This is a genomic window from Streptomyces sp. NPDC012474 (genome assembly GCF_042955185.1).
In the GTDB taxonomy this organism is placed as follows: Bacteria; Actinomycetota; Actinomycetes; order Streptomycetales; family Streptomycetaceae; genus Streptomyces; species Streptomyces cahuitamycinicus.
This window is the reverse complement of record NZ_JBIBEP010000021.1, coordinates 1-57,671: the sequence shown is the minus strand read 5'-3', so window position 1 is coordinate 57,671 and position 57,671 is coordinate 1. Positions and strand designations below refer to the sequence as shown.

At 68.9% G+C, this 57,671-nt stretch carries 42 protein-coding genes and 7 pseudogenes (1 of these 49 running past the window's edge); 32 read left to right on the top strand and 17 right to left on the bottom strand.

Annotated elements, in window-relative coordinates; translation table 11 throughout:
* The 3 genes from ACFY9S_RS33995 to ACFY9S_RS33985 form a co-directional block, all read right to left on the bottom strand.
* Positions 1-1,307 carry the 5' portion of a SpoIIE family protein phosphatase gene (locus tag ACFY9S_RS33995; protein WP_391136292.1) on the bottom strand. 1,222 nt of this gene lie to the left of the window's left edge, so 1,307 of the gene's 2,529 nt are visible here — the first part of the coding sequence; the start codon lies at positions 1,305-1,307; its stop codon lies off the left edge, out of view.
* 97 nt (positions 1,308-1,404) lie between these two features.
* The gene (locus ACFY9S_RS33990) at positions 1,405-5,676 is read right to left on the bottom strand and encodes a HAMP domain-containing protein (RefSeq protein WP_391136289.1); all 4,272 of its coding nucleotides are present in this window, start codon (positions 5,674-5,676) and stop codon (positions 1,405-1,407) included.
* 353 nt (positions 5,677-6,029) lie between these two features.
* A complete protein-coding gene (locus tag ACFY9S_RS33985) occupies positions 6,030-6,434 on the bottom strand; it encodes an STAS domain-containing protein (protein ID WP_391136286.1) in 405 nt (134 codons plus the stop codon).
* Positions 6,435-6,541: 107 nt separating this feature from the next.
* Between ACFY9S_RS33985 and ACFY9S_RS33980 the strand changes: the two genes are divergently transcribed.
* The gene (locus ACFY9S_RS33980; protein WP_391136283.1) at positions 6,542-6,871 is read left to right on the top strand and encodes a MarR family transcriptional regulator; all 330 of its coding nucleotides are present in this window, start codon (positions 6,542-6,544) and stop codon (positions 6,869-6,871) included.
* 270 nt (positions 6,872-7,141) lie between these two features.
* Here the strand turns inward: ACFY9S_RS33980 and ACFY9S_RS33975 are convergent, their stop codons facing one another.
* The gene (locus tag ACFY9S_RS33975) at positions 7,142-8,563 is read right to left on the bottom strand and encodes a DEAD/DEAH box helicase (RefSeq protein ID WP_391136280.1); all 1,422 of its coding nucleotides are present in this window, start codon (positions 8,561-8,563) and stop codon (positions 7,142-7,144) included.
* A gap of 521 nt (positions 8,564-9,084) precedes the next feature.
* On the opposite strand from ACFY9S_RS33975, the gene ACFY9S_RS33970 reads away from it, so the two are divergent.
* The 8 genes and pseudogenes from ACFY9S_RS33970 (at position 9,085) to ACFY9S_RS33935 (ending at position 20,780) form a co-directional block, all read left to right on the top strand.
* A complete protein-coding gene (locus ACFY9S_RS33970; protein WP_391136277.1) occupies positions 9,085-10,086 on the top strand; it encodes a PaaX family transcriptional regulator C-terminal domain-containing protein in 1,002 nt (333 codons plus the stop codon).
* A gap of 1,195 nt (positions 10,087-11,281) precedes the next feature.
* Positions 11,282-12,520: a cellulase family glycosylhydrolase gene (locus ACFY9S_RS33965; RefSeq protein ID WP_391136274.1), complete on the top strand. Its 1,239-nt coding sequence runs from the start codon at positions 11,282-11,284 to the stop codon at positions 12,518-12,520.
* Between the two features lie 239 nt (positions 12,521-12,759).
* Entirely contained in the window at positions 12,760-13,659 is a 900-nt protein-coding gene (locus ACFY9S_RS33960) for an ABC transporter permease subunit (protein ID WP_391136271.1), read from the top strand.
* 45 nt (positions 13,660-13,704) lie between these two features.
* Positions 13,705-15,066, top strand: coding sequence for a right-handed parallel beta-helix repeat-containing protein (locus tag ACFY9S_RS33955; protein WP_391136268.1), 1,362 nt, complete (start codon positions 13,705-13,707; stop codon positions 15,064-15,066).
* Positions 15,026-16,219: pseudogene (locus tag ACFY9S_RS33950) on the top strand (family 43 glycosylhydrolase); the annotation flags it as partial. The gene ACFY9S_RS33955 and the pseudogene ACFY9S_RS33950, both read left to right, overlap by 41 nt.
* Positions 16,220-16,852: 633 nt before the next feature.
* A pseudogene (locus ACFY9S_RS33945) lies at positions 16,853-17,257 on the top strand (carbohydrate-binding protein); the annotation flags it as partial.
* 152 nt (positions 17,258-17,409) lie between these two features.
* Positions 17,410-19,341: a glycosyl hydrolase 53 family protein gene (locus tag ACFY9S_RS33940; RefSeq protein ID WP_391136265.1), complete on the top strand. Its 1,932-nt coding sequence runs from the start codon at positions 17,410-17,412 to the stop codon at positions 19,339-19,341.
* 125 nt (positions 19,342-19,466) lie between these two features.
* Positions 19,467-20,780, top strand: a complete 1,314-nt coding sequence (locus ACFY9S_RS33935; protein WP_391136262.1) for an RICIN domain-containing protein — start codon at positions 19,467-19,469, stop codon at positions 20,778-20,780.
* 208 nt (positions 20,781-20,988) lie between these two features.
* On the opposite strand, the gene ACFY9S_RS33930 is transcribed toward ACFY9S_RS33935, so the two are convergent.
* Complete coding sequence (locus ACFY9S_RS33930; protein WP_391136260.1) at positions 20,989-21,924, bottom strand: LysR family transcriptional regulator; 936 nt, start codon at positions 21,922-21,924, stop codon at positions 20,989-20,991.
* Positions 21,925-22,052: 128 nt separating this feature from the next.
* Between ACFY9S_RS33930 and ACFY9S_RS33925 the strand changes: the two genes are divergently transcribed.
* The 9 genes and pseudogenes from ACFY9S_RS33925 (at position 22,053) to ACFY9S_RS33885 (ending at position 30,664) form a co-directional block, all read left to right on the top strand.
* Positions 22,053-23,057, top strand: a complete 1,005-nt coding sequence (locus tag ACFY9S_RS33925) for a fumarylacetoacetate hydrolase family protein (protein WP_391136256.1) — start codon at positions 22,053-22,055, stop codon at positions 23,055-23,057.
* A complete protein-coding gene (locus tag ACFY9S_RS33920) occupies positions 23,054-24,025 on the top strand; it encodes a cyclase family protein (RefSeq protein WP_391136254.1) in 972 nt (323 codons plus the stop codon). Before ACFY9S_RS33925 ends, ACFY9S_RS33920 begins: the two co-directional genes overlap by 4 nt.
* A gap of 114 nt (positions 24,026-24,139) precedes the next feature.
* On the top strand, positions 24,140-25,279 hold the full coding sequence (locus ACFY9S_RS33915) for an FAD-dependent monooxygenase (protein WP_391136251.1): 1,140 nt from the start codon (positions 24,140-24,142) through the stop codon (positions 25,277-25,279).
* A complete protein-coding gene (locus tag ACFY9S_RS33910) occupies positions 25,276-26,295 on the top strand; it encodes an amidohydrolase family protein (RefSeq protein ID WP_391136248.1) in 1,020 nt (339 codons plus the stop codon). Before ACFY9S_RS33915 ends, ACFY9S_RS33910 begins: the two co-directional genes overlap by 4 nt.
* A gap of 10 nt (positions 26,296-26,305) precedes the next feature.
* Positions 26,306-27,244, top strand: a complete 939-nt coding sequence (locus ACFY9S_RS33905; RefSeq protein WP_391136246.1) for a VOC family protein — start codon at positions 26,306-26,308, stop codon at positions 27,242-27,244.
* Positions 27,245-27,336: 92 nt separating this feature from the next.
* Positions 27,337-28,302 (top strand): fumarylacetoacetate hydrolase family protein, encoded by a 966-nt coding sequence (locus ACFY9S_RS33900; RefSeq protein ID WP_391136243.1) that lies wholly within the window; start codon positions 27,337-27,339, stop codon positions 28,300-28,302.
* A 292-nt stretch (positions 28,303-28,594) separates the two neighbouring features.
* On the top strand, positions 28,595-29,854 hold the full coding sequence (locus ACFY9S_RS33895; protein ID WP_391136240.1) for an FAD-dependent monooxygenase: 1,260 nt from the start codon (positions 28,595-28,597) through the stop codon (positions 29,852-29,854).
* 73 nt (positions 29,855-29,927) lie between these two features.
* Positions 29,928-30,156 (top strand): annotated as a pseudogene (locus ACFY9S_RS33890) (4-hydroxy-2-oxovalerate aldolase); the annotation flags it as partial.
* Between the two features lie 253 nt (positions 30,157-30,409).
* Complete coding sequence (locus ACFY9S_RS33885; RefSeq protein ID WP_391136612.1) at positions 30,410-30,664, top strand: hypothetical protein; 255 nt, start codon at positions 30,410-30,412, stop codon at positions 30,662-30,664.
* 157 nt (positions 30,665-30,821) lie between these two features.
* Here the strand turns inward: ACFY9S_RS33885 and ACFY9S_RS33880 are convergent, their stop codons facing one another.
* Positions 30,822-31,829: a substrate-binding domain-containing protein gene (locus ACFY9S_RS33880; protein WP_391136237.1), complete on the bottom strand. Its 1,008-nt coding sequence runs from the start codon at positions 31,827-31,829 to the stop codon at positions 30,822-30,824.
* A 321-nt stretch (positions 31,830-32,150) separates the two neighbouring features.
* Between ACFY9S_RS33880 and ACFY9S_RS33875 the strand changes: the two genes are divergently transcribed.
* From ACFY9S_RS33875 to ACFY9S_RS33865, 3 genes are all read left to right on the top strand, one after another.
* Positions 32,151-33,185: a substrate-binding domain-containing protein gene (locus ACFY9S_RS33875; RefSeq protein ID WP_391136234.1), complete on the top strand. Its 1,035-nt coding sequence runs from the start codon at positions 32,151-32,153 to the stop codon at positions 33,183-33,185.
* A 268-nt stretch (positions 33,186-33,453) separates the two neighbouring features.
* Positions 33,454-33,819, top strand: coding sequence for a hypothetical protein (locus ACFY9S_RS33870; protein ID WP_391136231.1), 366 nt, complete (start codon positions 33,454-33,456; stop codon positions 33,817-33,819).
* Positions 33,820-34,012: 193 nt separating this feature from the next.
* A complete protein-coding gene (locus tag ACFY9S_RS33865) occupies positions 34,013-36,445 on the top strand; it encodes a right-handed parallel beta-helix repeat-containing protein (RefSeq protein WP_391136228.1) in 2,433 nt (810 codons plus the stop codon).
* 64 nt (positions 36,446-36,509) lie between these two features.
* Here ACFY9S_RS33865 and ACFY9S_RS33860 read toward each other — a convergent pair whose 3' ends face one another.
* Positions 36,510-37,151 carry a GDSL-type esterase/lipase family protein gene (locus ACFY9S_RS33860; protein ID WP_391136226.1) on the bottom strand — a complete coding sequence of 214 codons (642 nt, stop codon included), beginning with the start codon at positions 37,149-37,151 and terminating at the stop codon, positions 36,510-36,512.
* A 127-nt stretch (positions 37,152-37,278) separates the two neighbouring features.
* Here ACFY9S_RS33860 and ACFY9S_RS33855 point away from each other — a divergent pair, with 127 nt between their 5' ends.
* Positions 37,279-37,989 carry a cupin domain-containing protein gene (locus ACFY9S_RS33855; RefSeq protein WP_391136223.1) on the top strand — a complete coding sequence of 237 codons (711 nt, stop codon included), beginning with the start codon at positions 37,279-37,281 and terminating at the stop codon, positions 37,987-37,989.
* Positions 37,990-38,131: 142 nt separating this feature from the next.
* Here ACFY9S_RS33855 and ACFY9S_RS33850 read toward each other — a convergent pair whose 3' ends face one another.
* On the bottom strand, positions 38,132-39,166 hold the full coding sequence (locus ACFY9S_RS33850; RefSeq protein ID WP_391136220.1) for a substrate-binding domain-containing protein: 1,035 nt from the start codon (positions 39,164-39,166) through the stop codon (positions 38,132-38,134).
* A gap of 182 nt (positions 39,167-39,348) precedes the next feature.
* Between ACFY9S_RS33850 and ACFY9S_RS33845 the strand changes: the two genes are divergently transcribed.
* The 6 genes and pseudogenes from ACFY9S_RS33845 to ACFY9S_RS33820 form a co-directional block, all read left to right on the top strand.
* Positions 39,349-40,269, top strand: a complete 921-nt coding sequence (locus ACFY9S_RS33845; RefSeq protein WP_391136217.1) for an ABC transporter permease subunit — start codon at positions 39,349-39,351, stop codon at positions 40,267-40,269.
* Entirely contained in the window at positions 40,262-41,158 is an 897-nt protein-coding gene (locus tag ACFY9S_RS33840) for an ABC transporter permease subunit (protein ID WP_391136214.1), read from the top strand. Before ACFY9S_RS33845 ends, ACFY9S_RS33840 begins: the two co-directional genes overlap by 8 nt.
* A 102-nt stretch (positions 41,159-41,260) precedes the next feature.
* Positions 41,261-42,565, top strand: coding sequence for an extracellular solute-binding protein (locus tag ACFY9S_RS33835; protein WP_391136211.1), 1,305 nt, complete (start codon positions 41,261-41,263; stop codon positions 42,563-42,565).
* 88 nt (positions 42,566-42,653) lie between these two features.
* Positions 42,654-43,769, top strand: coding sequence for a Gfo/Idh/MocA family oxidoreductase (locus ACFY9S_RS33830; RefSeq protein WP_391136207.1), 1,116 nt, complete (start codon positions 42,654-42,656; stop codon positions 43,767-43,769).
* Entirely contained in the window at positions 43,766-44,725 is a 960-nt protein-coding gene (locus ACFY9S_RS33825) for a DUF6807 family protein (RefSeq protein ID WP_391136204.1), read from the top strand. The genes ACFY9S_RS33830 and ACFY9S_RS33825 overlap by 4 nt, the downstream gene beginning before the upstream one ends.
* Positions 44,726-44,809: 84 nt before the next feature.
* Positions 44,810-44,982, top strand: a pseudogene (locus tag ACFY9S_RS33820) (DUF1996 domain-containing protein); the annotation flags it as partial.
* Positions 44,983-45,649: 667 nt separating this feature from the next.
* Here the strand turns inward: ACFY9S_RS33820 and ACFY9S_RS33815 are convergent.
* Positions 45,650-46,894 carry a beta-propeller fold lactonase family protein gene (locus ACFY9S_RS33815; RefSeq protein WP_391136586.1) on the bottom strand — a complete coding sequence of 415 codons (1,245 nt, stop codon included), beginning with the start codon at positions 46,892-46,894 and terminating at the stop codon, positions 45,650-45,652.
* A gap of 603 nt (positions 46,895-47,497) precedes the next feature.
* On the opposite strand from ACFY9S_RS33815, the gene ACFY9S_RS33810 reads away from it, so the two are divergent.
* Complete coding sequence (locus ACFY9S_RS33810) at positions 47,498-47,890, top strand: hypothetical protein (RefSeq protein ID WP_391136201.1); 393 nt, start codon at positions 47,498-47,500, stop codon at positions 47,888-47,890.
* Positions 47,891-48,046: 156 nt separating this feature from the next.
* Here the strand turns inward: ACFY9S_RS33810 and ACFY9S_RS33805 are convergent, their stop codons facing one another.
* From ACFY9S_RS33805 to ACFY9S_RS33790, 4 genes are all read right to left on the bottom strand, one after another.
* A complete protein-coding gene (locus ACFY9S_RS33805) occupies positions 48,047-48,334 on the bottom strand; it encodes a hypothetical protein (protein ID WP_391136198.1) in 288 nt (95 codons plus the stop codon).
* Between the two features lie 508 nt (positions 48,335-48,842).
* Positions 48,843-49,202 (bottom strand): hypothetical protein, encoded by a 360-nt coding sequence (locus ACFY9S_RS33800; RefSeq protein WP_391136195.1) that lies wholly within the window; start codon positions 49,200-49,202, stop codon positions 48,843-48,845.
* 151 nt (positions 49,203-49,353) lie between these two features.
* Positions 49,354-50,787 (bottom strand): SPFH domain-containing protein, encoded by a 1,434-nt coding sequence (locus tag ACFY9S_RS33795; RefSeq protein ID WP_391136192.1) that lies wholly within the window; start codon positions 50,785-50,787, stop codon positions 49,354-49,356.
* A 108-nt stretch (positions 50,788-50,895) separates the two neighbouring features.
* A complete protein-coding gene (locus tag ACFY9S_RS33790) occupies positions 50,896-51,411 on the bottom strand; it encodes a hypothetical protein (protein ID WP_391136189.1) in 516 nt (171 codons plus the stop codon).
* Positions 51,412-51,725: 314 nt separating this feature from the next.
* Here ACFY9S_RS33790 and ACFY9S_RS33785 point away from each other — a divergent pair, with 314 nt between their 5' ends.
* Complete coding sequence (locus ACFY9S_RS33785) at positions 51,726-52,238, top strand: TerD family protein (protein ID WP_391136186.1); 513 nt, start codon at positions 51,726-51,728, stop codon at positions 52,236-52,238.
* 148 nt (positions 52,239-52,386) lie between these two features.
* Positions 52,387-52,569 (top strand): annotated as a pseudogene (locus tag ACFY9S_RS33780) (transposase); the annotation flags it as partial.
* A gap of 10 nt (positions 52,570-52,579) precedes the next feature.
* On the opposite strand, the pseudogene ACFY9S_RS33775 reads toward ACFY9S_RS33780, so the two are convergent.
* The 4 genes and pseudogenes from ACFY9S_RS33775 to ACFY9S_RS33760 all read right to left on the bottom strand — a co-directional run bounded on the left by ACFY9S_RS33775 (position 52,580) and on the right by ACFY9S_RS33760 (position 57,024).
* Positions 52,580-53,076: pseudogene (locus ACFY9S_RS33775) on the bottom strand (hypothetical protein).
* A gap of 1,344 nt (positions 53,077-54,420) precedes the next feature.
* Positions 54,421-55,644: a cation:proton antiporter gene (locus ACFY9S_RS33770; RefSeq protein ID WP_391136183.1), complete on the bottom strand. Its 1,224-nt coding sequence runs from the start codon at positions 55,642-55,644 to the stop codon at positions 54,421-54,423.
* Positions 55,645-55,807: 163 nt separating this feature from the next.
* Positions 55,808-56,083, bottom strand: coding sequence for a hypothetical protein (locus ACFY9S_RS33765; protein ID WP_391136180.1), 276 nt, complete (start codon positions 56,081-56,083; stop codon positions 55,808-55,810).
* Between the two features lie 419 nt (positions 56,084-56,502).
* Positions 56,503-57,024, bottom strand: a complete 522-nt coding sequence (locus ACFY9S_RS33760) for a nitroreductase family deazaflavin-dependent oxidoreductase (RefSeq protein ID WP_391136177.1) — start codon at positions 57,022-57,024, stop codon at positions 56,503-56,505.
* A gap of 171 nt (positions 57,025-57,195) precedes the next feature.
* Between ACFY9S_RS33760 and ACFY9S_RS33755 the strand changes: the two are divergent.
* Positions 57,196-57,671: pseudogene (locus ACFY9S_RS33755) on the top strand (hypothetical protein); the annotation flags it as partial.

The window sequence follows — 57,671 nt, the reverse complement described above, 5'->3', positions numbered from 1 at the left end:
TGGTCGACGAGGGCGGTGAGGTTCATCCGGCGGGCCCGGAAGGGCTCACCGGTGGCGTAGACCCGCTCGACGCGCTGGAACAACTCGCTGTCCCCGGCGGCCATCGGATAGGCCTCCAGGAGCAGCGCGCCGTTCACGACCGCCCGCGGCCTGCCCGCCGGGTCCAGGAACCGGCTGTTCACGTGCTGGATGCGGAAATCCACCAGGTGCCCGTCGGCGTCGAGGTGCGGCACCAGGACGAGGGTGGGGTCGTGCAGCCCGTCGGCCAGGTCCATCAGCTCGGCGACGTCGGGCAGGACGCGCGGCTCCTGGGCCGCTCCCCGTGGGGGCGCGTACATCTCCAGGGTGTGCGCGCACAGTTCGGCCAGCGCCTCCACCTGGCGGACGATCTGCGGCGGCTGCGGCGCGAGAGGGGCCGGCCAGGCGATCTCCAGCACGCCGTGGATGCGGCCTCCGGTACCGGCGGGCAGGGCGGCCCGGCCGCCGTCCGGGTGGTGGTGCAGGCCGATGCTGGGCAGTCCGGTCTCGCCGAGCGTGGTGATCCACTGGCCCTCGCGCTCGATGAGGCCCCGCCGCGCCACGGTCACCACGTCCGGCGGGACGTAACGCCAGCGCGCGGCCTCGGCCGGTGAGAAACCGGCGCTGCCGGCGAGAGTGAGCGAACCGTCGGAGCCCGCGGCCCAGATGGCCACGGCCACCGCGCCGAGCGGGCGCAGCGCCTGCTCCAGCAGGGCGTCCGCTACGGCCTGGGCGTCGTCCGCCGCCAGTACACCGCTCTCGGCCGCGCGCAGGCGTACGGCGGCCGACTCGGTCTCGGTCTCGTCCGCGGCCCGGGTGGCGGCGAGGAAGGCGTCCGTCACCTCGGACATCCGGTCCTTGGCTGCCTGATTGATGACGTCGACGGCGAGTTCCAGGGGGGTGACCTGGGCCTGCTCGGCCAACTGGGCCAGCTGCCGGGCGGCCTGGGCCGGCCCGCACTTCAGCCGCTCGACCAGGACGCCCTTGGCGAGCTCGACCAGGGCACGCCCTTCGGCCTCCGCCTGGGCGGCCCGGACCTCCCGGCTGAGCCGTTCCACGGTCGCGGCGAGCCGTCCCACCGGGGAAGCCGACGACAGGTCCCCGCCGGGGCCGGCGGGCGGGTCGTCGGAGGCCTTCGAGTCCTCGTCCGTGCTCGGCGGCACCGCGTCGGTGCTCGAAGGCACGGCGTCGGAATTCACCGTCGGCGGGGCGGACCCGGGTCCGGTGGCCGAGTGGCGCTCCGGGCCACCGTCCTGACCCGGTTCGCGCGGCTGCTCGGACATGCTCACGGTGTGGATGCTCCTCGGCTGGAGCGCCCTGGGGCGCGGAACGACAGGCGCTGGGGGGCTCCCGGTCCGCCGGTCAGCGGTCGGGGCGCCGGTGTGCTCATGCGGGCAGCCAGCGGCGGACGCAGGCCATGAGGTCGCGCGTGTCGACGGGCTTGGTGACGTAGTCGCTGGCACCCGAGGCGAGGCTCTTGTCCCGGTCGCCCGGCATCGCCTTCGCCGTGACGGCGATGATGGGCAGCTCGGCGTACTGCGGCATCCGCCGGATCTCGGCCGTCGCGGTGTAGCCGTCCATCTCCGGCATCATCACGTCCATCAGCACGAGGGCGACGTCCGGGTTGTTCACCAGCGTCTCGATGCCTCTGCGCCCGTTCTCGGCGTGCAGGACGCGGAAGCCCTGCAACTCCAGGATCCCGCTCAGCGCGAAGAGGTTCCGCGCGTCGTCGTCGACGACGAGGACGGTGCGGCCGGCCGCCGCGTCGTCGACGGAGGGCGGCGTCAGACGCTGCGGCCCTTCGGTCCGGACGAGGGAGAGCACGTCACCGGGCTCCTCGGCGGACAGGTGCAGGGCGATGCGCTCGCGCAGCTCGTCGAGGCTGGACAGCAATTCCAGTGCGCCGCCCGCCGACCGGGAGCGCAGCGTCTCGCCCAGGGGCACGTCCCCGGGGTGGCTGCTGTGCACCAGCACCGGAACGCTCGTCAGCGCCGAGTCGCCCTCCAGTGCCTGCAGGAAGCGGGACGCCTCGTCGTCCCGCATGCTCAGCTCCAGGACGACGCAGTGGCACGGCTCGGAGGCGAGGGCACCGGCCGCCTCCTGGGCGCCGACGGCGGTGATGATGTCGACCGCGGGCCGCTGAGCGCCGTCGGCGCGGCCCTGCGTCAGATCGGCGACCACGCTCTCCGCGACGAGGGTCAGCAGACCGCGCGACCGCTCCTCCACCACCAGCAGGCGCCGGGGCCGGGGCCCGGGCCCGATCTGGGGCACCGGCACCGAGCCGGCCAGTCCGTGCGGGACGGGTTCCGCCGAGGTCCGCTCCGGGGTTCTGCCATGCCCGAGCAGTTCCTCGAAGTCGGTACGGGCCACGGGCAGGAAGAGCGTGAACGTACTGCCCTGGCCGGGTGTGCTGTGCACGGACACGGCGCCGCCGAGCAGTTGGGCGATCTCCCGCGTGATGGACAGGCCCAGGCCGGTGCCGCCGTACTTCCGGCTCGTCGTGCCGTCCGCCTGCTGGAAGGCGCCGAAGATCGTCTCCAGGTGCTGCTCGGGGATGCCGATGCCGGTGTCCTTGACGCGGAAGGCCACCACGGCGGCGCCCCGGACCACACCCGCCGGCACCTCGTCGTCGGTCGCGGGCTCGATGCTCAGCTCCACGCCGCCCTGCTCGGTGAACTTCACGGCGTTCGACAGGAGGTTGCGCAGCACCTGACGCAGCCGGGACTCGTCCGTGAGCACGTCCGCGGGCGCGCCGGGAGCGGTCGTCACCGTGAACTCCAGGCTCTTCTGCGTCGTCATCGGCCGGAAGGTGGCCTCGACGTACTCGATGAGCTGGCGCAGCGTCACCCGCTCGGGCGTGACGTCCATCTTTCCGGCCTCGACCTTCGACAGGTCGAGGATGTCGTTGATCAGCTGCAACAGGTCCGAACCGGCGGAGTGGATGATCTGCGCGTACTCGACCTGCTTGGGCGTGAGGTTGCGGGACGGGTTCTGCGCCAGCAACTGGGCCAGGATGAGCAGGCTGTTGAGCGGGGTGCGCAGTTCGTGGCTCATGTTGGCCAGGAACTCCGACTTGTACTTCGAGGCCAGCGACAGCTGCTGGGCGCGCGTCTCCAGTTCCTGGCGGGCCTGCTCGATCTGCAGGTTCTTCGCCTCGATGTCCCGGTTCTGCGCCGCCAGCAGCGAGGCCTTCTCCTCCAGTTCGGCGTTGGAGCGTTGCAGTTCCTCCTGCTGAACCTGCAACTCCGTGGAGCGGGCCTGGAGTTCGACCGTGAGTCGCTGGGACTCGACCAGCAGCTCGTCGGTGCGGGCGTTGGCCACGATGGTGTTGACGTTGACGCCGATGGTCTCCATCAGCTGCGCGAGGAAGTCCCGGTGGATCTGGGTGAAGGGCGTGACCGACGCCAGCTCGATGACGCCGAGGACCTGTCCCTCGACGACGATGGGCAGCAGCACCAGCGCGGTCGGCACCACCTGGCCGAGGCCCGACGAGATGGTGACGTAGCCGTCCGGCAGCTCGTCCACCACGATGGTGCGCCGGCTGCGGGCGGCCTGGCCGACCAGGGTGCGTCCGAAGGCGATGCGGGAGGGCCGGCTGCTGTCCTCGGGGTAGCCGTAGGAGCCGACGAGTCGCAGTTCGGGCCCGTCGTCACCGTCCTCGGCGAGGTAGAAGGCCCCGTACTGGGCCGACACCAGGGGCACCAGCTCGTCCATGATCAGCTCGGCGACCACGGGCAGGTCGCGGTGACCCTGCATCAGGCCGGAGATCCGGGCGAGGTTCGTCTTGAGCCAGTCCTGCTCCTGGTTGGCCCGGGTGGTCTCGCGCAGGGACTCCACCATCGAGTTGATGTTGTCCTTGAGCTCGGCGACCTCGCCGGACGCCTCCACGGTGATGGAGCGCGTCAGGTCCCCCTCGGCCACGGCGCTCGCGACCTCGGCGATGGCGCGCACCTGCCGGGTCAGGTTGCCGGCCAGCTCGTTGACGTTCTCCGTCAGGCGCTTCCAGGTGCCGGAGACTCCCTCGACCTCGGCCTGGCCGCCGAGGCGCCCCTCGGTGCCGACCTCACGGGCGACGCGCGTGACTTCGTCGGCGAACGCGGACAGCTGGTCGACCATCGTGTTGATCGTCGTCTTCAGTTCGAGGATCTCGCCGCGTGCGTCCACGTCGATCTTCTTCGACAGGTCGCCCCTGGCCACCGCGGTCGTCACCAGCGCGATGTTGCGAACCTGGCCGGTGAGGTTGTTGGCCATGGAGTTGACGTTGTCGGTGAGGTCCTTCCAGGTGCCGGCGACGTTCGGCACGTGTGCCTGGCCGCCGAGGCGCCCCTCGGTGCCGACCTCGCGGGCGACCCGCGTGACCTCGTCGGCGAAGGCCGACAGCGTGTCGACCATCGTGTTGATGACCTCGGCCAGTGCCGCGACCTCGCCCGCGGCCTCCACGGTGATGCGCTGCGAGAGATCGCCGCGCGCCACGGCGGTGGCGACCTGGGCGATGGAGCGGACCTGACCGGTCAGGTTCGACGCCATCACGTTGACGTTGTCGGTGAGGTCCTTCCAGGTTCCCGACACACCGCGCACCTGGGCCTGGCCGCCGAGGCGCCCCTCGGTGCCGACCTCGCGGGCGACGCGCGTGACCTCGTCGGCGAACGCGGACAGCTGGTCGACCATCGTGTTGATCGTGGACTTCAGCTCCAGGATCTCGCCCCGCGCGTCCACGGTGATCTTCTGCGAGAGGTCGCCCTTGGCAACCGCCGTGGCCACCAGGGCGATGTTGCGGACCTGGCCGGTGAGGTTGCCCGCCATGAAGTTCACCGAGTCGGTGAGGTCGCGCCAGGTGCCCTTGACGCCCTTGACGTCCGCCTGCCCGCCCAGGCGTCCCTCGGTGCCGACCTCGCGGGCGACACGGGTGACCTCGTCGGCGAACGCGGACAGCTGGTCGACCATCGTGTTGATCGTGGACTTCAGCTCCAGGATCTCGCCCCGCGCGTCCACGGTGATCTTCTGCGAGAGGTCGCCCTCCGCGACCGCCGTGGTGACCTGGGCGATGGAGCGGACCTGGCTGGTGAGGTTGCCCGCCATGTGGTTCACGGAGTCGGTCAGATCGCGCCAGACCCCGGCGACGCCCGGCACCTGGGCCTGCCCGCCGAGCCGTCCCTCGCTGCCGACCTCGCGGGCGACGCGCGTGACCTCGTCGGCGAACGCGGACAGCTGGTCGACCATCGTGTTGACGGTCTCCTTCAGCTGCAGGATCTCGCCGCGGGCGGGCACGTCGATCTTCTGCGAGAGATCGCCCTTGGCAACCGCGGTGGCCACCTGTGCGATGTCGCGGACCTGGGTGGTCAGGTTGCCGGCCATGGCGTTCACCGAGTCGGTCAGGTCGGCCCAGGTGCCCGAGACCCCGGGCACCTCCGCCTGCCCGCCGAGCGTGCCCTCGGTGCCGACCTCGCGGGCCACCCGGGTGACTTCGGAGGTGAACACGGACAGCTGGTCGACCATGCCGTTGAAGACCGTGGCGATGTCGCCCATGAGGCCGTCCGCGTCGTCCGGCAGCCGGGTGCCGAAGTCCCCGTCGCGTACGGCTGTCAGGCCGGCCAGCAGTCGTCGCAACTCCTGGTCGCCCGGCACCGCATCGACGACGCCAGTGCTGTCGCTGGTCATTCGCACCCTCGTTCCGCTCCCCAAGAGCCCTCGTCAGCCGAGAACTCGGAACCCGCCGGACCGATGGGCGGCCCGGTTGTCGTGCATGCATCTCCGCAGCCACGGATGTGTATGTGATGTGGAAATACGCCGCAGGTTAACTCACGTTTCGAGCCCCGAACAAAGCAGGAACCGTCACCCTCGGCCGAACAGCGGCGCCCTGCCACGAGCCCTCAGGCGAGGCTGGATCCATGCCCCCGACAGTGCCGCACAGACCCGTGCGCACCCTCGTCTCCGCCGCTGCCGGACGGATCTTCCGCAGGCTATGACGCCGGTCCTCTTCTGTGAAGAAGACGTGAGCACGCCGAGGCGGCTCAGGAGAAGGCGGCGTCATCGGCCGAATCCCGCGTCTGAAGAATGCTGTCGACTCCGGTGATCTCGCAGAGCCGCTTCAGCTGCGGTGGCGGCGCGACAACGCGCAGGGTGCCCGACTGGTGAGTGAGGATCAGCAGATTCAGCAGCGTCGAGTCCGCGAAGGTGATGCCGGAGGCGTCCAGGATCACCTTCGGATGCCTCCTGACCCCGGTGTCCAGCGCTTGCGCCAATGGCGCGATCGAGTCCATGTCGTAGGCGCCGCGAGCGACGACGACCCAGGCCCCGTGCCGTTCGTACTGCGACAGCACAGCCCCCGGACGGACATACGCGTGGGGCGGCTGCGGCAGCGGCTTGGCACTGGTGTCACGCGTGAGCGCGGGCATGCCGGCCTCGTCCCAGGGCACCTTCGGGCTCCTTCTGTGGCTCTCCCCGATGGGAGCACGTCATCTGTTGCACGAAAAGTATGTCACGTATCTGCGTTCCGGCAACGGGGTCCTCTAAAATGCAGCGCATGGTCGGAGTGCCCGAGTCCCACACCGGTTGGACGTTCATCACCAGTCACGCGCGCGTTCTGGCAGCCATCGCCGACAACCCGAACGCCCGCATCCGCGACATCGCCGCCCGCTGCCGGCTCACGGAGCGCGCCGTCTCGCGGATCATCTCCGACCTCGAGCAGGACGGTTATCTGTCCCACACCCGGGACGGGCGCACGAACACCTACCGCATCGAGCCGGACAAGGTGTTGCGCCACCCGGCCGAAGCAGGCCTGTCCGTGGCTTCCCTGCTCTCCCTGCTCGTCCAGGACGAGACGGACCGCATCAGGAAGCCGGTCGCTCAGTAGCCGTCACCAGGCCGGCGGCCTGTCGGCGTCGGGGTGTACGCAAGGGCCGACATGGTCGATCAGGTGCGCCCGCCGTGCCGGAGTCAGTTCCGGGCCGGGACGGTCCCGGACGACGAGTTCCGATCCCGTCGCCGGAACGCGCGGCGCCCCCGTGCGGCCACTCACACGCGGTCACTTCACGTGAAGCCGTCCCGTGCGCCCCAGCCGATCTCCGGTCCCGCGTATCCGTCCAGCAGCGTGGACACCGCCCGGCAGTCCGGGGCGCCGGTCTCAGCCGCCGCGCCGCACCCGGGCCGCCTTGCGGGCCTCCGCCAGCTTGCGCGCCTCGCTGCTCTTGCGGGACGGCCTGCCGCCGGAGTCACCCTTCTCGTCCTTGGTGCTGCCCAGGCCGCGGAACGGGGCGTTGTGGTTCTTGGGCCGCGGTACGGCCGGCCCGCCGTCGAGAGGCGTTCCGGAGGGGGCCTTGGCGCCGGTGATCCGGCTCAACTCGGCCTCGCCCGACCGCACTTTGGTGACCTTGGGAGCGACGTCGGCGTCCGCCATGACCTGGCTCGTCTCGCGGCGCTGTCCCGGCAGGACGAGTGTCACGACGGTGCCGAAGCGGCCGGCCCGGGCCGTGCGGCCCGCGCGGTGCAGATAGTCCTTCGGGTCGGCGGCCGGGTCGACGTTGACCACGAGGTCGAGGTCGTCCACGTGCAGGCCGCGTGCGGCGACGTTCGTCGCCACCAGCGCGGTGACCTGTCCGTTCTTGAACTGGGCCAGGGTCCGGGTGCGTTGCGGCTGGGACTTCCCGCTGTGCAGTGCGGCGGCGGCCACGCCGCTGGCCCGCAGATGCCGCGTGAGCTGGTCGACGCCGTGCTTGGTGTCCAAGAACAGCAGGACACGACCGTCCCGCGCGGCGATTTCCGTGGACACGGCGTACCGGTCCGGGCCGTGCACGACGAAGACGTGGTGCTCGATCGCGGAGACCGCGTTGGACGAGGGGTCCACGGAGTGGGCGACGGGGTCGCGCAGGTAGCGCCGCACCAGTTCGTCGACGTCGCGGTCGAGTGTGGCGGAGAACAGCATCCGCTGCCCGTCGGGGCGCACCTGGTCCAGGATCTCGGTGATCTGAGGAAGGAATCCCATGTCGCACATCTGGTCGGCCTCGTCCAGGACCGCGATGCGCACCCGTCCCAGCCGGCAGCCCTTGCGCTCGATGAGGTCGTGCAGCCGGCCGGGCGTTGCGACGACGATCTCGGCGCCGTCCCGCAGCACGGCGGTCTGCCGTCCGATGGACAATCCGCCCACCACGGTCGCGAGCCGCAGCCGCAGCGCCTCGGCGTACGGGGTGAGCGCCTCACCGACCTGCTGGGCCAGCTCCCTGGTGGGGACCAGGACGAGCGCCAGCGGCTCTTTGGGCTGCGCGCGCCGCCCGGCCGTCCGGGCGAGCATCCCCAGGCCGAAGGCGAGGGTCTTGCCGGACCCGGTGCGGCCTCGGCCCAGGACGTCCCGTCCCGCGAGCGCGGTCGGCAGCGCCGCAGCCTGGATGGGGAAGGGCACGGTCACACCGTGCTGATCGAGCGCCCGCAGAAGCTCGGCCGGCAGCCCCAGCCGCGCGAAGGACGCCGCCGCGGGCGGTGCCGAAACGGCGCCCGACCCCTCGGACGCGTCGTCCCGCTGCCGGGCATCGGCACGTGCTGATTCGCTCACAGAGAGCCTTCCTCCGAAGGGACCGTACCGAGGAAGGCGCGGCAGGGACGCAGCCACCAGCCAGAGACACCGAGACGGAGACCGACACAGCGACGCTGCAAACGCGAAACGTTAGCACAGGGCACGCCGCCCGACCTCCCGTGGTCGCGCGCCGCACAGCCGAGGAATGCACCTCCGGCGACACCTGCCTGCTGACCGGCTCCGCTGTCTCCCCGGGCAACAGCACGAAGGACGGCTTGCGCCGGACGCACGGGCGGCACGTCCAGGATTCGGCGTGGGTACCGCATGGATGCGGCCACCGCAGCCTCGCCGCACCTGAAATGGCGAACGCCCACCTCGCCAACGCGCCACGCCCCCGCCAGCACGGTGCCAAGGATGACTGCTCGCTGCCCTCACCCTCCGAGTACACCGGTGCAACACACCTGGGCACTGCCGGGCCGCCTTCACTCGCGCGCGGAGATCCCGCCTGGTGGAGCAATCCCGGCGGAGCTGCGCCCGGCGATTCCACAACCGTTACAGTGATGCCGACCCTGTCCACCGCGCCGGAGCCGACCTTGCCGAACCTGTCCCACCTCGAGGAGATCTTCTCCGACGAGGGTGACGGCGCCGTCGGCCCCGTGCGGTCGCCCGGCTGGCAGAGCAACGTATCGCCGCAGGGGCTCACGGTGACATTGATCGCCGACTACACGTTCCCCGTCCGGGCGTGGCTGCCCTCAGCGGCGATCGTGGCACTGCTCGGCGAATTCCAAGTGACCGCGGGTGCCGCCCGTACGACGATCAGCAGGCTGATGCGCCGTGGGGTGCTGGAGGGCAGCCGGCAAGGCAGGTACAGCTCCTACCGGCTGACGTCCCAGGCCGCCGTCGATTTGTGGAGCGGCGCCAGTTCGATCGCCACCTTCACCACCCAACCCGACTCATGGGACGGTCGGTGGACACTGATCGCCTTCTCCGTCCCGGAACAGGAGAGCACGCGGCGGCGCGCACTGCGCACCGCGCTGCGATGGCGCGGATTCGCGCCGCTGTACGACGCGCTCTGGGTGTCACCGCACTCCCTGACCCGCAAGGGGCGGATCGAGGTGGCCGACCTGGCGCGGGGAGCGGTGACCGTGTTCCGCGCGCGGCAGGAGGAACTGGACACGGACGCCGACCGCAACCCGGTCGAGGCGTGGGACCTGCCCGGCATCGCCGAGCACTACCGGGCTTTCATCGACCGTTGGAGCGGCCTGCTTCCGCACATCAGCGCCGACCGCGTCACCGGTTCCGACGCGGTGCGCGCACGGACCGAGGTCATGCACGCCTACCGGCACTTCCCCATCCTGGACCCGCTGCTCCCCATCGGGCTGCTGCCGCCCGACTGGCCCCGGTCACGGGCGCGGGAAGTCTGCGTCGCTGTGTACGACGGACTGCTCCAGCCGGCCCAGGACCATGTCCGCTCCGTAGTGACCCGATTCGCGCAAGGGCCGCACCCCGACATCAGGGCCCATACGATCGCCGGCATGAGTGCGGGTATCGGCCACGGCTGACGGCGGGCCGCCGCGAGCGGGGCCGGGCGGACCGCGGAGACACCACACAGCGCCTGCCGCCCTGCGATCTGTCGAATGCGCGTCGAAGGCGACAGAGTTGAGCTCCGATGATTGACAGATAGGCACCCGATCGGGACTCTGACTGTTGCAAGACCCCATGGGAACGCTCCCAGAAGCGCCGGCGCACGACGAGTGGAAGGAGAGGCACCTCTGCGACGCTTCCGCGGAATTCCCATCCCCCATCAGATGGGCGGGCAGATGGGTGCGAAGGGCTTCCGCCATGATCGAGTCACCGGTCGGCCGGTGTTCACCGGCTCGCCGTGTCTCTGCTCGCAAGACCACGCCACATCGATCGCCACCACGGTCGCTGCCACGGGCAAGGCCGGTACGTCCTCCACCGTGCGCAAAACGCCGACCTGACCCCCCACACTTACTCCCCCCACCACCTCGGTCAGCGTCACCGCCGCAGCATCACCGATGCCCCTTCCCGGCGCCTGATCGGGCAGCGCTCCGCACACCCCCACACCAGGAGTCTTCATGACCATGCAACGGCGTAGCTTCCTGCCCCTGAGCGCAGCCGGAGCCGCGGGCGTAGGCATGTACCTGCTCGGGACAAGCAGTTGCCACTGCGAGGGCCGGAGCTCCGACCCAGCGGTTCGCGGTCGGAGTCGGCGTCTCCGGCCACTCGATGGGCGGCGTGACCACCCACGGCCTGCTGACTGCCCGGCCGGACGCACGGATCACGGCCCACGGTCCCCATGTCCTGTGTGGACGTGGGCAACCCGAGCCCGTCGGTCCCCGCCAAGGCCCTGTTCATGCACGGCGACCGCGACGGAGCGTGCCCCGATCTCCTCCGCTCGTCAGGCGTTTCGGGAACTGCCCGCCGCCAAGGTGTTCCTCGCCTTCCGCGATGCCGGCCACAGCAACTACCTCGGCGACTTGGGAATCCGCCCTGAGCTGAGGATCAACCACGCACGGCGCCCGGCCCCGTGCGCAACGCGGTCCCTTCGCAGCTCCGACCACTTCTCGGATCACTGCGAGGCAAGCCGTGAGTGGCGCAATTGACTGTGTACGTTCCCAGACCAGGGGCGGGAACGACACCCCCGAACACCCGGTGCGGCTCCGGCCGCTCGCACTCGGGCAGACAGGTCCACTTGGGGGCCGTCGCCCTCAAGGCCGGAAGAGAGGAAAGCTCATGGTTTCACTAGCAGGGAAGATCAGAGCCGTATTCCTTGCCGTCCTGTTGACGGTTGCCGCATCCGTGTACGGCGCTGCACATCAGGCATCGGCCGACACCGTGGCACAGTCGAGCGCTTCGCAGATCGTGGCCGACATGGGCGCGGGATGGAATCTGGGGAACCAACTCGAAGCCACCACCAACGGATACCCCAGCGAAACGGCATGGGGCCAGCCGACCGTCACGCAAGCCCTCATCGACAAAGTGAGGGCGGCAGGGTTCAAGACGATCCGGATCCCGGTCTCCTACCTGGGCAGCATAGGACCCGGCCCGAATTACACGATAAATCCCTCCTGGCTGAACCGAATCCAAGAAGTCGTCAACTACGCCTACAACAGGGGCCTGCATGTGATGATCAACATGCACGGTGACGGATACAAGACCATCAACGGCTCCTGGCTGATCTGCGATTCACCCTCCCAAACGACGATCAAGGACAAGTATCAGAAAGCTTGGCAGCAAATCGCGAACCGGTTCAGGAACTACGACCAGCGCCTGATCCTGGAGTCCATGAACGAGGAGTTTGACGGGCAGTACGGCAACCCGACCCAGCCGTGCTACTCGAACATCAACAGCTACAACCAGATCTTCGTGGACACCGTGCGGAAAACCGGCGGAAACAACAGCTCGAGGTGGCTGCTCGTCCCCGGCTGGAACACGAACATCGATTACACCGCGGGGAATTACGGCTTCAAGCTTCCGTCCGACCAGTATCGCTCCCCCTCCATTCCCGCCAACGAGCGGCGCATCATGATCTCCGTCCACCACTACAGCCCGTGGGACTTCGCCGGAGAGGAAAGCGGCACCATCACGCAGTGGGGGCGAGCGGCGACCAATCCATCGAGAACGTCGACCTGGGGCCAGGAGGACTACCTGGATTCCCAGCTCAAAAAGATGCATGACACCTTCGTCACGAAGGGGTATCCGGTAGTGCTCGGCGAGTACGGCGCGATCGACAAGTCGTCGTTCGATTCGTCGAACAACAGGTATCGTGCGGACTTCGCGCGGGCTGTCACGGCCACCGCCAAGAAATACGGGGCGGCCCCCGTCTACTGGGACAACGGCACAACCGATCGGTACGGGTTCGGACTCTTCAACCGGCGCTCCCTCACGGTGACCCAGCAGGGCATCATCAACGCCATCATGAGCGGCGTCGGTGGCCGTGCCGCCGGCCAGAGCCTGCCGTCTGGCGCATAGCAGGACCAGGGGCCCGGCGACGGGTACGGAGCTGCGCAGCAGCCGCTTCGTCCTGTGAGCCATGAGGTCCACACCGCCGCTCGTGGGCAGCGATGTGTGCGGTGTGTCGGCGGCAATGCCGAGCCTCCTCGAGAAAGCCCACCCCCGTTCAACCAGAGCAGCGGTTCGCGATGTCTGTTCGGTCACCGCCGGAGCGATCAGGGGGTGGGCCGCTCGCTCGGAAGGTGGTGCACACGCCCATGGCAGTGTCACGAAGACGGCTTCTGGCGCTGGGCGCCGGAGCGGCCGCCGGAGGGTTCTGGACGGCCGGCTGTGGGTCGCAGCGCTCGCTCGGCGACTCGGATGAGATCACACTGTGGACCTGGGACCGGTCGGTGAGCGACGAGCTGGTCGCCCGGGCAGAGACGAGGGGCATTCCCGGGGCCGAGGGTTTCAGAATCAGCCGCACCAACAACGGCGGCCATTTCAACACCAAGGTGCGTACCGCGCTCGCCGGCAAGTCGCTGGTGCCGGACATCATCGGCGTCAACTCGGACGTGGCCACCTACTTCCCCAACCAGGACGTGTCCGTCGACCTGAACGACTTCGGGGCGGCCGGACTGAAGAGCCGGTACCTGGGCTGGAAGTGGAACGAGTGCATCACACCCGAGGGGCGGATGATCGCGTTCCCTATGGACACCGGCCCCACCGGTCTGTTCCGGATGCGCCAGTACGCGCAGGGGGCGATCGCCGACGAGCTGATCCAGGCGTCGAGGTTGGACGGGGCCGGGTTCTTCCGCCAGTGGTGGACGGTGGGGCTGCCGGTGCTTCGCCCGGGGCTGGCGTTCCTGGGGATCTTCACCTTCTTCCATATTTGGAACGACTACCTGTGGCTACTGACCGTGATGACCGACCCGGGCAAGGTGACGCTGCAGGTGGCCGCGCAGCGGCTGAACGGCGTCTACACCACCGACCAGTCGATGGTCATCGCCGGAGCGCTCATGTCGGTGATCCCGCTGATCGGGGTCTTCCTGATCGGCTCGCGCCACTTCATCGCCAACCTGGCCGCCGGCTCCATGAGTTCTGAAGAAGCACGCGCGTGGTCCCGCCCTTCGAAAAGCAGTCTCCGCACCTGCGCTGAGCACTTCAGGCAGGCATGAGCCTTGCCGGTGCACGGGAAATCACCTGACTCGGGAGCTGACGCTGTGAGAACCGCGAAGTTCGTCACCCCTGCCCTCCTGCTCTCGGTGGTCACGGCGAGTTCCGTCGTCATGGCCCCCGGCTCGGCGTCCGCGAGCGCCGCGGCGGCCGGAAGCACCTACTACGTCGCCCCGAACGGAAACGACGGCGCAGCAGGTACGCAGGCCGCTCCGTGGGCATCGATCGCCCGTGCGCAGGCCGCCGCCAAGGCGGGCGACACGGTCTACTTCCGGGGCGGCACCTACGCCTACACCCGCGCGAACAGCGCCTGTTCGAACCAGACCGCCAGAGTCGACGCGATCACCCTGAACAAGAGCGGAAGCTCGGGCAACCCGATCCGGTACTGGGCCCATCCGGGTGAGAAGCCGGTCTTCGACTTCTCACGGATGACGGACAACTGCCGCATCAAGGGCTTCAACGTCACCGGCAGCTGGATCCACCTCAAAGGACTGGAAGTCAAGGGCGTTCCACAGAACAACAACCGGAACGCCGAGTCCTGGGGCATCTGGATCTCCGGCAGCAATGGCGTCTTCGAGCAGATCGACACCCACCACCACATGGGCACCGGCCTGTTCATCAACGGCGGGGGCGGCAACCTCGTCCTCAACTCGGACTCGCACGACAACTACGACCTGCGCAGCAACGACGGGCCGGGCGAGAACGCCGACGGGTTCGGTTCGCACTACACGCCGGCCGGCCGCGCCGCGAACGTCTTCCGGGGTTGCCGCGCGTGGTGGAACGCCGACGACGGGTTCGACCTCATCTCCACCTACTCGCCTGTGATCATCGAGAACTCGTGGGCCTGGCGCAACGGGTACGTGCCGGGGACGACGACGCCCTCCGGCAACGGAGCCGGCTTCAAGTCGGGCGGCTACGGGGGCGACTACGGGGGCGACTACGAAGCCAACGCGCCGAAGCACACCGTCCGCTCCTCGGTGGCGTTCCTCAACAAGGCAGCCGGCTTCTACGCCAACCACCACCCGGTGGCCAACGACTTCTTCAACAACACCGGGTACGGAAACCACCCCAACTTCAACATGCGTGGCGTCGACTCGAGCGGCGCCGCCGTCGGCCGGGGCAACCTGCGCAACAACATCGCGTACACCGGAACGCCGACGTCGTACATGAGCGGCACGAACGCCGCGTACAACTCGTGGAACCTCGGTGTCCCCCTGTCGGACTCCCAGTTCCGGAGTGTGTCGACGTCCGGCTGGGACGCGCCCCGCCAGACCGACGGGGGCCTGCCCGTACTGCCCCACCTCCGTCCCGCGGCGAACAGTGCCCTCATCGACAGGGGCACCGACGTGGGACTGCCCTTCAGCGGAAATGCGCCGGATCTCGGCGCCTTTGAGAACGATGGAAGGTGACATCGTGAGGCAAAGATCGCGTGTCGTTTCGAAGTACTGGAAGGTGGCCGCCGCCGCACTGTTGTCCGTGGCGTTAGCGGCACCGCTCTCGGCGGGCACCGCCGCGGCGGAGACACCTGCAACGAAGACACCGGTGACTAAGACATCGGCAACGGCGCTCCAGGACCGGGGTGCCGCCGCACCGGTCGTGGACCGCGGCCTCAAGTACCTGGTGTCCGACTACGAGACACGCACTCCGACGAAGTACACGACTGACTCCTGGAAGCCCTTCGCCAAGGCGTTGACCGCCGCGGCCGATGTCGCCGACGACACGTCGGCCGGCACGTCTGAGGTCGCCGCCGCGAAGACGGCACTGATGACCGCCGCCGCCGACCTGGAGGCCGCCGACGAAGGCACGTTCCAGACCATCACGAACAACACCTTCTGGAACGACACCAGCGGCAACCCCATCTATTCGCAGGGCGGTGGGGTCTTCAAGTTCGGCGACACCTACTACTGGTACGGCGTGCACTACACCGGCGCCGAGCTCTACCGGGCCAATCCGACGCGGAAGTACGACGGCAACGTCAGCTTCGTCTCGATCCCCGTGTACTCGTCCAAGGACCTGGTGAACTGGAAGTTCGAGAACCGCGTCGCGACGCGCTCCACCGGCGTGGGCAGCGGCGCCAACCTGGGTGGTGCGGGCTGGGTCGGGCGGCTCGGCGTCTCGTACAACGAGAACACCGGCAAGTACGTGCTCGCCGTGCAGATGTGGCACACGGGCAGGGGCGGGCACGGCGTTCTGCTGCTGCAGGGCGACTCACCCACCGACACCTTCGACTACGGCTACTTCCAGACCCAGATCACCAACTCGCCCACGACCGGAACCGGGGATCAGACCGTCTTCACCGACGACAACGGCAAGGACTACCTGATCTTCTCCAACCGCGAAGGACGGTCGCGCGGCTTCGTGGCCAAGTTCCGGGAGTCCGACTCGCTGCGCATCGAGCCAGGCGCGGAGATCCGCCGCGGCTCCGGTCGCGAGGGCAACGCCATGTTCAAGCTCGACGGCAAGTACTACCACGCGGCGTCGGACCTGCACGGCTGGAACACCTCGGTCAACTACGTCAATGAGTCGACCAGCAGCAACGTTCAGGGCTCGTACAGCGGCGAGTACGTCCTTCCCGGCACCGAGATGGACTACAGCCACGTGACCCAGACCGGGTTCTTCGTGACGGTCAAGGGCACCAAGCAGAACACGGTGATCTACGCCGGTGACCGCTGGGCCGACTTCGCCTGGAACGGCATCGGGTACAACCAGTGGGTGCCGATAACCAAGACCGGCGCGAGGCCGCAGTTCCACTCGGTGAGCCAGTGGCAGTTCAACGCCACGACCGGAGAGTGGCGTGTCGGGCAGGCGAACAACTACATCCTCAACCCGGACATCCAGGCTGACCGCATCATCGTCTCCAGTGTGCGGGGATGGCGGAACCTCGGCGGTTCGGTGACCAACGTCAACGGTGGTGTGAACGGGTCTCGCTTCGCCCTCCAGGTGAGCAACAGCGGCGGCGTCGAGCAGCGGATCGCGTCGGTGCCCGCAGGCACCTACACCCTGTCCCTGCACGCTCGGGGCAGCGCCGGACAGGTCGTGATCACCGGCGCCAACGGCAGCCAACGCACCCTCGGCATCCCGTCGTCGAGTGGCTGGGCCAAGCGCGAGCTCACCGGCATCGCGCTGCCCAGCGGGGCCGCCACCGTCACCGTGCGGGCGTCGGGCTCGGGCGGCGTCACCGTCGACCAACTCTCACTGGTCAAGACCTCTGCCGACGCGCCGTCGGGACAGCGCTACGAGGCGGAGACCGCGCCGGCGGTGTGCCAGGGCACGATCGACTCGAACCAAGCAGGCTATTCCGGTAGCGGGTTCTGCAACGGCAGTGCCGCCGCGGGGGCCTTCGCGCAGTTCACGGTGACTCCGGCGGCCGCTGGTACGGCGACGGTGGCGGTCCGGTTCGCCAATGGCTCCACCAGCGGTACGAGGCCGGCGGACCTGATCGTCAACGGATCCACGGTGGGGACCGTTTCGTTCGAGTCCACCGGTGCGTGGACGACGTGGACGACCAAGACCGTGACCGTCCCGCTGAACGCCGGCAGCAACACCATCCGGTTGGATCCGACCACGGCAGCCGGACTGCCCAACGTCGACTACCTCGATGTCGGTGCCGCCACCGCCTGACATCCCACGCTCTGCCGGTCTCATTCGACCGGCAGAGCGCACAGGGTCACGTCCAGTGCCATGGAGAACGACGGCCGACCGCGTGGGAAACAGCACCCGCCGCAAGTACGTCACACCGTCAGGAGAAGGACATGAGCAGCAAGCGTCTGCCCCGCGTCATCGCGGGCACGACGACGTTGGTCACCATGGTGTCCGCGACTTTACTCATGGTGCCCGCGCAGGCCCATGCGACCTTCGGGACCGCGGACATCAAGCCGATCGAAAGCAATATCGCCGCCAAGGACTGGGCCTCGGCGACAGCCGGCGACGGCTCGTCGAACGCCGGACTGGCCATCGACGGAGACCCGACGACGTCCTGGCAGCCCGGTCGTGCCGGCGCCCGGCAGTGGCTCACCGTCGACCTCGGTGGAACCTACGACAACCTGCGTAAGGTCAAGGTGATGTTCCCGGACCGCGGCGTGGCGCACCGGTACGTCGTCGAGGCCTCATCCGACGGACGCCGGTGGAAGACCATCGCCGACAGGTCCCGCAACCGAGCCGTGTCGCGAGGGGAGGTGCACCTGTTCACCCGGCCGGGAACGCGCTTCGTCCGGCTGGTGTTCACAGGTGGGCAGGACCGTGCCCGGGCCGGTGTCAGCGAGCTCCAGGTCTTCAACTACCTGCGCGACGACCTCACCCTCGGCGCCGATCTGTCCTGGATGGACGACGTCCAGGACCAGCAGTACTGGGTCGCCCCCCTGGCCCAGGACCGCGGCGCCGGGCCACACCTGCTCGACGTGGCCAAGGACCGCGGCATGCAGCACACCCGGCTGCGGATATTCAACGAGCCGCGCAGCGAGAGCACCGGTCAACCGACGCCGATACCGCGCCAGGGTCCCGAGCGCTCACTGGTCTCAGCGAAGTGGATCAAGCAGCGGGGCATGGGCCTGGGGATCGACTTCCACTACGCCGACTCATGGGCTGACCCGAGCAAGCAACCAAAGCCACGCGCCTGGGCCGAGTTGGAGTTCGGGGACCTGTCCCAGGCCGTGTACGACTACACCGCCGACTACCTGAAGCGACTGAAGCGGCAGGGCACCACGCCGGAAAAGGTGGCCGTCGGCAACGAGATCATCAACGGTTTCATGTACGGCAGCGAGGCGGCCCAGATCGGCACGACGAATCCGCCGTACTTCGTCGACCAGGCCGATGTCTACCAGTCCCAGCCCGGCGGTGGCCTGCTGTGGAAGTACTGGCGGTCGACCGACCCGGTGGAGCGACAGCTCTACGACCAGGCGTGGGACCGGTTCACCACGCTGGCCGCAGCCGGGATGAAGGCCGTCCGCGACGCGTCACCGAAATCCAAGGTCGAGATCCATGTGATCGTCGACAAGGACAAGCTCGCCAAGACCATGGAGTTCTGGCACCAGTTCCTCACCCGGGTGAAGGCGAAGGGCCAGAACCCTGATGTGCTGGCCATCTCGTACTACCCGGAGTGGCACGGTACGCCCGAGGCGCTGGATCGCAACCTGAACGCCATGGCCACCACCCATCCCGGCTACGAGATCGACATCGCCGAAACCGCCTACCCCGCCTCGGGCGGTGAGGGCTCGCCGGTGCCCAACTCCCCCTTCCCGCGCACGATTCAGGGCCAGGCGGACGCCATCCGGAGGGTGTTCCAGGCCGCCAACGACGTGGTCGACAACCGCGGTTCAGGCGTGCTGGTGTGGGAACCGGCCGGCTACCAGCCGATGTTCCGGGCCGTGCCCGGACTGGCGAACACGTGGGAGCCGCACGCGTCCATCAACGTCTTCAACGCCAGCCGCGCCAAGCACATCCTCCAGGACACCCTCTACACCGCCACCGTGGTGGGTGCCGCTCCGAGGCTGCCCTCCTCCCTCCGCATGCTCACCACCGCCGACAACGGGATCACCCGTGTCCCCGTCCGCTGGCAGCCGTTGCCACCCGGCGCGACCGACAGGCCGGGTGAGGTGACGGTCACCGGCACGACGCGCACAGGACCGGTCACGGCGGTCATCGACGTCGTTCCCAGGCGCGGCGAACACGACTCGACCACCTCATAGCCTCCATCGCCTCCCGGTCGCGCCGACGCTGCGGGTGGTGTTCCGCACTCCACCCGGCACGCGGTACGCGGCAACGACTGGGAACGCCGAACGCTCCACCCATCCCCCACCCAAGGAGCCATCCCATGACCATGCGACGACGGACATTCCTCGGCATGAGCGCGGCCGGAGCGACGGGCGTGGGCCTGTCCCTGCTCGGCGCGGGACAGGCACCGGCCGCCGCCGGGCCGCTGGACACGGCGCCCACCACGCCGTTCGCTGTCGGCGTGCGCCGGTACAACTGGACCCGCGGCAGCCGTCCGTGCACCACCTACGTCTACTACCCGGCCACCGGCACCGCCGGCGGCAACCCGGTGACGGACGCCCCGGTCGCGGGCGGGGTCTTCCCCGTGTACAACATGACCCACGGCTACGGAAGCAGCCCGCAGAACTCCCTGTTCATCATCCGGGCCCTGGCCTCGGCGGGCTTCATCGTCCCCGCCCCGCACTTCAACCACAACTTCAACGACGTCAACAACGGCAACACCTCCAAGGACGTCTCGCAGATCCTCACCAACACCCTCGCGCTCAACGCGAGCGGACCGCTGGCCGGGCACATCAACACCGGCATCGGCGTCGGCGTCTCGGGCCACTCCCTGGGCGGCATGGTCACCCACGGTCTGCTGACCTCCTGGCCCGACAGCCGGATCATCTCCGCCAACCCCCAGTCCTGCGTGGACATGGGCAACCCGTCCAGCTCGGTCTCGGCCAAGGTCCTGTTCGTGCACGGCGACCGGGACTCGACCACGCAGTACTCCTCAGCCCGGCAGGCGTACTCGGAGATCACCTGGCCCAAGGCGTTCCTCACCTTCGTCGGCGGCAGCCACACCAGCTTCTGGAGCGACCAGCGCTTCCCGAGGACCGTCGTCGACTGGGCCCGCTGGACCATGTACGGCGACACCGCCGCACGGGACCGCCTCCCGGCGGACGCGTCCGGATCCAACACCAGGTGGGAGGCTCAGCTGGGCGAATCACCCAGCGGCCCGGGCCCCTACGTCCTCCTGGCCCAGCACAGCGGCAAGGCCGCCGAGATCAACGGGGCCTCCACCACCGCCGGCGCAGGGCTCGTCCAGCGGACCACCAACAGTCGCCCCAACCAGCAGTTCGAGTTCGTCGCCGCCGGCGACGGCCACGTCCGCGTCAAGGCCCTGCACAGCGGCCTGTTCCTCCAGCCCACGGGCACCGCGAACGGCGCGGACGTCGTCCAGCAGGCCGACACCGGCGCCACCGGCCAGCAGTGGCGCGTGGTCGACCACGGCGGTGGCGTGGTCAGCCTCGTCAACCGGCAGTCCGGCCTGGCGTTGGATGTCTGGGAGTACTCGACCGCCGACGGCGCCCGCATCTCCCAGTACACCTACACCGGCAACCTCAACCAGCGCTTCACCCGCCGCCGCGTCTGACCGAGACCTGTCGGGGCACCGCTCGGGCAACAGGGCGGGCGGTGCGCGACATGGCGGCGGCAATCGCCAACCTGTCGCTGGCCACGGCCTACCGGTACTTTCCGTCGGTCGGGCTCGCCCGCCTCCCCGACGTGGGTATCCGTCACCGCGGTGGGAGGGCAGGGCCGGCGCGCGGCAGCGTCTTCGCCCTCGCAAGGCCAACCCATCCTCAACTCTGCCGACTGGAGATCGTGGGCCGCCCTGCCTCCACGGCTTCGGCGACCCGCGCCGTCGTCTCCCGCAGCCACATGTGCGCCGCGTCGTGCATGTGGACCGGATGCCACCACAAGGCCTGCTGGATCGGCACGGCGTCATAGGGCGGTTCCATGACGCGGACGTGTGCGAGTCCGTCCAGCTCGTCGGCGAGACGCCTCTGCAGGAGAGCTACCCGGCGGGTGCCCGCGACCAGGAGTGGCATCAGCTGGAAACTGTCTACGGAGACCGCCACGCGCGGCTCGATGCCGAGCGTGGCGATCTGGCGGGCGGCGGGGGCGTCGTAGGCTCGTTGGTACGTCACCCAGGGCAGTCGGGCCAGGTCGTCGAGGGTGAGCTGCTCGCCGACCTCGGGGTTGTCGTCGGCGACGAGGAAGACCCAGCTGTCCTGGTAGAGCTCGACCGTGGGGAAACCGCGAATGATGCCGTGGGGCAGCAGCAGCCCGTCCACGGTGCTGAGCAGCGACCCGGTACTGTCGATGATTTCGTTCGGTACCTGTTTGAACCTGAGCCGGATGCCTGGTGCCTCGGCTTGGATGGTGCGGGCGAGCTCGGCGCCGAAGACGGCGACCGCGTAGTCCGAGGCGATCAGCGTGAACTCGTGTTCCTCGCGGGAGGGGTCGAATTCGGCCTGGCTGGCGAAGACGCGCTCCAGCAGGTCGCATGCGGTGGTGGTTCGGTCGAGGAGGGCCTGCCCGAGGGCGGTCAGTTCGTACCCTCCGCCCACCCGGGCGAGCAGGTCGTCGTCGAAGTGGCGGCGCAGCCTGGCCAGGGCCGCGCTCATCGCGGGTTGACTGAGCCCGATGCGCTGGCCGGCCCTGGTGACGTTGCGCTCCTGCAGGAGGGCGCGCAGGGCAACGACGAGGTTGAGGTCCAGGCTGGCCAAGTTCACGAAACGTCCCGATTCCGGAGCCGGCACCATCGGTATTCACCGGCTGGATTCTTATATACAGGAAATCGATTTCCCTGATTGCAATCTACGGGCCAGATTGGTGGCACCGCAATCGGGAGGAAATCTCCGTGACATCCGCAGCCACGTCGGCACCCTTCACCCCCTTCTCCGGACCGTTCGCCATCGGCACCCTTTCGGCACCGGGCGTGTCCAGGTTCCCGGGCCTCGTGGCCCCGGACGGCCGGGTCCTCGACCTGCGCACCGCACTGGGTGAACCCGCGCTGACCACGCTCGCGCTCCTGGAGCGCTGGGACGAGGAGCTGCCGCGCCTGCACACCCTCGCCGGGGACCCGACGCGCGACTGGCGACCGCTGGCGGAGATGACGGTGCACGCGCCCGTCGAGCCCCGGCAGATCTTCCAGTCCGGCGCCAACTACCGGCAGCACGTGATCGATCTGGCGGTCGCACACCGCGCCCCGGACGCCCCGGGCACCGTCGAGGAGGCCCGCGCCGAGGTCGCCGCGGTCATGGACAAGCGGGCCGCCGAGGACCTCCCGTACGTCTTCATCGGCCTGCCGACCACGATCAGCGGTCCCTACGACGACGTGGTACTGCCCGCCTGGGCCGAGAAGCCCGACTGGGAGCTGGAGCTGGCCGCGGTGATCTCCCGCCCCGCCTACCGGGTCACCGTGGACGAAGCCCTGGAGTACGTCGCGGGCTACACCATCGCCAACGACCTGACCGACCGCGCGACCGTCTTCCGCCGGGACATGCCCCCGATCGGCACCGACTGGCTGCGCAGCAAGAACGCCCCCGGCTTCACCCCGCTCGGCCCGTGGATCGTCCCGGCCGACTCCATCGCCGACCCGTCCGACCTGCAGGTCACCCTGAAACTCAACGGCGAGACCATGCAGGACGAGTCCACCAGCGACATGATCTTCGGCGTCGCACGGCTGGTCTCGTACATCTCCCAGACCGCCCGACTGCTTCCCGGCGACCTGGTCCTGACCGGCAGTCCGGCCGGCAACGGCATCCACTGGGGCCGGCTGCTGCGCGACGGCGACGTGATGGACGGCTCGGTCACCGGGCTCGGCGCCCAGCGCACCCGCTGTGTCGCGGAGGAGGCCCGATGAACGCCGGTCGTATCGACCGTACGGATCCTGAGGCGGCGATCGCCGAGGCCGCGAAGGCGTACTCGAACTGGGGCCGCTGGGGCGAGGACGACGTGCTCGGCACGCTCAACTTCCTCGACGAGGCCAAGCGCCGTGAGGGCGCGGCCCTGATCCTCGACGGCGTCAGCTTCTCCTTGTCACAGAGCTTCGACATGGACGGCCCGCAGAAAGGCTGGCGGCGGCGCACGAACCCGGTGCACACGATGCTCGCCACCGGCACCGACGCCGCCCTGGGCGGCCAGGGCTTTCCGCACGGTTTCGGTGGCGCCGACGACGTGATCGCCATGCCCTTGCAATGCTCCACCCAATGGGACGGGCTCGGGCACATCTTCGATCACGGCAAGGCGTGGAACGGCCGCTCGGCGGAGAAGGTCGTCACCTCCGAAGGCGACCTGGTCACCGGCATCGAGCACATGGCTCCGCACGTGGCCGGGCGGGGCGTCCTCCTCGACGTGGGCCTGGTCATCGGCCAGGACGGCGAACTGCCCGACGGCTTCGCCATCACCGAGGAGCACCTGACCGCGACCGCCGCCTCGCATGGCCTGACGGTCGGTCGTGGCGACCTGGTCCTCGTGCGCACCGGACGGCTGACCCGCGCCCGTCACGAAGGCTGGGGCGACTACGCGGGCGGACCGGCGCCGGGGCTGAGCTTCAGCACGGCCGGCTGGCTGCACCGGAGCGAGATCGCCGGGATCGCCACCGACACCTGGGGCTTCGAGGTGCGGCCCAACGAGTTCGACCACGCCTTCCAGCCGCTGCACCAGGTCGCCATCCCTCACATCGGCTTGCTCATCGGTGAGATGTGGGACCTCGACGCCCTCGCCACACACTGCGCCGCCGACGGCCGGTACGAGTTCTGGCTCACCGCCGCGCCGCTGCCCATCACCGGGTCCGTCGGCTCACCGGTGAATCCCATCGCCGTCAAGTAACGCCCCGGGCGGCCGGGCGGGCCGCGCCCGGACGGCTGCTCCACCCCCGCTCGCCCGACCCGCGACCTTCCCCTTGCCGCTCGAAGTCGCGCGGCACCATCTCAGGGAGAACCCATGAACGACCCCCGTCCCCGCACCGTCCTCGTCATAGGTGGCGGCGCGTCCGGCAACGCCGTGACCGTGCTGCTGCGGCGTGCGGGCATCGCCGTGGAACTCATCGAGGCCAAACCCGACTGGAACGTGCTCGGCTCCGGCATCACCCTCCAGGGCAACGCGCTGCGCGTGCTGCGCGAAGTGGGCGTATGGGACCAGGTCCGGGAGAGCGGCTACGCCGTCGACGCCGTCGGCCTGGCCGCGCCCGACGGGACCGTGTTCCACGTCCAGCAGGACATCCGCACCGGTGGGGACGACCTGCCCCCGATCTTCGGCATGCAGCGGCCCCGGCTCCAGGAGATCCTGTGTGAGGCCGTCCTCGAGAGCGGCGCGACGGTACGCCTGGGCACCACCGCCGAGGAACTGGTCCAGGACGCGTCCGGCGTCACCGCCCGGTTCAGCGACGGCACCGAGGGCCGCTACGACCTTGTCATCGCCGCCGACGGCGTCGGCTCCCGCACGCGCGCGGTGATCGGCGTCATTGACAAACCCGAACCGACCGGCATGGCCATCTGGCGTGTCCCCGTGCCCCGCCCCGAGAGCGTGGAGCGCATGACCCTGGCCTACGGCGGAACCTGCTACATCGCCGGCTACTGCCCCACCAGCAAGAACACCATCTACGCCTACCTCGTCGAGGCCAACCGCGACCGCGCCTCCATCGACCCGGCCTCGTACGCGGACGAGATGCGACGGCTGGCCGCGCCCTACGGGGGTGCGTGGCCGGAGATCGCCGCGAGCATCACCGACCCCGCCAAGGTCAACTACACCTGGTTCGACCGGCTGCTCGTCGAGGGCTCCTGGCACCGCGGCCGGGTCGTCCTGATCGGTGACGCGGCCCACGTCTGTCCCCCCACGCTCGCCCAGGGCGCGGCCATGTCGCTGGAGGACGCCTCCGTACTGGCCGAGATGCTGGGCCAGGAGCAGGACTGGAGTTCCCTCGACGCCCTGCTGACCGGCTTCTACGAACGTCGGATCGACCGTGTCCGCATGGTGGTCGAAGCATCCGTGCAACTCGGTCAGTGGCAGCTGGACGGCGTCCGTGACGCCGACGCACCCGGTCTGATGGGCCGCACGATGTCCGCCCTGAAGGAGACCCCGTGAACCCCGTGAGTCCCCAGAACAGCGCACCCACGATCGACGTCCACGCGCACGTCCTGCTCCCTCAGGTCGAGGACGCCGTCGCCGGACATCCCGGGCTGGCCGCGGCCCGCGATCTCGACGCCCGCCGCAACGGCCCCGAGGCCATCGCCGTCAGCGGCCCGATGTTCCGGGACCGCTTCCCGAAACTGACTGACGTCAAGGCCCGGCTCGCCGCGATGGACGCCTCCGGTATCGACGTCCAGTTGGTCTCGCCGTCTCCGTCGCACTACCACTACTGGGCCGACGAGGACCTGGCCCGTACGGTGTGGGAACTGGCCAACGAGGGCACCGCCGCGTACGTCGCCCAGGCCCCGCAGCGGCTGCACGGCCTCGGCCTCGTCCCGCTCCAGCACCCGGGCCTCGCCGTCGAAGCCCTCGATCACGCCCTCGGCCTGGGCCTGCGCGGTGTCGAGATATCGAGCCACGCGCCGGGACGCGAACTGTCGGACCGCGCGTACGAACCGTTCTGGACGCGGGCCGAGGAAACCGGCGCCGTCCTCTTCCTGCACCCCTTCGGCTGCACGCTCGACGAGCGCCTCAACCGGTGGTACCTGTCCAACACCGTCGGCCAGCCGACCGAGAACGCCGTCGCCCTGTCCCATCTGATCTTCTCCGGAGTCCTGGACCGGCACCCGGGGTTGCGCATCGTCGCCGCCCACGGCGGTGGCTATCTGCCCACCCACATCGGCCGCTCCGACCACGCCTGGCTCGCCCGCGCCGACACCCGCGGCTGCGCGCACCCGCCCAGCAGCTACCTCAAGCAGCTGTACTTCGACTCGCTTGTCCACGACCCGGACGTCCTGCGCGAGCTGATCCGGGTGGCCGGCCCCGACCGGGTCCTGCTCGGCTCCGACTTCCCCTTCGACATGGGCACCGACGACCCGCTCGGTGCTCTGCGCGACGTCACGGACCTGCCCGCCCCCCACTTCCACGCCGTACGCGGCGGCAACGCGGCAGCGCTGCTGCGTCTCACCTGAGGAGCCCGACATGACCAACCGTCTGCTCACCCACCTGCGACACGTCGACCTGGCCGTGCCGGACTACGACAAGCAGCTCGACTTCTACGCCGGCGTCTGGGGCCTGACCAAGGTCGCCGAGGACTCCGGCATCTCCTTCCTGGCCGCCGAGGGCTCCCCCGAGCAGTACATCGTCCGGCTGCGCAAGGCCGAGGAGAAGCGCCTCGACCTCATCTCCTACGGCGCGGCGAACCCCGCCGACGTGGACACGCTCGCCGAGCAACTCCTCGCGGGTGGAGTGCAGTTGATCTCCCAGCCGGGCAAGGTCGACACCCCCGGCGGCGGCTACGGCTTCCGCTTCTTCGACATCGACGGCCGCACCATCGAGGTCTCGGCCGACGTCGAGGCGCGCCGGCACCGCCGTATCGAGGAGAAGGAGTCCATCCCGGTCCGTCTCTCGCACGTCGTCCTGAACTCCCCCAATATCAACGCCACCCGCGCCTGGTACGAGCAGCACCTCGACTTCCGGCTGTCCGACACGATGGCCTTGCCGCACATGGGCGAGGTCATGCACTTCATGCGGATCAGCAACCAGCACCACTCCATGGCCATCGCCAGCGGTCCGCACACCTCACTGCAGCACCTCTCCTTCGAGATGCGCGGCGTCGACGAGTACATGCGCGGCTCCGGCCGCGTGATGCGCTCCGGCGCCCGCAAGATCTGGGGCCCCGGGCGGCACATGGCGGGCGACAACACGTTCATGTACTTCCTCGACCCGCACGGCAACACCGTGGAGTACACCACCGAGCTCGAAAAGCTGGACGAGGACACCTGGCACCCGCACATCTACGACCTGACGAAGCCCGAGAACGCCGACCAGTGGGGCACGTCCAACCCGATGAACGAGATGGTCGCCAAGGAAATGCTCAACGACGTCGACCGCGGCGTCTTCGTCGCTCCGCCGGTCTGACCCCCTGATCCCGGGGGCCCGGCGCACTCCCCCGCCTGCCATGCCGCCGGGCCCCCGGCCTGTGTCAACCCACCCAGCTCCCTAGGAATGCCATGCGTTTCGCCACGTACGAACAGCACGGCCGCAGCCGTCTCGCCACCGTCGAGGACGACGGCGTCCTCTACCCCTGCCCCGGCCGGGCCTCGCTTCTCGATCTGGTCCAGGCCGGTCCCGAGGCGCTGCGCGAGGCGGGCAACGCAAGCCTGGACGTGCCGCGCGGCCCGCACGTCTCCCAGGTGCGATTGCTGCCGCCGCTCCAACCGCCGTCCGTACGCGACTTCGTCACGTTCGAGGAGCACGTCGAGGGTGTACGACGCAGCATCGACGGAATCCCGGGGGCCCCGGACGCCTGGTACGACGCGCCCACTTTCTACTTCACCAACCCCTACGCGGTCATCGGCGCTCACGACGACGTCCCCGTGCCGCCCGGCAGCCAGGCACTGGACTTCGAGCTCGAAGTCGCCGCGGTCATCGGCCGCGAGGGCCGCGACCTCACCCCCGAGCAGGCCCGCGACCACATCATCGGCTACACCATCTACAACGACTGGTCCGCCCGCGACCTCCAGTCCCGCGAGATGCAGGTCGGCCTCGGCCCCTGCAAGGGCAAGGACACCGCCACCACCCTCGGCCCCTACCTCGTCACCGCGGACGAACTGGAGCCCTACCGCGACAGCGACGGATTCCTGCGCCTGGCCTTGACCGCCGAGATCAACGGCGAGGTCGTCGGCAAGGACCTGCTGTCCAACATGAGCTGGACCTTCGAGGAGATGACCGCATACGCCTCACGCGGCACCTGGGTACGCCCCGGCGACGTACTCGGCTCCGGCACCTGCGGCAACGGCGGCTGCCTCGCCGAGCTCTGGGGCGTACGCGGCCGCCAGGACCCGCGGCCGCTCAAGCCCGGCGACACCGTCACCCTCACCGTCGAGGGCATCGGCACCGTCTCCAACACCGTGGTACCCGGTGCCGAACCGGTGGCCGTCCCTCGCGCCCGTAGGCGCCCGCGAACGCGCCCGTGAACCGCGCGGCGTAGGGAATGATCGACGCCGAGGGCCACGCGAGGCGACCCGCTCGCCGACGACCACCCGACGCGACGTCGACCGCGACCTCATCGAGGCCGGCACAGAAACCGCCACTGTGCTCCCGGGAGAGACCGCCAAGGCCTCGGACCAAGGCTGGGACAGCCAGGACCGCTCGAGAGCACGGGCCACGCGCACACCCGGGGCTTCCTGCCGGGCTCCGACCCTGTAGGGGAGAAGCCCGCCCTCACCAACTAGCAGGTCAACGACGACCTAGGCTGAGGAACCCACCATGACGAAACTTCCCGCCCAGCGCGGCCGCGTCGCCGTAATCGGCGCCGGACCCGGTGGCATGGCCGCCGCACTCTCCGTCCATCAGGCCGGCCACGACGTCGTGCTGTTCGAGCGCTACCCGCACGCCAGACCCGCCGGCAACATCCTCAACCTGTGGCCGCCCCCCATCAAGGCACTCGGGCTGCTCGGAGTGAACACCGAGGACCTGGGTGCGCCCTGTACGTCCGAGTTCCGCAACGCCCACGGGCACCGCCGGGTCCGCGCGGCCCTTCCGGAACAGGTCGTCCGCGACTACGGCGGCGGCTTCGTCGGCCTGCTGCGCCCCGAGCTGTACGAGCGGCTGCTCGACGCGCTGCCCGAGGGAGTCCTGCGGGCCAACCACACGGTGGAGCGCGTCGAGCAGGACGAGAGCGGTGTGCGACTGCACCTCGCGGACGGACGGGTCCACGAGACGGACCTCGTGATCGGCGCGGACGGCATCGATTCCCTGGTCCGCCGCACTCTGTGGGGCGACAGCCCCAAGCGCGAGCACAACCTGCACATCTTCGGCGGCTACACCTTCGACGACAGCGTCGAGACCGAACCCGGGATGTGCGTCCTCTCCCACACCCGCACGGTGCAGGGCAGTTGGACCGCCATCCGTGACAAGGGACGTGACGGCCACCAGTGGTGGATACTCGAAGCGTTCGACGCAAGCCGGGAATTCACCGGGGACCTGCACTCGACCGCGACCAGCCTCGGTCAGGCCTTCGCCCGTCCACTCCCCCAGCTGATCGCCGCGACCGACCCCGCGCACGTCCAGCGCTGGGTGATCCGCGACCGCAAGCCACTGAAGCAGTGGTCCAAGGGCCGCGCCACCCTCGTCGGCGACGCCGCTCATCCCACCTCCCCGTACGCCGGGTACGGCGCTGGTATGGCCACCGAGGACGGCTATTTCATCGGCCGCCGCCTGGCAGGGGTGGACCTGACCGACTACGCCGCCGTCCGCCGGGCACTCGACGCCTTCGAGGCCCCCCGCAAGCCGCACACCGCCCGGCAGTCCCAGCACGCCTACGCCCTCGGGCAGGTCTTCCATCACGCGCCGCGCGCTCTGCAACCGATCCGGGACGCGATCCTGGACCGCACCCCGCTGATGCAGAAGGTGGTCGGTGACTCCACCCCCACATCGATCCTCACTCAGCTCGGTGAGATCGACCGGGCCGAAGCCCGCTTCACCGCGCTCCTCGGCCTCGGCGGGTCACACGACACCGCTTCCTGAACCACGTGGCCGGGGCCGCGCCCGCGCCCGGCAGGGCCGGCGCTGCCCCGGAGCAGCAGGCCACCGGACTCGGATCCACGCCCACCGCAACCTGCCCCTCCGCGTCGCGAACACCGTCGTCGCCGTCGAGAACGAGGTGACGCACTCGGACGCTCCTCGGCGGGGCAGGGCGCGGGCGCCGGCTCCTGCCCGCGGGAGGCGTTCACCGCGGGCGCCGGCCTGATGGGCCGGAAGCACGGCTGCGGCCTGTTCCCACTCATGGATGCCGCCGACGTCCGGTCCGCCCGCTCCAGGACCGGGAACCCCAGGCACCGATCCCGCCGCCCGGCTCGCCGAGGCCCGCGACCACGGCCCGGTGTCCCAGCCGCGCCCCGGCGGGCACTTTCTCACCCGCCACGACGACGTACGGACGTCCTCACCGACCACGAGGGGTGCTCGTCGGTCGACACCTTCGCCCTGGAAAGCGGTGGCACGACAGCCGACCTGCCATCACCACGTCGGACCCGCCCGACCACACGGCGCTGCGCTCGGCTCAGGCGCTGGCTGGCTCCCGCCGTGCTCCGCAAGCAGGAAGCACGCGCCCGCGACATCGTGACCGACGTCCTCGACGGACAGACCACTCCGACGACCTTCGGCTACGGCATCCACAGCTGCCTCGGCGCACTGCTGGCCCGGTTGGAGTCCCGCGTCGTCCTGGAACAGTTGCAGGAGCGCTTCCCCGAACGGCGGCTCGCTCCCGGCCATCACCGTGAGCCCGAGCCGGGCCTCGTCATGGTCCGCCGCCCGGCTCGGCTCGACGTCGTGCTCTGATCTGAGCAGGGCTTCTCCCGAGGACGGCGCCGTGCTCATCGGCTGACGGCGCGCTCGGCAGGCCGGAAGACCGTCGTCCGCCATGAGGGCGTCGACCGGGCCGCGAAGCAGCTCGGGGCCGGACTGCCGACGCTCACCACGCGATCAGCGGGCACGGTCATCGAGGGGGTGTGCTTGCCCGCAGGACGACGTTCGTGTCGACCGGTACGATCCGCGAGGAGTCGTCGTCGGAGAGCGCGAGCTCCATCGCGAGGAGCCCGACCTGCCGCAGAGGAACGGTCACGGACGTCAGCTCCGGGACGACGTCCACCGCCGGGCCGATGTCGTCGAAGCCGGCGACGGCGACGTCCCGGCCAGGGACAAGCCCGGCGTCGCGGAATGCGGTCATCACTCCGATCGCCATGACGTCGCTGACGGCGAAGACGAGTTCCGTGCCGTCCAGTCCCCGCCGGACGAGCTCTTGGGCCGCCGCACGACCCCCTCGGCGGCTGAACTCGGCTTCCACCACCAGCCGTTCGTCGACGCCGATGCCGAACTCGCGCAGGCCCTCCATGAAACCACTGCACCGGTCACGGGACGTCCTGAGTGCGGACCCTGCGCGGACCAGCGCGAACCGCCGGTAGCCGAGCCCTACAAGCGCGCGGGCAAGCTGCCGCGCTCCACCGTAGTTGTCGATGCTGACGGTGTGGAACGGCAGGTCGTGCTGGCTGACCAGGACTACGCTGCCGCCCGCTTCCCGGTAGGCGTGGAGCTCCTCGACGAGGGCGTCGCGGGCATCGGCGCCGTCGACACGGCTGCCGGTCATGATGATGACGCGGGGCCGCATGCCGCGCAGCGTCCCGACGATCTGGAGTTCCCGCTCCGGGGAGCGGTCCGCAACCGCCATGGTCACGATGAGTCCGGCGGCTTCGGCCGCCTGCGTCACACCTGCCGCGATGGAGGAGAAGTACGGGTCGTCGACACCGCTGACGACCAGCGCGGCGATGTTCGTCGAACCCCGCGCGATCGCCTGGGCGGACAGGTGCGGTGCGTAGTCCAGTTCCGCGGCCGCGGTGAGCACACGGTCGACGTTCTCCTGCCGGACGTTGCGGACGCTGCCGTTGAGCACCCGCGACGCCGTCGCCTGTGAGACGCCCGCTGTCCGCGCCACATCATGCAGGGTCACCTGGCGCCCCTCGGATACGGCCTCCCCGCGACGCCGTACAGGCGCTGCCGCTCCATCTTCCATGCCGCACATTGTGCACCGAGCCGCCCAGCGCCTGGAAGTCGCGGAATCACTACCGAGGGTCACTCCGTAGGCCGTGTGCTCACTGCGCCGCACAGGCCTTCCGGAATCCGACCGGGCCGACGCGACCACCTTCGAGCCGGGCGACCGTATCCCGAGTCGGTCACCGGCGCTTTCGTCCACACCTCGGCGACCTGGCCGGGGATATCCTCGGGTAGCGTCGGCGGCGGCTCGTTTTCGTGGTGCGGGAGGGACGGCACGATGCCCCATTCAGCGAGGCCGACCGTCACACTGCGCGACGTGGCGGAGGCCGCCGGTGTGTCGGTCCCGACCGCGTCACGCGTGCTGGGCGGCAGTTCCCGGACGGTCGCGGAGGAATACCGGCAGCGGGTCCTCTCCGCCGCGGCCGCGTTGCGCTACACCGCCGACGCCTCGGCCCGGGCGATGCGGCGCGCGAACGACTCGATCGCGGTCGTCGGCGACGACCTCACGACCCCGTCGATGGGAATGGTCGCCGCGGCGATGGAACGGCGGGCACGCGACGCCGGGGCGTTCGTGACCGTCTCGTCGACCCACGGCACCGCCGAGCGGCAGCTCGAAACCGTCCGGGTGCAGCGTGCTCTGCGGCCGCGTGCGCTCATTCTGACCTCGAGCCGCCTCGATACGAACGCCCTCGGCGGGCGCCTGCTCGACGAATTGCTCGGCTACGAACGCGAGGGCGGCCGGGTAGTGATCGTCGGCGACACCGACATGCCGTTCGACTCCATCAGCTTCGACAATCACGGCCCCGCGAAGGAACTGGCCACCTACGTCGCCGGGGCGGGGCACCGGCACGTGACGATCCTTGCCGGCGCGCGTGGGCAGGGGAACGTCTCCGCCCGTACCGCGGGCTTCATGGCCGGGCTCCGCGACGGCGGCGTCGAGGCGCGGCACATCCGGATCTCGCACTGCGCGGTGAGCCGCCAAGGAGGGGTCGACGCGGCACGGCGTCTGGTCGCCGAGGGGCTGGAGCCGTCCCACGCGGTTCTCGCCGCCAACGACACCATCGCCATCGGCGCGATGTCCGCCTTCCGGACCGCCGGAGTGGCGGTGCCGGACGACATCTCGGTGACCGGCTTCGACGACATCGAGCTCGCGACCGACGTGACACCGCGACTGACGACCGTGTCGTTGCCGCTGGCGCAGGCAGGTGCCGAGGCGGTCCGCCTCGCGGTCGCGGAACGTGCGGAAGCAGAGCATTTGGTGATGCGCGGGCAGGTCGTGGTGCGTGACAGCACGGCGATCCGCGTCGTCTGACCTGCCCCTGAGCCGAGCACTCCGGCCGAGCGCACAGCACCTTCAGGCGACCAGGACCTGACTCGTCAACGATGCATCTCTGCTCGCTGACCGACGCTTGACGCCTTTGATCCACGGACGGGCACCCTGCGCGGAATACGATTTCCCGCGCGGAATGACACCGTCGACCTGGCGCGCCCCACCTCTGCGAATCTCACGCGGCAGGCCACGGACCGGGTCTTCGTGCACGTATCACTCACACCAGCGCTCCCGTTGAGGAGGATTTCCCGTGCACCACGTCATAGGGCTGCCTGCCAGGCACATCAGACGGTTGGCGGCCCTGACCGCCCTGCTCATGGGACTGCCCCTGCTGACCGGCCGAGCCCTGTCGCCCGCGTACGCAGCCACCGACACGGCGATCACCGGGGACCGCACCAGCGGTGGACGTACCTTCGACGGCGTGTGTGCGATCAGCGGCGGCGGTGGCAACACCCGCCTGCTGGTCGACTACCCGCCCACCCGGCGCAACCAGATCCTGGATCACCTGTACAAGGCCGACGTGTACAAGGCCCCGACCACCGACGGCACACCCATCGACCAGTGGTTCACCACCGGCAGCAACAACCAGCGGTGGAAGCTGGTCAAGGTTTCGTGACCAGCTGAGGATCCGACCGACCCCATGGGCGGGGCGGGCCCGAACCGCCGGCTTGTCCCGCCCATGCGCCGGGAGCCGGGAGCCGGGAGCCTTGAGCCGAAGGATCCCTGCATCGCGTCGACGGGTTCATCTGCTCGAAACCTTGACGCACTCGACCACTGCTGGGCACACTGCGCGGAATACGTTTTCCCCCATGTCAGACCGGACGCGCGCCCGTGTCCTCGGGCACCCGCCGGTGCGTCCCCCGCACGGCCCCCGACTGCCCGCGCCCCGAGCCGTCACGCGTCGTCTCGACCGGACGCGTCACGACAGGAGCCAGTACCTCACCACCACAGACGACAAGAAGAGGACCATGACCGGCAACCGAAGACTTGTGTCACAAGCGACAGCCGCCGCACTGTGCGCGCTGGCAGTCGTGCTCGCGTCGATCGTGCTCATTCCCGCGCAGCGGGCCTTCGCCGCGGGCACCACGTACTACGTGAGCGCAACCGGCAACGACAGCAACGCCGGAACCAGCACCAGCGCGCCCTGGCGCTCGCTGAGCAAGGTGAACTCGAAGACGTTCCAGCCGGGCGACACCATTCGCTTCGAGGCCGGTGACAGCTGGACCGGGCAGCTGTGGCCGAAGGGGTCCGGCACCGACGGCGCCCCGATCTCCATCGACAGCTACGGAACGGGCGCCAAGCCGAAGATCGCCGGCCAGGGCACCGTCGGCGACGCGGTGCGGCTGTTCAACCAGCAGTACTGGGAGATCCGCAACCTCGACGTGTCGAACGCGGTACCCACCGGGACGACCGACGGCTCGAAACTCGGCGACTTCCGCGGCATCGGCGTGCACGGTAACAACGGCCAGACCCTGCACCACTTCGTGATCGACTCGGTGGACGTGCACGACGTCACCGGTGAGGTCAAGTGGGTCGGCGGCAGCACCGCCGACAACAAGCCGGGTATCAGCTTCGTGCAGGGCTGGGACCGCTCGAAGAACACCGGCGGCATCGCCTTCCTGACCGGCGTCCAGGACATCACCGCGCCAGGCGCCCCCACCATGCTCGACGGCATCACCGTGGAGAACTCCACCATCAAGAACACCTCGTTCAACGGCATCGTCACGAAGCAGTACGCCGGTGACGCGCCCGGTGCCGTCTACACCGGCTGGGGCAAGCGCGCCACGGCCAGCGACCCCGCTTGGAAGCCGTACACCAACGTCACGTTCCGCGGCAACTACATCACGCAGGCGAACACTCCCTTCGGCTGCAACGGCATCTACGTCACGGGCGTCAAGGGCGCACTGGTCGAAGGCAACGTGATCGACCGGGTCGGCGTCTCCGGCGTCGAGACCAACATGGCCGACAGCGTCACCGTCCAGCACAACGAGATCATGGGTACCCGTCTCTCGTCGGGCGGTGCCGACCAGAATGCCCTGGACCCCGACATCGGCACCACCAACCAGCTGTTCCAGTACAACTACCTCCACGACAACGGCGACGGCATCCTGCTGTGCGCGTGCAACTCCGCGGTCAAGTTCGGCAGCGTGGTGATCCGCTACAACGTCATCACCGGCAGCAAGCGGTGGAACATCCACATGTCGCAGCAGACCGGCTCGGTGGCACACGTCTACAACAACACCTTCGCCAACACCAGTTCGTCGACCATGGTGAGCGGCGGTGTCGGCGGCAAGGTGACGTTCACCAACAATCTGTTCGTATCGGAAAACTCCGCACCCGATTTCAGGCAACAGGCCAGCATCGTCTACAACAACAACGGATACTCGCCGAACATGACCACCCGGCCCTCGTCCGACGCGAACGCCGTGGTCGGTGCTCCCCAGTTCGTCAATGCCTCCGTCACGGGACCCTACGGTGACGAGAACGGCACGAGACTCGGCACGGCGGCGAACTTCGCGCTCCAGTCAGGATCGGTCTTCGCCGACGCCGGCGCCACGGTCACCGGCAACGGCGGTCTCGACTACGCCGGGGCGACCGTGCCGATCGGGAACGGTCCGGAGATCGGCGCCTTCGAACGCGGCGCGCCGAACATCGCGTTCTCGGACACCTTCAACGGCCTGGCGACCGGCACGCTCGCCAACGGGACCAACGGATGGCGAGTCATCTCGACCAACAACGACGTCTCCGTGGTGGGGACGCCGTCCGCGACCGACAAGAGCGTCCGGCTGACCCGCACCATCGAAGGCGGCGGCACCGACGGGACCAATCTCGCCCGGCTCTTCAGCACCCCGCTGCAGGGCGTGGTGACCATCGAAACGAAGGTGATGCGCAACGACACGCAGGCCGGTTGGTTCGGGCTGCCCTACGTGTACAACGCCAGCGGTGCCCCGGCTGTCAGCGTCGCCTTCGCCCGCGGCCAGATCCACGCGTACAAGGGAACCACGGACACCGTGATCGGTACGTACACCACGGGCAAGTGGTACCGGGTCACCCTCACCGTGGACACTGTGAACCAGCGCTTCGACCTGGACATCGACGGCCATCGCATGCTGACCGATGCCGCGTTCCGTACCTCGATGCCTGGAATCGCGAAGGTCGCGTGGTACTCGAACGGGGGTGAACGCGGGGCAGTGCACGTGAACGACGCCCGGATCTCGCGCGGTACCGGATTCGGCCAGTGAAAAAGTGAGAAAACAGCTCTGCCGGGCCGATGTCGGCCCGGCAGAGCTGCATTTTCAGTCCTGATCAACAGGGCGATATCTGTTCCAGTCCGGCGGTGAGCACCGGCACATAAAATGTGGTGATCCCCGCCATATTGGGGTGCGTTCCAGATCCCTCTGCACCTGGCAATCCGTCGACCAGGTCATCGAAGGTGTACTGAGCCCGGTGGACGTCATCGCGCGTGTCGAACGGGGTGTCCCCGAAGACGTCGGCGATGGCGACATTCCTATTCCGACAGACCCGCAAGGTTTCCTCGCGGAGTGCCACCTGGGTGTCCCAGTCCCTCGAACCGAGCTTGTGGGCGGACACGTACACAAGGTGGGCGGCAGGCCACCGGCGCTTCATCGTGCGCAGCGTCTTCTCGAGTTCGATTGAGTAAGTCCCCACGTCATACCGGCCGTTGAAGACCGACTCGGCGTCGTTGGTACCGCCGTCGAAGAGGATGAAGTCCGGCGCTGCCGCCGTGGCCTTCTCGACCTGCGCAAGGATCTGCCCGCCGGAAGCACGCGGGTCGGGGCCGATGGTCGCGCCGTTCCGGGCGAATTTCGAAAGGGCCATTCCAGTACGCTCGGCGACGACGTCCACAAAACTGCGCGGATACACGTGACCATACACGATACTGTCACCGAATGCGTAGACACTCCTGCCCGCCAACCCCGTGCCCACATCAATCTCCTCATCACTCGACTCTTCAGCAGTCTGATTTTAATCAGGGCATTGACCCGTTGGTCCAGGGGCGCGTAAATTGCATTAAAGAAAGCGCTTACTGTCACGAAAACGGAGTTCTGACACCATGACCACAACCCACGCCGGCCTGCCCGGGGGCGTCGCCATCTCGCATCTGTCGGTGTACGACTGGCCTGCCGCCGACGGGGCGTGCGGCGGCACCCCTCACATGCACCTGGCCTGTTCGGAGGCCTACGTCGTCACCGGCGGACGTGGGGCCGTGCAGACGCTGACCGCATCCGGGTACGAGGTCACTCCGCTCCAGGCCGGTACGGTCGCCTGGTTCACGCCCGGCACCATCCACCGGCTGGTCAACGAGGGTGATCTGCGGATCACCGTACTGATGCAGAACAGCGGGCTGCCGGAGGCAGGGGACGCGGTCCTCACGCTGCCCCCGGAGTACCTGACCGATCCGGAGACGTACGCACGTGCCTCCGCCATCCCGGCCGACGCGCCCGCAGAGGAGCAGGAGCGCCTTGCCCGAGCCCGGCGGGACCTCGCCCTGGAGGGCTACCGGGCACTACGCGCGGCCGAGGGACCGCGGGCCCTGGCCGCCTTCCACCGTGCCGCCGCCGCGCTGGTACGGCCGCGCATCGCCGAGTGGCGCGAGCGGTGGCGCCAGGGGGCCGAGGCCTCCGCCGCAGCAACGGGGGTGCAGCTCGACTGGCTGGAGCGGGCGGAGGCCCCGCACCTCGCGGATGCGGTCGTGAGGGCCGAACAGCCGGTTGCCCGTGGGAAGTTCGGGATGTGCGGTCGGCTTGACGTATACGAGAACTGATGGCGATGTGCGCCTGAGGCCGCGCGGCGTTCACGTCCGATTCGGCCCGCATCGCAACGCCGGACCGGATGGGTGGTGGGGGCAGAGCGGACGGGCCTGGTCCGCCTGCCTCGCGCCGACTCCGACAGCGGCGCCCCCTGGGTCACCGCTTGCGGTCGGCACGACCTGTCGCAGGCGGCTCGGCCGTCGACTCCCGCCAGATGATCCGGAACAGGGAGCCCTCACTCGTCTCGGGCGCGCTGTCCCGCAGACCCGCGATCAGCTTGGCCATGGCCTTGCTGCCGAGGTGTTCGAGCTCCACGTCGACGGTGGTCAGGGACGGAGTCATGAACTGCCCGACGCCGGCATTGTCCCAACCGGTGACGCTGAGGTCGCCCGGCACGTCCCAGCCGCGCTCCCGGGCGCCCCGGACGACGCCGGCGGCGACGAGGTCATTGGCCGCGATCACCGCGGTCGGCCGCGCATGGCTCGGGAGCGACCGTATCGCCTCGATGCCGGACTCCCCCGACCAGTCCCCGTCGAAGACCCCGACGGACTCGACCCCGAGGCGTTCGACGGTGTCCAGATAGCTCTGCTTGCGCGCCCTCGCGGAAGCGAACTGCGCGTCGCCCGCCACATGAAGGAACCGGGAGTGACCGAGCGCCGCCAAGTGCTCGATCATCTGCACCACGGGCGTGGCGTCGGCCAGTTGCCCGATGCCACGCATCTCGTCGTCGAAGTCGGCCGAGATCACCACGGTCGTCCTCTGGTGGAGTTTGCTCTCCACCGCGGGAAGCACGGGGGCGAGGGAGAGGATGCCCTCGAACTGTCCCGAATCCGCCAGTTCCAGCAGGCGCTCGCTCCTGGCACGGACGCCGCCCCCGGCGCTCACGACGTCCACGAAGAACCCTCCGGCCTGCGCCGTCGCGCTGGCGCCCGCCAGCATGCGGGACGGGTTGAACGCCATGGCGGGCATGATTATCGCCAGCCGGCCGGTCTTGCGGGTCCGCATCGACCGCGCCACCAGGTTGGGACGGTAGTCCAGTTCGCGGATCGCGTTCTCCACGCGTTCCAGGGTCGCGGGCTTCAGCCCGCCGTTGAATCGCAGGTACCGCGACACCGTCTGGGGCGACACACCGGCAAGTCGCGCCACATCGGTGATCGTCGGCCGTCGTCGCGCCGTGTCAGCGCCGTCCATCCGCTTCTCCCACCCGTCCGCCAACGTTCCGAAGTCAGAGAGTACACACTCTTGACGCAAAAAGTGATCGTTCACTATGGTCCTCCCAACTCAAAGAGTGAACGATCACTTTTTGATCAAGCGGGGCCCGGGACGGGTCCCCAACACTGTGTGCCGATGCCGCCGCTCAAGGGAGCAGTGCCGTGAGCTCCATCAACGAACTACGCCGGCTGCGCGGGTCCCAACGGGGCGCGCGCCAGCAGAACAAGGCGGCGTTCTTCTTCCTACTGCCATGGTTCATCGGGCTCTTCGGGATCACTCTCGGCCCGATGCTGGCCTCGCTGTACCTCAGCTTCACCAAGTACAACCTGCTGCAACCACCGCAGTTCAGCGGAGTCGACAACTGGACACGCATGCTCTCCGACGAGCGCCTGCACAAGTCGCTCCAGGTGACGTTCAGCTACGTGCTGGTCTCCGTCCCGCTGCAACTGGCGATGGCCCTGGGGCTCGCCCTGCTGCTGGACAGGGGGGTGCGTGGCCTCGCCTTCTACCGCTCCGTCTTCTACCTGCCCTCACTGATCGGCGGCAGCGTGGCGATCGCCGTGCTGTGGCGCGCGATGTTCGGGACCAACGGCCTGGTCAACGAGGCCCTGGCCCTCGTCGGAATCCAGGGGCAGGGCTGGATCTCGGAGCCGGGAACGGCGCTGTCGACGCTCGTCGTCCTGAACGTCTGGACCTTCGGCTCACCCATGGTGATCTTCCTCGCCGGGCTGCGGCAGATCCCGGCCTCCCTCTACGAGGCGGCCTCCGTCGACGGCGCGAAGCACTGGCGCCAGTTCCGCAGCATCACCATTCCGCTGCTGACACCCATCATCTTCTTCAACCTGGTGCTGCAGATCATCCACGCCTTCCAGACGTTCACCCAGGCCTTCGTGGTCTCCGGCGGTACCGGAGGGCCCGCCGACTCCACCCTCTTCTTCTCGCTGTACCTGTACCAGCGCGGGTTCGGCCACTTCGACATGGGGTACGCGTCCGCGCTCGCGTGGGTCCTGCTCCTCATCGTCGCGGCCTTCACCGCCGTCAACTTCTGGGCCTCAAAGTACTGGGTGTTCTACGATGACTGACCGCACCGCAGCCGTACCTCGCTCGCTGCCCGCCCACCGCCGCCACGCGACGCGCCGGATCAGACGTGCGGTGCGCGCCCCTCTCAAGCACTGCCTGCTGGCTCTCTGTGCCCTGACGATGCTGTACCCCGTCCTGTGGATGGTGGCCAGTTCGCTGCGGCCCAACAACCAGATCTTCCGCAGCGCGGGACTCGCAGTGACGCACCCGCACCTCGAGAACTACAGCAACGGCTGGAACGCCTTCTCCCAACCGTTCAGTCACTACATGATCAACTCGGCGATCGTCGTGACCGGCGCGATCCTCGGGAACCTCCTCGCCTGCTCCCTGGCCGCGTACGCGTTCGCCAGGCTGGAATTCCGGGCGAAGCGCATCTGGTTCGCCATCATGCTGGTCACCATCATGCTGCCGATCCACGTGATCATCGTGCCGCAGTACGTCTTGTTCTCGGAGCTCGGCTGGGTCAACACATTCCTGCCTCTGATCGTGCCGAAGTTCCTGGCGACCGACGCCTTCTTCATCTTCCTGATGGTGCAGTTCATCCGGGGCATCCCGCGCGAGATCGATGAGGCCGCACGGCTCGACGGAGCCGGGCACGCGCGGATCTTCTTCTCCCTCATCCTGCCGCTGATGGTCCCGGCGCTGGCGACCACCGCCATCTTCACCTTCATCTGGACCTGGAACGACTTCTACACCCAGCTGATCTACCTGACCGACCCGGACATGTACACCACGCCTCTCGCACTGCGGACCTTCGTCGACCAGCAGACCGCGACGGACTGGGGCTCGGTGTTCGCCATGAGTGTCGTGTCGCTCGTTCCCGTCTTCCTCATCTTCCTCGCAGGACAGCGCTTCCTTCTGCGAGGCATCGCGACCACCGGCGGCAAGTAACCGCGGGGGCTACTGCCGGACATGCGGAGGCGACCGAGCCATGGCCGCTCGGGAGCACCGCGGACCTCAACCCGACCCACCCATCAGAATCAGGACAAGCCCATGAACCCCAGCCCCTTCAGACGCGTCGCGGTCGGAGCGATCGCCTCACTCTCGCTCGTACTGACCGCCTGCTCCGGCGGCAGCACCGAATCCGCTTCCGACCTCAGCGACAAGCCGGTCACCATCCGCGCCACCTGGTGGGGAGCGGACGCCCGCGCCCAGCTCACCAACGAGGTCATCAAGGCGTTCGAGAAGAAGTACCCCAACATCACGGTCAAGGGCCAGTACAAGGACTGGAACGGCTACTGGGACGCGCTCGCCACGACGACCGCGGCCAAGGACTCTCCCGACGTCGTCCAGATGGACGAGCTGTACCTCGCGTCGTACGCCGACCGCGGAGCGCTGTACGACCTCGGCAAGGCCAAGAAGCTCCTCAGCACGTCACAGTTCGACGACCAGGCCCTGGCCACCGGGCAGGTCAACGGGACGCAGTACGCGCTTCCCGTCGGCATCGGCGTCATGTCCGTCCTCGTGAACACCGACCTGTTCAAGAAGTACGGCGTGAAGGTTCCCGACGACAAGACGTGGACGTGGGACGACTACGCCAAGATCGGGGAGGAGCTGACCGACAAGAGTGGCGGCAAGATCCATGGTGCGGCCGGCGCGCCCGGCTTCTCCGCCGGCGATGTCAAGTACTGGGCTCGTCAGCACGGTGAAAACCTCTTCGACAAGGACGGCAACGTCTCGTTGAAGCCCGAGACGCTCGCCGGGATGTGGAAGTACGGTCTGGACCTGACCTCCTCGGGGGCCAGCGTCAAGGCGTCGACGATGGTCGAGGACCTGACCGCGGGTGTCACCGCCGGCAGCTTCGCCACCGGCAAGGCGGCCATGATGGGGGTGTACAACACCCAGATCACCGCAATCCAGCAGGCCACGGGCGCCAAGGTGAAACTGCTGCAGATGCCCCGTGTCGGCAGCACCAAGGCCAACTTCTTCAAGCCCTCCATGTACTGGGCGGTCTCCAGCCAGAGCAAGCACCCGGCCGAGGCTGCCGCGTTCATCGACTTCATGCTCAACGACCAGAAGGCCGCCGACATCCTCAAGACGGAGCGCGGCATCCCCGCCAACAAGGAGATGCTGAACCACCTCCAGCCGGGCCTGACCGGGCCCGACAAGGCGGCAGCCGACTACATGAACGCCGTGACCCCGGGTGAGTCCCCGGTCGTGACCCCCAACGGCGGAAGCGGCATCGAACCGGCACTGCAGCGCTACAGCCAGGAGGTCTACTTCAAGAAGACCTCGCCCGAATCCGCCGCCAAGGCCTTCGTCAAGGACCTCCAGGGCGAGATCGACGCGGCCAAGTGACCTCCTTCCCGGGGGCCGGCGCCGCTGCCCACGGCCCCCGGGAGGCCCCACGAGGAGTGGGGCAGGAACCAAGAGAGAGAAAACACCCATGCCAAGCCCCCGGCCGCCGTACCGCGTGGCCATCATCGGCACCGGCGGTATCGCCCACGCTCATGCCGAAGCCCTCACGGAACTCTCCGAACGCGCCCGACTGGTCGCCGTCGCCGACGTCGACCCCACCCGTGCCTCCGAGTTCGCCGACCGATTCTCCGTGCCGCACGTCTTCAACGACCCGCAGGCACTGCTGGAGAGCGAAGACCTCGATCTCATACACATCTGTACGCCCCCGCAGACCCACGCACCCCTGGCGTCCATGGTGATGCAGGCCGGAGTCACCGCGCTGGTGGAAAAGCCGACGGCGCTGAGCCTGCGCGAGATGGACCAACTGGCCGCGGTGCAGGAGCGGACCGGCTCCAAGGTCCTGACCGTCTTCCAGCACCGCTACGGCGCGGCGGCCGTACGCCTGCGACGGCTGGCCCGGTCCGGCGCACTGGGCCGGCCACTGATCGCCACCTGCGAGACCCTCTGGTACCGGCCCGACGCGTACTTCGAGGTGCCGTGGCGGGGGCGCTGGGACGTCGAGGGAGGTGGCCCGACCATGGGACACGGCATCCATCAGTTCGACCTGATGCTGTCGGTTCTCGGCCCCTGGTCGCAGATCACCGCACTCGCCGACCGCCAGACCCGGCCCACGGACACCGAGGACGTCTCGATCGCCGCCGTGCGGTTCGGCAACGGAGCCCTCGCCACGGTGGTCAACTCCCTGCTGTCCCCCCGGGAGACGTCGCGCCTGCGCTTCGACTTCGAACATGCCACGGTCGAACTCGAGCACCTCTACGGCTACCGCGAGGAACACTGGCGGTTCACGCCGGCCCCCGGCCACGAAGAGCTCTCGGACCTCTGGGCCCATGGTGACGAGCCCGACATCACGAGCGGTCACAGGCTTCAGATCGAGGCCGTGTTCGATGCCTGGGAGGCCGGTGAGGAACCCGGCGTCAGCCTGCTGGACGCGCGTCGCACGCTGGAGTTCGCGGCGGCGACGTACGCCTCGGCCTTCCGCGGTGTTCGCATCGCCGCGGGCGAACTGACCGACGACGACCCGTTCGCAGTCAGCATGGACGGCGGCGCCGTGCCGTGGGAGCCGGTCAAGGAGGCCCTCGTATGAACTCTCTTGAGATCCGCCACGACCTCGGCACCTCGGTCACGGTCCGCGACGGCGGCACCGAGTTGTTCCGCTACGTGTATCAGCCGGACACCGTCCAGCTGGAATCCCCCAAGCCCTACATCCATCCCCTGCGCACCCGGGCCGGCAAGGTCGTCAGCCTGTTCCGTCCCCACGACCACGTCTGGCACAAGGGCATCGCCTGGTCCCTGCCCCACGTCGGCGAGGAGAACTTCTGGGGCGGTCCCACGTACTTCCACGGACGCTTCTACGTCCAGCTGGAGAACAACGGAACCCAGGCCCACCGCCGAGTTGTCGACCTGGACAGGACCGACGGAGCGGCGACGTTCACTCACGACCTGGACTGGACCACCCAGTCCGGCGCGCTGTTCTTCACCGAACGCAGGACGCTGCGAGCGAGCCTGATCTCCGAGCACGCTTGGGCATTGACGTTCGAGACGCGGATGACGAATGTCTCCGGAACGGACGTCGCCATGGGATCGCCGACCACCAAGGGACGGGAGAACGCCGGCTACGGCGGCCTGTTCTGGCGCGGCCCGCGGTCGTTCACCGGCGGACAGTTCGTGACCGAGGAAGGCATGGGGGGCGACGAGGTTCGTGGGCGGCGCATGGAGTGGATGGGCTTCGCAGGCCGCCACGACGAGACGGACGCGCAGTCGCTCGTACTCATGCTCGACGACACGGCCAACCCGAGTCACCCGCCGCAGTGGTTCGCCCGGACCGAGGAGTTCGCCTGCCTCAATCCGGCACCGTTCTTCAGCGAGGAGCTGACCGTCGAGGACGGCGCGACCGTGCGGTTCCGCTACGGCGTCGGGGTTGCGGACGCCGACGCGAGCGCGGCTTCCGCACTCGCGGACGCGGTGCGCCGGACGCTCGTACGGTCGGGTACATCCGCGTGTGCGGGAGAATCCGCTTCGGACCGTGTTGCGGTGGAGTGAACTGATCCTGCTCACTCCGCAAGCCCGCTGCGTGCACTCCCCACTGACAAGGGAGTGCACGCCTTCCTCGTCACTCAGTCCCGGATGTGCCCGAGGGGCAGCGAGGTGGTACGCAAGTCTCGCTTCCAGAGCTGCTGGGACGGCCGAACATCGACAGCGCCAACCACCGCAGCCACATGCCCTTCGCCGACGCCGACGCCGGCTCCTGCCCCGGCGGATTCGTGGCCGTCCAGCAACTGACCATGCGACTGGTCTTCAGGAGCTCTTCACGAGCACCCGCAGAGTGGCATCTACCTCCTCAGTGGCGACGACAGCCAGGCCCAGGCCCGCGCCCTGCGCGAGATCGGCTGGTGATCAAGACCGCGATCGGTGGGCTACGCAGGCCGGGCAGTGCCAGGCAGCAGTGGGCGGGCGTGACCGGCGGCCTCGCCGTGGCCGCCGGAATGGTGGCGCTCGTCGCCGTCGCCGTGACGGGTCGGCCGCACGACGGGGTAGGTCGTCCTGATTGCCCTTGAGCCTGCCCAGGCTGGCCTACTTGCCGTCGTCATAGACACCCCAGGCTGCCTTGCTCCGGATCACCGGTGCGTCAGTCAGCCAGACCCGCAACTCCGGGCCGTCGCTGGTGGGCAGGCCCTCCAGCCTCAGCACGTGTGGCAGCGGGGGAAGGAGACAGACTGCCGGCAGAAAGGTCCTTCTGCTGTCCCGGGATCTCTTCGCGCACCTCCCGGTCGACCCACGGCTTCCACGGCTGGAATCAGTACAGCCCTGCGCACAGGGCCGCCACGGGCAAAGACGAGACCAGGGCGGCCACCCCTGACATCAGCTTCCTTCGCATGCCTCTCAAGGATGCCCCACCTTCGTATGTGTGCGCGGGTGTTCAGGGGAGACCTGGCAGATGTGGCGGAGTGCTGGTGTCGCGGCCCGTCAGACCGCGGCGATGCCCTCCATGCCGGACTCGGCGAAGGCGGGCAGACCCTCGGCCGTCGTGACCTTGGTGAGGGCGCCGTTCGCCTCGACGCGGAAGCCGTCGACGGTGCCGGAGACTGCGTTCTGAACGTAGACGAACTTCTCGTCCTCGGTCACGGCGAGGTCGATGACGCCTTGCGAGTTGGCGGAAGGCGGGGTGGCGACGCCCACGTCGTTGGTCAGGGAAAGCGTGCCCTGCTTGTCCATGCGGTAGCCGGTGACGGTGGAGTTGCCGGTGTTGCCGCCGTAGAAGTAGTTGCCCGCACGCACCAGCCAGCACAGGGTCTCCTGACCGCTGGCCAAGGGCTCCTGAAGAACCTTCAGCTTGCCGTCGTGCTTCACCTTGTACGTGGTGACGGTGGACTTCTCCGCCTCGGCGACCAGCATCCGCTTCCCCGTCCTGTCGAAGCTGATCGCGAACGGGACGCCGCCGGCCGACTTGTTGACGACCGGTTCGGCGACGGCCGGCAGACCGTTCCGCTTCATCGGGAAGACCTGGACGGTGTTGTTGCCCTTGGTGGTGACCACCAGGTTGCGTCCGTCCGGGGTGAACGCGGCCTCGCCCGGGGAGGTGTCGAAGCGCGGTATGTTCTCGTTGTCGAGGCCCAGGGAACGGTGTGAACCCTTCAGCGGCTTCAGCCCCTTGCCGGTGATCTTGAAGCCCTGAACGCTGCCCACGCCGCCCGCGTTCATGACGTACGCGATCTTGCCGCGCACCGTGACGCTCGCCGGGAACTCTCCGCCCGATTTCACGACACGCCGGTCCTTCAGCTGCTGCCCCTCGACGCGGAACGAGGTCACCGTGCCGCTGCCCGCGTTGACCGCCAGCAGCATCCCCGAGGCGTCGTCGTAGACGAGGGAGCCCTGGCTGGCGAGCGAGTCGGTGGGGGCATCGACCTGATCGCCGCCCTTGCCGCCGGTCGCGTAGGTCCCCGAGGGGCTGAGCTTTCCGTCGTCACCCCGAGCGAACACATGGATGGTGTTGCCGTCCAGCTCGTTGCCCTGGACGAAGACAGCGTGGTCAGCTCCGACGGCGCTTCCGGAGTACTGACTGGCCGAGGCCAAGGAAACGGCCACCGTGGCCGCCCCGGCGACGGCGAGGGCCCCGCCACCGATCATGATGCGTCGTGTCCTGGTCTTCGCCCGGTGACCGCCGCGCGTCCCGGCAGGCTGGCTTGTGCGGTGGTGACCACTGCTGTGCATGTTCACGTCCCGTTCCTCTGTGGGTGTGCGCCGTCTGTGCGCCCTGAATCCGCAACTGCGGACGGCAACAGGGTGGCCACAGGGAACAGCGTGGCGACCCGAAACGGCGGTCGCGTCAGACTCTCGTAAGAGACTCCTGCTTCACGACGCCGCTCAGAAGAATCCGCCGACCAGTCCAGCCAATGTGCACAGGAAGTTCTGTGGCAGAGGACCTGGCCCGCGCGCTGACGGACGGGGGCGGGGACCCTGCAGAGCACGTAGCCGACAGCGCACCACGCCGGATTCCGGCAATGTCGAGGGTGCCGGAGTGCGTTCCCCGCGTGGTGCGTAGAGACGTGCCGACGCTGACTGGTCCTCAACCGGGATGAGTGCGGCCCGAACTCGCAGACGACGCTCAGGCATGCCCCTTTGTCCGCTCCGCCGGTGCGGCGCTGCAACGCCGTGCCCCGCCACGTCACCGTCCTCAGCGCTAGATCCTGTCGTCACGTGCGCCGCCACGTCAGGAAGGGTGCGAGGGTAAGGGGCTTGGTACGACGAGGCGGCGGTCCTTCCTCTTGTCTCACCGTGAATACTGTTACGAATTGCCACCACGCTGGGAGGAGCATGATCGTCACCAAGTTCTTGAGACCCACCCTCGCCGCCACGCTTCTGGCCCTGGTCACCGCATGCGACGCGTCGTCCGTGCCGGACGTCTCGGCGAGCACCGCGACCGGCTCGGGGTCCGCCGAGACGCCTCGCCCGGCCAACCCCGAGCCGGTCACCGCCACCATGCCGGATGTCATCGGCGGCAACGCCGGGCGGGCCTACGAACAGATGGGCTCCACACTCGACATGACCTTCAAGGACGCGAGCGGACAGGGCCGTCCGGTAGACGACCCGACGGCGTGGAAGATCTGCACCTCGCAGCCGGGACCGAGCCAGCAGATCACCGATTACCCGGTGGTCTTCGGCGTGGTGAGGGTTTCGGAGAGCTGCAAGGATGCGGTGCCGGAGTGACATGTCCGAGGACTCCGGCGTCCCGCTGCGGTCTGCGTTGATCCACTCGGCGGTCTTGCCCGGTTGATCCGCCCGCGGACTGCGCTTCAACCTGGGGTCCCGAAAGACTGCCGAGTCCATCTCGCGACGACGCGTTGCGACAACGGGCTGGGGTACTCAGCCGGCCTTGCCCTTACCGGCCGAGTCACCGTCAGGCATCCGCGGCTGCACTGGACTGGGCCGATCCATCAGTCCCTGCCGTTGCGCTGCCTGGACATCGCCGTGGCGGGCCCGCACCATACGGGTGCGGCGAGCCCACAACAACCGCTCACCGCCCGGCTTCGCGAGGCCCCCTCCGGTGTGCGGATCGCCACGCCACCACAGCACCCCGCCGGGGCCGTGATCGGCCAGGTGATACCGCGGGGCCACCGTGCTCGCCGTCAGCAGGATCAGATCGCCGCTCACGGGGTGATGCAGCACCACGCGCGGCGGGCCCTGGCGAGGTGGGATGCCGACAGCAGCGCAGACGGTCCACGGGTGGACGGACAGAGTGCGGCGCATACGGCGGCAGTTGAGGAGTGCCGCCACCCCGACGGCGACAGCGACCGGTCCGCCTCCGACGCAGAAGACGGCCAGGTCACTCAGCCGGCCGAGACCGGCTTCGTCGGCGCTCGGACCGACTGCCGGCCCGATGACGACGGCGCTGAGGCCCGCCCCGATCCAGCACCAGGACCGTCGCCGGTGTCCGGCGAGACCAAGCACGGTCCTGGAGAGGGCCAAGGCGGCCGTCGTTTCCGTCGGAAGGATCTACGCATCCGGGCCACCGCTTCTGGGCTCGCCGACAGCCCCTGCGCCACCACGTGGAATCCGCCCGATGGCCAGGGCTCCTGTCATGGGCGGCTTCCCGTTCTCCTCGTTCTGCGACACGTGAGCGACTCGGGCGGACGGCCGCCCACAGCCCTGCCGATGCGGATCACAACGGCCTCTTGCCGTTGCCGAGGGACTGATCGACCGCCTCCTGGTCCCGCAGCGCCCGTCGGTAGAACCACTCGCCCAGCTGCGAGCCGGCCACGAGCCCTGCCGCGAACATCAAGAACCCGCCCTGCACGACGGAGGTGAGGAAACCGGCGTCCGCGGTGTCCAGGTCGCTCCATCGCAGCAGCGGGCCGGCCAGCCCGCCGAGCCAGAGCACCAGCAGTGCGACTCCCCGGACGCGGATGCCCCACGGGCTCGTACGACGTCGGACCTGCTTCGGCGCCCAGCCGCGCAGCGAGGCGATGGCCAGGGGCAGTGCGAATGCCGACCAGCCGATCAGCCAGAGCCAAAGGAACACAGCTCACACCCCCGTACGGAAAGCCGACCCAGCGGCGGAAGAACGTGCACGGCTACCCCCGGGTGCGGCGCCATCCAGCGAGAGCGCCTTCTCACACAGGCCCGGGCGGTTCCAGGACCGCCCGGGCTCGCTTCTCTGCTCACTGGCCACGTCAGCCGGTGATTTCGACCTTCCCGTTGCTCTCGGCGGGCGCCGTCGTCGTGGACTGCGAACCGCCGGCCCGCTGGGTGATGTTCTTCAGCAGCTCGCCAAGGTCGACCCCCGTGGTGGAGCTGAGGAGTTCGACGCCCTGGGCGACGTTGTCGGCGACGGTACGCGACAGCTGGCTCGCCCCGTCCGTCGAGATCACCGTCATCTTGTCGATCGCGCTCAGCGGCTCGGATGCCTTGGCGACGACCTGCGGCAGCACCTCGACGAGCATCTGGAGCACGGCCGCGTCGCCGTACTGGGCGAACGCGTCGGCCTTCTTCCGCATCGCCTCGGCCTCGGCGGCACCCTTCGCGCCGATGGCGGCCGCCTCCGCCTCACCCTCGATGCGTACAGCGTCGGCGAGTGCGGCACGGTGCGCCTTCTCGCCCTCACCAGTCAGCCGGGACCGCTGCGCTTCCGCCTCGGCCTCCTTGACCTGCGCGACCCGGCGGGCCTCGGCCTCCTGCTCGGCCTGGTAGCGGGCGGCGTCGGCGGGCTTGCGGATCTTGGTGTCCAGCTCGCGGTCGGTCAGCGCGGCCTGCCGCTGGGCGACCTTCTCCTGCTCGGCGAGTACCTCCTGCGACCGGGCCGCCTCGGCCAGCGGGCCCGCCGCCGCGGCACGCGCCGCGGCCTCGTCCGTCTCGGCCTTGATCTCCGCCGTCTTGAGGGCGAAGGTCCGCTGGGCGATCGCGATCTCCTCCTCGGCCTTCAGCCGGGCCTGCTCGGCGGCACGCCGGGCCACCGCCTCGGCGATGTCGGCCTCCTGCTTGGCCCGGGCGGCCTCGGGCCGGCCCAGGTCCTCCAGGTAGGAGCCCTCGGTGGTGATGTCCTGGATCTGAAAGGCGTCAAGGACCAGGCCCTGCCCGGACAGACTCGCCTCGGCCTCCTCAGCGACCTGTCCGGCGAAGGCGGCACGGTCCCGGATGATGTCCTCCACCGACATCCGGCCCACGATGGAGCGCAGCGCGCCGGAGAGCACCTCCTGGGTGAAGCCGACGATGCCGTTCTGCTGCATCAGGAACCGCTGGGCGGCCGCGCGGATCGAGTCCTCGGTACCGCCGACCTTGACGATGGCGACGCCTTCGAGGTTGGCCTTGACGCCGCGCAGCGTGACCGCGCCGCGCACCGCAATCGGGATGTGCCGGCTGGACAGGTCGAGGGTGAACTTCTGCTGCACGAACGGTACGACGAAGACTCCGCCGCCGACCACGACCTTCTGGCCACTGTTGTCGGTGAACACCCTGCCGGTGTCCGGGTCGGTGGCCTGCTTGCCGCGCCGGCCGGTGATGATGAACGCCTCGCTCGGGCCCGCCACCTTGTAACGGGTGATCACGACGAGGCCCAGCAGGGCAAGGAGTACAACGACTCCTATCACGGCGATGACGACTGAACTCATGATGTCTTCCCCTCAGCCCTCCCAGGGGACGGCAGATCGATGTGGGTTCACATGGGGTGAAAGGGCGCCGGTGCATCGGCGCCTGATGTGAGCTGCGAGGAGGCGGGTTCAGCGTTCGACCGGGCGTACGAAGACAGCTGTCTGCGACAGCGCCTCCTCCACCCAGACCTCCGCGCCTCGCGGCACCGGACTTGGACTCTTCGCCGCGAGCTTCACCGGTTGCCCGGCCCGGTGGACCAGCACCTCGCCGTAGCCGCCGGCCGGAATCGACGTCACCACGGAGCCCGCGGTCCCGATCAGGTCGTCGTCGCGCGGGGCAGCACCGGAACGGTCGTTCAGCAGCGCACGGCCGAGGCGATACGCGAGCCAGCCCGTGGCGGCTCCGGCAGGCACTCCGATCGCGGTGGCGCCGACCGCGCCGAGCCCGGTGGCGCCCATGACGATCGCGCCGGAGAAACCGAGCATGGACGCGAACCCGGCGATGACCGGAAGCGACAGCCACCCTTCGAAGAGGCCGTCAAGCGCGTCGACGCCGTCGAAGAGACCCTCGAGAACACCGTCGAAGACGAGGGACAGGACGAGGAGTACGACTCCTGCGATGCCGAGACCCAGAAACCAGGCCACCCGCGCTCACCGCCTCTCCTCACTGTCCCTGCCGGTGATCGCATGTTCACATGCGGACGCCGACAAAACACTGCCAGGACCCGGCAACCTTTACGCTCTCTTGATGCCGTTCTCTGCACAGCTTGGTTGTTGAGGTGGTTGGGGTCGGCCGGTAGGGGGTGGCGGCCGCGTACCGCCATCGGCCGGATGGGTATCGGCAGGGGCGGCGGGGTCCGGTCGGGCAGCCGAGAGCCATACTTGACCGTGCGGGGGACCATCCCGTGGTGGCTTGACACGCGAGAGGCAGCAATCGGGTGGGCAACAACAGCCAGAGAGTGGGAAAGGTCGAGGTACGGCTCAAGTGGGACCCGAGTCCCTGGGATCAGCCGCCTCACCATCTCGACATCATCGCCACGACCTACTCGACGGATGCCCCCTACGGGCAGCCCGTGTACGTCGTCCACTTCGACAGCCGCTCACCGGACGGCACCATCAACATGAGCCGGCACAGCCAGACCGGTCAGGGCTTCGGCTACGTCGAAGTGATGACCCTGGAGCTCGATCGCCTCGCTCCCTCCTTCGCACGCGTGGTCGTAGGCGTGGCGATCCACCAGAACAGCGCCCCCAAGACGTTCGGTGACATATCGAACGCCGGAGTGCTCGTTGTCGAGGGGTACAAGGAGCTGCTGAAGGACGACTTCGCGCAGGTCGTCGGATCCACCGCCGTGACCGTCGCGGAGTTCGCCCGGGATGCCTCCGGAGCATGGGAGTTTCACGCGATGGTCCGAGGGTTCGACAGCGACCCCGTGGTCTTCGCAGCGGAGATGGGCAGGGTCCCGAAACGCTGACCGCCAGCAGCGCACAATCGTACGGCCGATCAGGCGCCTTCATGAGCCGGAGCCGGAACAGCCGGCGACCTGAAAGCGTCACCATTTCGGCCCCGGCGTTACCCGTCCGACGCGGGCGGCCGGTCGTCGGCACCATTCGGACCTCGCCATGGTGCGGCCTCGTTCTCGACATCGTCCGCCGCGGCGACGACGTCCAAGGATTTCAGGTCCTGCCGTCCTGCCCCGACGCTGGGTGGCCGAAAGGCCGTTCGCCTGGCTCCCGCGCAGCCGACGTCTGGTCCGTGACTATGAACGGCGCACCGACACCAGCGAGAGCGTCGTCCTGTGGTCGATGACCCTGCTCATGAGCCGCCGCCTGACCGCCCGGCACCAGACCGGCGCGGGCAGCGTGAACCTGCCGGGCTTCTCCTCCACCAGCCAGCACCGCTCCACCAGCCGCTTCAGCCGGGCCCGCGCCCCCTCGACACGGGAGGCCAACGCGCTGTCCCAGCCCAATACCACCGCTGCTTGCCGGGCACCGAGCCCGTCGGATCCCGCCTCCGCAGCAGCGGCCATCAACGCCTGGTAGTCCACCGACAACACCTCGGCGTCGGCCGCGTCCTGGCGGTGAGGCACCGCCCGGCGCGGCCCCACCGGCTTTCTTGGCGGCACCCCGCCAGCCACCACGGCGGGCACATCCGCCTCGGCCAGCGCCTCCAGATACGATCCAGGCCGATCACCCGGCACCGGAGCACCTCCTCCGCCTCCACCAGAGCCGCCCGCACACGCTTAGCTCGGCTTCGAGTTCCTCCACCCGCAGGGCCGCGGCCTTCTGCCGCGCTTCCAGAACCGCCCGCATCGATGGCACCCGCCACTCCCACGACATCTCGGCCAGCAACGGACCGAGACTCCCGCAGTAACCGCGATCCCATAACTGACCAGCAGAAACCACACACGAGGTTTGGAAAGAGAAGCTCTGAGAGCACCTTCCCCGATCCATCACCAGGGCCGCTACGGCACCGCCACCCCATCGCCGCTTCCCGGCGGAGTGGCACACCGCTACGCGGGCCTGACTCGATCGAGTTCGGCGAAATGAATGCAGAGCATGAGCGGCCCGCCGCTCGGCGAGCCGCTGCCGAGGAACGCCCACAAGTGTGGGTCAACGGCGCCTGCTTCGGCTGAGCCGCAGGTCAGGTCGCGCAATTCCCGTACCGGCTCGGGCGGCACGAACGAGGGCCGCAGCATGCCGCGTTCGGCGAGCTGGGACGTTCTTCACGCCACGGGCGTTGACCAGCCAGCAGTCCAGTCCGCGGGCCTCCAGCAGGAAGAAGAACGGCTTCCGGTACGAGCCGGTCGCCTCCATGACCACGCGGGTGACACCTTGGCACGTGAAGCGGTCGGCCAACTCGAGGTTCGTGTTCGTGGTTGCGGTCACGTTCCAGAGGTCCTGGACGCGTCGGCCGGCTCGGGTCTCGTGCGGCAGGCGCATGCAGACCATGCCCGACGGCGATGTCGATCGCCGCCACCCGCTCCACCAAGTCCTCGGCTGTGCCGATCTCTTCGCTCGGCACGCTGCACGTCCGATGCCGGACGGTGCGCAGGACTGAGATGCGACGTGTCCCCCCGCTCCCGAGCGTGGGTGGCGGCGGCGTCGCCCGGAGGCGCGCCCGCACGGCGGCGACTCGACTGCGATGGCCCGGGTGGAGCCCTTCCTCTCGCACCCGGTGTCCTCTCCGGGGGGAAGCCTCCTTGTCACGGCACCGGCCCTGGTGGCCGGTTCGACCCGCGCTGGTACTCCTGCAGGACCTGTGCCAGGAGCGTCCTCCGGCACGTCATTCGCGGGCCCGGTCGACCGCACGCACCCTGACCGGCCGGCGCAGCGTCGATCTGACCCGGCTCGCCTCAGTCCGGTTGTGGACGACGTTCTCGCCCGGCGGCGTGCAGCAGCGCGTCCTTCTGTTCCGTGACGTGCACGGCGTACGGCTCGGAATCACCAGCGCCGCGGGAAGACGTGCCTTGCGGACAGCGCTCGCGGGACAGCAGGGCAGGAGAGCCCGTGTGAGTCCGGCGGCAAGGGCCTGTCTCGGGGACGGCCCGGGGTGGTGGCTCGTGCGTCACACGGTGACGATGTTCCTCTCACAGGTAGTCGCCGCGTGCCTCTACGCGATCGGGTTTCTCGAAGTCAGCGGACTGGGCGGACGATTCAGCGGGTTTCACGGGTGGTGGCGGGAGCCGATTCGTCGCCAGGGATGCCGGCGATGTCCTCGACCTTGAAGAGACGGGCGATCGGCACATCGGTGGAGCTGTGGGCGACGATCGAGAAGGCGATGCACACGGCGATCAGGGTGAACGCCTCCTGGCCCTGCGGGATCCCCGCCTGGAGCACCAGCAGCCCGTACACCACGGAGGCGAACCCCTTCGGCCCGAACCAGGCGGCGACCAGCTTCTCCTGCCGGGTGAACCGGGTGCCGACCAGTGACAGCAGCAGCGAGGCCGGCCTGATCAGCACGATCGCGAGCACCACGGTGACGTAGCCCCCGAAGGAGAGGTCGCCGAACAGCTGCGGTGTCAGCAGCGCCCCGAACACCAGCAGCGCGGCGAACTTGGCCAGCTCCGCAAGCATCTCGCCGAGCGGCTCGAACGCCTCCTTCGCCTCCAGCGACCGCGCGGTGAGCACCGCGCCCGCGGAGAACGCCGCGAGGTAGGGGTTGGCGTGCGTGAGGTGGCACAGGGCGTACAGGATCACGCCGATGGCCAGGGGCAGCAGCGGCTGCAGCTTGGGCTCGGCACCCAGCAGCCTGAAGCGTACGAGCTCGATCACCACGAAGGGCAGGATCACGCCGAAGGCGAGGCCGAGCACCAGTTCCAGCGCGATCTTCCCGAGCGACGCCTCCGCGTGCCCGGAGGTCGGCCCGGCCGCGGCGATGAGGATGAGGACCACCGGCAGGGCGAGCCCGTCGTTGATGCCGCTCTCCACGTTGAGCAACTGCCGCAGCTTCGACGGGACTTCCTTGCGGCCCACGATGGCCGAGGCGAACACCGGGTCGGTGGGCGCGAGAACCGCGCCGACCAGGAAGGACGTCGTCCAGTCCAGCCCCACGAGGAAGTGCGTGATCAGCGCCATCCCGACGAACGCCAGCGGCATGCCGAGCCCGAGCGCGCGGGCCGGGTTGCGCCAGTTCTCCCGCAGCTTGGGGAAGGAGACGTGCATGCCGTCGGTGAACAACACCGCGAACAGCGCCAGGTCGGCCGTGACGGACACGATCTCGCTGTCCGGCGTGATGTGGATCAGCCCGAGGAACCCGTCACTGACGAGGGCCCCGCCGACGAGGAAGAGAAAGGATGTGGACAGCACGGTCCGGGCAGCGAGCCCGGACAGCAGCACCGCTATGAGCAGCGCCACCCCGAAGACCACGATGAGCACCATGACCAGAACCCCCGATCGGCGAAGAGACTTGTCCTCAGACCGCCGACCAGACTTCCCGGCACACCGCTGGGAACCTTACACGTTCTTGACGCGGCACTGACATGTTCTTGGCGCGCATCCTGACGCACCGTTGGTTGCCGGGTTCCGGAAGGGCGAGGCTCCCTCACCCGATGGGGACGGTCGATGTCGGTTCGACGGCGGCGGAACCGGGGCTGGTCGTGGGGATGGCGTCCGGCGCCTCCTCCACTTCCTGGACCGTACTGCCACCCGGCTCATCACTCGGTGTGCCCGCTGTGGTGGACAGCAAGGACCAGGCCCCGAGGGCCAGGCCGAGGGCCGCGACCATGGCGATCACGCGGCCTGCGCGGCGGAGCTTGGCGGGGCCGTCGAGCTCTCGCCAGGCCGGCCGCGGACCTTCGGGCTGCCACAGGTCGCCCACGACCCCCGTCCTGTCGTCCGCCGGTGCGTGATCCGGGCGAGGACGGCGCGGGTCGTGCCGGTCGGCATCGAGACGACGAAGCGATCGAGCGGTTGCCCGTTCCTGTGCGGAGGGCTCCTTGGGGGCGGACTCGCGGATGGCACGCTCGTTGTCCGCCAGGAACTTCAGCCAGACGTCACCGGTGCCGGACGGCGTTGCGTCCGGGTTGTTCGGTGTTCCCTGTCTGTCTGGATCTGGGGTGCTCACACCCTTTTCCTCCTGAGGAAGGGACGAGTACTCGGCGGCCGCCGCATCCTGGCAGGGGGCCGGCCGATGGCCGGAAGGTTGTCCTGTGCCGATCGGCCGCCGACCAGCCCCCGCTACCGATAATTGCACAGTGCAAAATGTGATCGCCAGTGTTCTTGAGTGACTTTCCCGAGTCACGAGTGTCCGTGCGCGGCTCGGCCGTACCCGCCGGAGGCTTCGAGTCGCACGAAGGGAATGGCCTGTCCCGCCTCGCGGAACGACGCCTCGCCGCCGTCAACGGGGAGTCCCATGAACGCGCACAGTCGGCGGGCAGTGCGAGGGTGTCGGCGCGCGTAGCCGGCCATGATCTCGGCGCCGTCCTCGGGTGACAGGAAGTGCGCGGTGACCGCGTGCGGGCGGTTTCCGAACCGGATCAGGGTCTTGGGCTGGGCGCGCAGGTTCAGGTACCAGTCGGCCCGCGGGCCGAAGCCGGAGGCGACCGTCCAACTCGCCTCGACCGGGTCGTAGGACACGACCTCGAGGACCGTCAAGCGGTCGCGGTCGGAGACCCGGCCGGTGTGATGCAGCAGAAGGAGCCGCTTCCCGAAGAGGGTGCCGAGCCCCGCCCGGTAGAGCAGGATCGGCAGACGCAGGGCCAGGCGGCGCCACCCGGTGGGGTGTCTGGGGCGGCGATGTGCCGTGTCTCTGTCGGTCATGGTCGGGCCTCCCGTGTGTCGGGAATGTCGTCTCTCGGACTCGATTGGGTAAGGGACCCCGAGCGGAAGTCCTCTCACAGAAGCCACCTTTGCATAGTCTAAAGGTGGGGGAGGGGCGCCTGCGGGGAAGACCGGCGGCTCTCGACAGCCGCGACATCGCAGGAGTGCCGTATGACCGACCGGAAGCCGCCGACGAGTTGGACGCTGCTGTCCTGCATGCCGGTCGTGGTGATGGCGGTGGTCGCGGTGACGGACATCGTGGCGGGGCCAGGTGTCGGGTTCCTGCCGCTGGTCTCTCTCGGGCCGGCCTTCGCCGGCCTGGTCGGGGGGTGGCGCCGTACGGCCTGGTTCGGGCTCGCGGCCCTCGTGCTGTGTGTCGCGCTCGGGCTGTACGACGGGCTGTTCGACGAGCGCCGGGGCTACACCGCGCTGGCCTCGGTGGCCGGCGTCACCGGAGTGGGTGTCGCGGCCGCGGTGATGCGCTCGCGCCGGGAGGCGGAGCTGGCCAGCGTGCGGTCGATCGCGGAGGTCGCCCAGCGGGTGCTGCTGCGGCCCGTGCCGTTGACGGCGGGTCCGCTGCACGCCGCGGTGTCCTACACCTCGGCGGTGGCCGAGGCCCGGATCGGTGGGGACCTGTACGAGGTGGT

What these genes read in the sequence shown, in the direction of transcription:
- ACFY9S_RS33840 (WP_391136214.1), top strand. Translation starts at nt 40,262, where the DNA reads ATGACTGACCGCACCGCAGCCGTACCTCGCTCGCTGCCCGCCCACCGC.
- ACFY9S_RS33915 (WP_391136251.1), top strand. Translation starts at nt 24,140, where the DNA reads ATGAACGACCCCCGTCCCCGCACCGTCCTCGTCATAGGTGGCGGCGCG.
- ACFY9S_RS33835 (WP_391136211.1), top strand. Translation starts at nt 41,261, where the DNA reads ATGAACCCCAGCCCCTTCAGACGCGTCGCGGTCGGAGCGATCGCCTCA.
- ACFY9S_RS33825 (WP_391136204.1), top strand. Translation starts at nt 43,766, where the DNA reads ATGAACTCTCTTGAGATCCGCCACGACCTCGGCACCTCGGTCACGGTC.
- ACFY9S_RS33810 (WP_391136201.1), top strand. Translation starts at nt 47,498, where the DNA reads ATGATCGTCACCAAGTTCTTGAGACCCACCCTCGCCGCCACGCTTCTG.
- ACFY9S_RS33760 (WP_391136177.1), bottom strand. Translation starts at nt 57,024, where the DNA reads ATGACCGACAGAGACACGGCACATCGCCGCCCCAGACACCCCACCGGG.
- ACFY9S_RS33815 (WP_391136586.1), bottom strand. Translation starts at nt 46,894, where the DNA reads ATGCACAGCAGTGGTCACCACCGCACAAGCCAGCCTGCCGGGACGCGC.
- ACFY9S_RS33970 (WP_391136277.1), top strand. Translation starts at nt 9,085, where the DNA reads ATGCCGACCCTGTCCACCGCGCCGGAGCCGACCTTGCCGAACCTGTCC.
- ACFY9S_RS33770 (WP_391136183.1), bottom strand. Translation starts at nt 55,644, where the DNA reads ATGGTGCTCATCGTGGTCTTCGGGGTGGCGCTGCTCATAGCGGTGCTG.
- ACFY9S_RS33940 (WP_391136265.1), top strand. Translation starts at nt 17,410, where the DNA reads ATGAGCAGCAAGCGTCTGCCCCGCGTCATCGCGGGCACGACGACGTTG.
- ACFY9S_RS33875 (WP_391136234.1), top strand. Translation starts at nt 32,151, where the DNA reads ATGCCCCATTCAGCGAGGCCGACCGTCACACTGCGCGACGTGGCGGAG.
- ACFY9S_RS33990 (WP_391136289.1), bottom strand. Translation starts at nt 5,676, where the DNA reads ATGACCAGCGACAGCACTGGCGTCGTCGATGCGGTGCCGGGCGACCAG.
- ACFY9S_RS33855 (WP_391136223.1), top strand. Translation starts at nt 37,279, where the DNA reads ATGACCACAACCCACGCCGGCCTGCCCGGGGGCGTCGCCATCTCGCAT.
- ACFY9S_RS33830 (WP_391136207.1), top strand. Translation starts at nt 42,654, where the DNA reads ATGCCAAGCCCCCGGCCGCCGTACCGCGTGGCCATCATCGGCACCGGC.
- ACFY9S_RS33900 (WP_391136243.1), top strand. Translation starts at nt 27,337, where the DNA reads ATGCGTTTCGCCACGTACGAACAGCACGGCCGCAGCCGTCTCGCCACC.
- ACFY9S_RS33980 (WP_391136283.1), top strand. Translation starts at nt 6,542, where the DNA reads ATGGTCGGAGTGCCCGAGTCCCACACCGGTTGGACGTTCATCACCAGT.
- ACFY9S_RS33850 (WP_391136220.1), bottom strand. Translation starts at nt 39,166, where the DNA reads ATGGACGGCGCTGACACGGCGCGACGACGGCCGACGATCACCGATGTG.
- ACFY9S_RS33960 (WP_391136271.1), top strand. Translation starts at nt 12,760, where the DNA reads ATGGCAGTGTCACGAAGACGGCTTCTGGCGCTGGGCGCCGGAGCGGCC.
- ACFY9S_RS33865 (WP_391136228.1), top strand. Translation starts at nt 34,013, where the DNA reads ATGTCAGACCGGACGCGCGCCCGTGTCCTCGGGCACCCGCCGGTGCGT.
- ACFY9S_RS33905 (WP_391136246.1), top strand. Translation starts at nt 26,306, where the DNA reads ATGACCAACCGTCTGCTCACCCACCTGCGACACGTCGACCTGGCCGTG.
- ACFY9S_RS33895 (WP_391136240.1), top strand. Translation starts at nt 28,595, where the DNA reads ATGACGAAACTTCCCGCCCAGCGCGGCCGCGTCGCCGTAATCGGCGCC.
- ACFY9S_RS33795 (WP_391136192.1), bottom strand. Translation starts at nt 50,787, where the DNA reads ATGAGTTCAGTCGTCATCGCCGTGATAGGAGTCGTTGTACTCCTTGCC.
- ACFY9S_RS33920 (WP_391136254.1), top strand. Translation starts at nt 23,054, where the DNA reads ATGAACGCCGGTCGTATCGACCGTACGGATCCTGAGGCGGCGATCGCC.
- ACFY9S_RS33965 (WP_391136274.1), top strand. Translation starts at nt 11,282, where the DNA reads ATGGTTTCACTAGCAGGGAAGATCAGAGCCGTATTCCTTGCCGTCCTG.
- ACFY9S_RS33935 (WP_391136262.1), top strand. Translation starts at nt 19,467, where the DNA reads ATGACCATGCGACGACGGACATTCCTCGGCATGAGCGCGGCCGGAGCG.